At 74.3% G+C, this 56757-nt stretch carries 48 protein-coding genes and 3 pseudogenes (1 of these 51 only partly in view); 21 read left to right on the top strand and 30 right to left on the bottom strand.

What is annotated here, in order from left to right:
* Positions 1–3530, bottom strand: partial view of a hypothetical protein gene (locus tag IE98_RS0122325; RefSeq protein WP_052390821.1) — the 5' portion only. 1264 nt of this gene lie to the left of the window's left edge; the window shows 3530 of its 4794 coding nt (coding positions 1–3530); it begins with the start codon at positions 3528–3530; the stop codon falls past the left edge of the window.
* A 336-nt stretch (positions 3531–3866) separates the two neighbouring features.
* Between IE98_RS0122325 and IE98_RS0122320 the strand changes: the two genes are divergently transcribed.
* A complete protein-coding gene (locus IE98_RS0122320) occupies positions 3867–4169 on the top strand; it encodes a hypothetical protein (protein ID WP_159401019.1) in 303 nt (100 codons plus the stop codon).
* 112 nt (positions 4170–4281) lie between these two features.
* On the opposite strand, the gene IE98_RS0122315 is transcribed toward IE98_RS0122320, so the two are convergent.
* Positions 4282–4977 (bottom strand): alpha/beta fold hydrolase, encoded by a 696-nt coding sequence (locus tag IE98_RS0122315; protein WP_030271570.1) that lies wholly within the window; start codon positions 4975–4977, stop codon positions 4282–4284.
* 359 nt (positions 4978–5336) lie between these two features.
* Here IE98_RS0122315 and IE98_RS0122310 point away from each other — a divergent pair, with 359 nt between their 5' ends.
* Complete coding sequence (locus IE98_RS0122310) at positions 5337–5993, top strand: ATP-binding cassette domain-containing protein (RefSeq protein ID WP_078661210.1); 657 nt, start codon at positions 5337–5339, stop codon at positions 5991–5993.
* The gene (locus IE98_RS0122305; RefSeq protein WP_199922946.1) at positions 5990–7843 is read left to right on the top strand and encodes a hypothetical protein; all 1854 of its coding nucleotides are present in this window, start codon (positions 5990–5992) and stop codon (positions 7841–7843) included. Before IE98_RS0122310 ends, IE98_RS0122305 begins: the two co-directional genes overlap by 4 nt.
* Before the next feature lie 262 nt (positions 7844–8105).
* Here IE98_RS0122305 and IE98_RS42870 read toward each other — a convergent pair whose 3' ends face one another.
* The 5 genes from IE98_RS42870 to IE98_RS0122275 form a co-directional block, all read right to left on the bottom strand.
* On the bottom strand, positions 8106–8591 hold the full coding sequence (locus IE98_RS42870) for an NUDIX domain-containing protein (protein WP_234443632.1): 486 nt from the start codon (positions 8589–8591) through the stop codon (positions 8106–8108).
* Positions 8592–8623: 32 nt separating this feature from the next.
* Entirely contained in the window at positions 8624–9328 is a 705-nt protein-coding gene (locus IE98_RS44895) for a hypothetical protein (RefSeq protein WP_052390818.1), read from the bottom strand.
* A complete protein-coding gene (locus IE98_RS0122290) occupies positions 9325–9885 on the bottom strand; it encodes an NUDIX hydrolase (RefSeq protein ID WP_052390817.1) in 561 nt (186 codons plus the stop codon). Before IE98_RS0122290 ends, IE98_RS44895 begins: the two co-directional genes overlap by 4 nt.
* Before the next feature lie 100 nt (positions 9886–9985).
* Complete coding sequence (locus tag IE98_RS0122280) at positions 9986–10450, bottom strand: NUDIX hydrolase (protein WP_159401018.1); 465 nt, start codon at positions 10448–10450, stop codon at positions 9986–9988.
* A gap of 857 nt (positions 10451–11307) precedes the next feature.
* Positions 11308–12798: a multicopper oxidase family protein gene (locus tag IE98_RS0122275; RefSeq protein WP_030271558.1), complete on the bottom strand. Its 1491-nt coding sequence runs from the start codon at positions 12796–12798 to the stop codon at positions 11308–11310.
* A 377-nt stretch (positions 12799–13175) separates the two neighbouring features.
* On the opposite strand from IE98_RS0122275, the gene IE98_RS0122270 reads away from it, so the two are divergent.
* A complete protein-coding gene (locus IE98_RS0122270; RefSeq protein WP_052390815.1) occupies positions 13176–13955 on the top strand; it encodes an alpha/beta hydrolase family protein in 780 nt (259 codons plus the stop codon).
* Positions 13956–14272: 317 nt separating this feature from the next.
* Here the strand turns inward: IE98_RS0122270 and IE98_RS0122265 are convergent, their stop codons facing one another.
* From IE98_RS0122265 to IE98_RS0122255, 3 genes are all read right to left on the bottom strand, one after another.
* Positions 14273–15154 (bottom strand): geranyl diphosphate 2-C-methyltransferase, encoded by an 882-nt coding sequence (locus IE98_RS0122265; protein ID WP_030271555.1) that lies wholly within the window; start codon positions 15152–15154, stop codon positions 14273–14275.
* Between the two features lie 14 nt (positions 15155–15168).
* Positions 15169–16473, bottom strand: a complete 1305-nt coding sequence (locus IE98_RS0122260; protein ID WP_030271553.1) for a family 2 encapsulin nanocompartment cargo protein terpene cyclase — start codon at positions 16471–16473, stop codon at positions 15169–15171.
* 303 nt (positions 16474–16776) lie between these two features.
* Positions 16777–18189, bottom strand: coding sequence for a family 2B encapsulin nanocompartment shell protein (locus tag IE98_RS0122255; RefSeq protein WP_030271551.1), 1413 nt, complete (start codon positions 18187–18189; stop codon positions 16777–16779).
* 499 nt (positions 18190–18688) lie between these two features.
* On the opposite strand from IE98_RS0122255, the gene IE98_RS44890 reads away from it, so the two are divergent.
* Positions 18689–19198 carry a hypothetical protein gene (locus IE98_RS44890; protein WP_052390814.1) on the top strand — a complete coding sequence of 170 codons (510 nt, stop codon included), beginning with the start codon at positions 18689–18691 and terminating at the stop codon, positions 19196–19198.
* Positions 19199–19272: 74 nt separating this feature from the next.
* Here the strand turns inward: IE98_RS44890 and IE98_RS0122245 are convergent, their stop codons facing one another.
* Both IE98_RS0122245 and IE98_RS0122240 read right to left on the bottom strand, forming a co-directional pair.
* On the bottom strand, positions 19273–19734 hold the full coding sequence (locus IE98_RS0122245) for a DUF6924 domain-containing protein (protein WP_234443631.1): 462 nt from the start codon (positions 19732–19734) through the stop codon (positions 19273–19275).
* Positions 19735–19893: 159 nt separating this feature from the next.
* Entirely contained in the window at positions 19894–20298 is a 405-nt protein-coding gene (locus tag IE98_RS0122240; protein ID WP_030271544.1) for a hypothetical protein, read from the bottom strand.
* A 138-nt stretch (positions 20299–20436) separates the two neighbouring features.
* Between IE98_RS0122240 and IE98_RS0122235 the strand changes: the two genes are divergently transcribed.
* The 3 genes from IE98_RS0122235 (at position 20437) to IE98_RS0122225 (ending at position 22618) form a co-directional block, all read left to right on the top strand.
* Positions 20437–20784 carry a hypothetical protein gene (locus IE98_RS0122235; protein WP_030271543.1) on the top strand — a complete coding sequence of 116 codons (348 nt, stop codon included), beginning with the start codon at positions 20437–20439 and terminating at the stop codon, positions 20782–20784.
* Positions 20785–20989: 205 nt separating this feature from the next.
* Positions 20990–21523 carry a GNAT family N-acetyltransferase gene (locus tag IE98_RS0122230; RefSeq protein ID WP_030271540.1) on the top strand — a complete coding sequence of 178 codons (534 nt, stop codon included), beginning with the start codon at positions 20990–20992 and terminating at the stop codon, positions 21521–21523.
* A 117-nt stretch (positions 21524–21640) separates the two neighbouring features.
* Positions 21641–22618, top strand: a complete 978-nt coding sequence (locus IE98_RS0122225; RefSeq protein ID WP_078661205.1) for a helix-turn-helix transcriptional regulator — start codon at positions 21641–21643, stop codon at positions 22616–22618.
* Here the strand turns inward: IE98_RS0122225 and IE98_RS0122220 are convergent.
* On the bottom strand, positions 22576–22824 hold the full coding sequence (locus tag IE98_RS0122220) for a hypothetical protein (RefSeq protein WP_159401017.1): 249 nt from the start codon (positions 22822–22824) through the stop codon (positions 22576–22578). The genes IE98_RS0122225 and IE98_RS0122220 overlap by 43 nt on opposite strands.
* 350 nt (positions 22825–23174) lie before the next feature.
* On the opposite strand from IE98_RS0122220, the gene IE98_RS46625 reads away from it, so the two are divergent.
* Positions 23175–24905 (top strand): putative Ig domain-containing protein, encoded by a 1731-nt coding sequence (locus IE98_RS46625; protein ID WP_052390813.1) that lies wholly within the window; start codon positions 23175–23177, stop codon positions 24903–24905.
* 93 nt (positions 24906–24998) lie between these two features.
* Here IE98_RS46625 and IE98_RS52010 read toward each other — a convergent pair whose 3' ends face one another.
* Together IE98_RS52010 and IE98_RS0122205 are read right to left on the bottom strand one after the other, a co-directional pair.
* Positions 24999–26636 carry an FG-GAP repeat domain-containing protein gene (locus IE98_RS52010; protein ID WP_159401016.1) on the bottom strand — a complete coding sequence of 546 codons (1638 nt, stop codon included), beginning with the start codon at positions 26634–26636 and terminating at the stop codon, positions 24999–25001.
* Between the two features lie 123 nt (positions 26637–26759).
* A complete protein-coding gene (locus IE98_RS0122205; protein ID WP_078661201.1) occupies positions 26760–27206 on the bottom strand; it encodes a MarR family winged helix-turn-helix transcriptional regulator in 447 nt (148 codons plus the stop codon).
* Between the two features lie 59 nt (positions 27207–27265).
* Here IE98_RS0122205 and IE98_RS0122200 point away from each other — a divergent pair, with 59 nt between their 5' ends.
* The 4 genes from IE98_RS0122200 to IE98_RS0122185 all read left to right on the top strand — a co-directional run bounded on the left by IE98_RS0122200 (position 27266) and on the right by IE98_RS0122185 (position 29355).
* The gene (locus IE98_RS0122200) at positions 27266–27616 is read left to right on the top strand and encodes a hypothetical protein (RefSeq protein ID WP_052390812.1); all 351 of its coding nucleotides are present in this window, start codon (positions 27266–27268) and stop codon (positions 27614–27616) included.
* Positions 27613–27945, top strand: a complete 333-nt coding sequence (locus IE98_RS42860; protein ID WP_199922945.1) for a YrdB family protein — start codon at positions 27613–27615, stop codon at positions 27943–27945. The genes IE98_RS0122200 and IE98_RS42860 overlap by 4 nt, the downstream gene beginning before the upstream one ends.
* 389 nt (positions 27946–28334) lie before the next feature.
* A complete protein-coding gene (locus IE98_RS0122190; RefSeq protein WP_030271526.1) occupies positions 28335–28910 on the top strand; it encodes a hypothetical protein in 576 nt (191 codons plus the stop codon).
* A gap of 151 nt (positions 28911–29061) precedes the next feature.
* Complete coding sequence (locus IE98_RS0122185; RefSeq protein ID WP_159401015.1) at positions 29062–29355, top strand: hypothetical protein; 294 nt, start codon at positions 29062–29064, stop codon at positions 29353–29355.
* Positions 29356–29469: 114 nt separating this feature from the next.
* Here IE98_RS0122185 and IE98_RS0122180 read toward each other — a convergent pair whose 3' ends face one another.
* The gene (locus IE98_RS0122180; protein WP_030271520.1) at positions 29470–29751 is read right to left on the bottom strand and encodes a pyrimidine/purine nucleoside phosphorylase; all 282 of its coding nucleotides are present in this window, start codon (positions 29749–29751) and stop codon (positions 29470–29472) included.
* A gap of 325 nt (positions 29752–30076) precedes the next feature.
* On the opposite strand from IE98_RS0122180, the gene IE98_RS0122175 reads away from it, so the two are divergent.
* On the top strand, positions 30077–31288 hold the full coding sequence (locus tag IE98_RS0122175; RefSeq protein ID WP_030271519.1) for a glycosyltransferase: 1212 nt from the start codon (positions 30077–30079) through the stop codon (positions 31286–31288).
* A gap of 59 nt (positions 31289–31347) precedes the next feature.
* Here the strand turns inward: IE98_RS0122175 and IE98_RS0122170 are convergent, their stop codons facing one another.
* The 8 genes from IE98_RS0122170 to IE98_RS0122135 all read right to left on the bottom strand — a co-directional run bounded on the left by IE98_RS0122170 (position 31348) and on the right by IE98_RS0122135 (position 46033).
* On the bottom strand, positions 31348–33378 hold the full coding sequence (locus IE98_RS0122170) for a hypothetical protein (protein WP_030271517.1): 2031 nt from the start codon (positions 33376–33378) through the stop codon (positions 31348–31350).
* Entirely contained in the window at positions 33375–34529 is a 1155-nt protein-coding gene (locus IE98_RS0122165) for a VWA domain-containing protein (RefSeq protein ID WP_052390811.1), read from the bottom strand. The genes IE98_RS0122170 and IE98_RS0122165 overlap by 4 nt, the downstream gene beginning before the upstream one ends.
* A complete protein-coding gene (locus IE98_RS0122160; protein ID WP_030271514.1) occupies positions 34526–36856 on the bottom strand; it encodes a DUF5682 family protein in 2331 nt (776 codons plus the stop codon). The genes IE98_RS0122165 and IE98_RS0122160 overlap by 4 nt, the downstream gene beginning before the upstream one ends.
* A complete protein-coding gene (locus IE98_RS0122155; RefSeq protein ID WP_030271512.1) occupies positions 36856–37938 on the bottom strand; it encodes an ATP-binding protein in 1083 nt (360 codons plus the stop codon). Before IE98_RS0122155 ends, IE98_RS0122160 begins: the two co-directional genes overlap by 1 nt.
* An 89-nt stretch (positions 37939–38027) precedes the next feature.
* Complete coding sequence (locus IE98_RS0122150) at positions 38028–41738, bottom strand: DUF4132 domain-containing protein (protein ID WP_030271511.1); 3711 nt, start codon at positions 41736–41738, stop codon at positions 38028–38030.
* A gap of 365 nt (positions 41739–42103) precedes the next feature.
* Entirely contained in the window at positions 42104–43606 is a 1503-nt protein-coding gene (locus tag IE98_RS0122145; RefSeq protein WP_052390810.1) for an FAD-binding oxidoreductase, read from the bottom strand.
* Positions 43607–43837: 231 nt separating this feature from the next.
* Positions 43838–44947, bottom strand: coding sequence for a mechanosensitive ion channel family protein (locus tag IE98_RS0122140; protein WP_030271508.1), 1110 nt, complete (start codon positions 44945–44947; stop codon positions 43838–43840).
* Between the two features lie 234 nt (positions 44948–45181).
* Positions 45182–46033: a LysR family transcriptional regulator gene (locus IE98_RS0122135; RefSeq protein WP_234443630.1), complete on the bottom strand. Its 852-nt coding sequence runs from the start codon at positions 46031–46033 to the stop codon at positions 45182–45184.
* An 81-nt stretch (positions 46034–46114) separates the two neighbouring features.
* Between IE98_RS0122135 and IE98_RS0122130 the strand changes: the two genes are divergently transcribed.
* The 3 genes and pseudogenes from IE98_RS0122130 to IE98_RS0122120 all read left to right on the top strand — a co-directional run bounded on the left by IE98_RS0122130 (position 46115) and on the right by IE98_RS0122120 (position 47620).
* Positions 46115–46609 (top strand): cupin domain-containing protein, encoded by a 495-nt coding sequence (locus IE98_RS0122130; RefSeq protein ID WP_199922944.1) that lies wholly within the window; start codon positions 46115–46117, stop codon positions 46607–46609.
* Between the two features lie 98 nt (positions 46610–46707).
* Positions 46708–47089, top strand: a pseudogene (locus IE98_RS51030) (FAD-dependent oxidoreductase); the annotation flags it as partial.
* A gap of 54 nt (positions 47090–47143) precedes the next feature.
* On the top strand, positions 47144–47620 hold the full coding sequence (locus tag IE98_RS0122120) for a hypothetical protein (protein WP_030271500.1): 477 nt from the start codon (positions 47144–47146) through the stop codon (positions 47618–47620).
* 155 nt (positions 47621–47775) lie between these two features.
* On the opposite strand, the gene IE98_RS0122115 is transcribed toward IE98_RS0122120, so the two are convergent.
* Positions 47776–48192: a hypothetical protein gene (locus tag IE98_RS0122115; RefSeq protein ID WP_030271498.1), complete on the bottom strand. Its 417-nt coding sequence runs from the start codon at positions 48190–48192 to the stop codon at positions 47776–47778.
* Between the two features lie 506 nt (positions 48193–48698).
* Here IE98_RS0122115 and IE98_RS0122110 point away from each other — a divergent pair.
* Complete coding sequence (locus tag IE98_RS0122110; protein ID WP_030271496.1) at positions 48699–50438, top strand: glycoside hydrolase family 16 protein; 1740 nt, start codon at positions 48699–48701, stop codon at positions 50436–50438.
* Between the two features lie 80 nt (positions 50439–50518).
* Here IE98_RS0122110 and IE98_RS0122105 read toward each other — a convergent pair whose 3' ends face one another.
* From IE98_RS0122105 to IE98_RS0122090, 3 genes and pseudogenes are all read right to left on the bottom strand, one after another.
* Entirely contained in the window at positions 50519–50791 is a 273-nt protein-coding gene (locus IE98_RS0122105; protein ID WP_052390809.1) for a hypothetical protein, read from the bottom strand.
* A gap of 112 nt (positions 50792–50903) precedes the next feature.
* Positions 50904–51281: pseudogene (locus IE98_RS0122100) on the bottom strand (transposase); the annotation flags it as partial.
* A 202-nt stretch (positions 51282–51483) separates the two neighbouring features.
* Positions 51484–52698: a PP2C family protein-serine/threonine phosphatase gene (locus IE98_RS0122090; protein WP_106976665.1), complete on the bottom strand. Its 1215-nt coding sequence runs from the start codon at positions 52696–52698 to the stop codon at positions 51484–51486.
* Between the two features lie 476 nt (positions 52699–53174).
* Between IE98_RS0122090 and IE98_RS50150 the strand changes: the two genes are divergently transcribed.
* Together IE98_RS50150 and IE98_RS0122075 are read left to right on the top strand one after the other, a co-directional pair.
* Complete coding sequence (locus IE98_RS50150) at positions 53175–53384, top strand: hypothetical protein (protein ID WP_043174807.1); 210 nt, start codon at positions 53175–53177, stop codon at positions 53382–53384.
* 109 nt (positions 53385–53493) lie between these two features.
* Positions 53494–53964, top strand: coding sequence for a hypothetical protein (locus IE98_RS0122075; RefSeq protein ID WP_030271485.1), 471 nt, complete (start codon positions 53494–53496; stop codon positions 53962–53964).
* A gap of 1710 nt (positions 53965–55674) precedes the next feature.
* Here the strand turns inward: IE98_RS0122075 and IE98_RS0122055 are convergent.
* Together IE98_RS0122055 and IE98_RS0122050 are read right to left on the bottom strand one after the other, a co-directional pair.
* Positions 55675–55914, bottom strand: a complete 240-nt coding sequence (locus IE98_RS0122055; RefSeq protein ID WP_030271481.1) for a hypothetical protein — start codon at positions 55912–55914, stop codon at positions 55675–55677.
* Positions 55889–56572 (bottom strand): hypothetical protein, encoded by a 684-nt coding sequence (locus tag IE98_RS0122050; RefSeq protein ID WP_030271479.1) that lies wholly within the window; start codon positions 56570–56572, stop codon positions 55889–55891. Before IE98_RS0122050 ends, IE98_RS0122055 begins: the two co-directional genes overlap by 26 nt.
* A gap of 100 nt (positions 56573–56672) precedes the next feature.
* Here IE98_RS0122050 and IE98_RS51025 point away from each other — a divergent pair.
* Positions 56673–56757, top strand: a pseudogene (locus IE98_RS51025) (Hsp20/alpha crystallin family protein); the annotation flags it as partial.

Below are 56757 nucleotides of genomic sequence, written 5' to 3'. Positions count from 1 at the left end.
CGGAGCCGGTCGTACGCCTCGACCGTCATCGCCGTCGCCCGGTACGGGGCCTTGCGCAGCAGGCTGCGGTGGTCCTCGCGGTCCGACCCGGCGACCAGGCCGGCGACCACCAGCCGGGCCACCGCCCGCCGGACACCGGTCAGTTCGGCGAAGCGCGCGGCAGCGGCCTCGGAGACCGCGAGCGGGCCGTGCGCGTAGACCGCGGCGAGCAGGGCCCGCAGCCGGCCCGCGTCGTCGCGCTCGACGGCGACGAGCCGGGCCCGCGGAACGGCCGCCGGCACCGGGCCGCCGGCGGCGTCCCCGGCGGCGGGCCCGGCCGCGGGCGCGACGAACCAGTGCTCCGAGGACCCGGGCCTCACGGCGGCGGAGGCCACCGCCGTCCCGTCCTCGCGGAGCGCGTCCAGGACGGCGGCGGCCGCCCGGCCCACCCGCCAGCGGCTGCCGGCGGCGGCGAACGGCTGGTCCGCCCAGGTGCCCAGGAACGCCAGCAGGGCGGTCCGCGCCGGGTCCGCGGTCGCGGCCACGGCCGCCCGCCAGGCCACCGCGTCGATCGCGCCCAGCAACTGCGACCAGTCGTGCGGAGGCGCCGGCGGCGACAGGCGCCGCACCTCCTCCACGAGGGTGCCCGCCAGGCAGGCGCCGTCGGCGGCGAGCGCGCTCAGCGTGGCCGGCAGCGGCACGTCCGGAGCGCGCCGCCACTCGTCCCGGTCACCCGGCGTGACCAGCCCGAACAGGGCGGGCACCAGCTCGGTGTCCGGTGCGGACCCGCGCGGCAGGGGCGGCGCCTCGGCGAGCAGGGTGACCCGGTGGTGCAGGGCGAGCCTGCGCTCGTCCACCCGCACGGCCCGGACGGCCACCGCCGCGACGGCCTCGACCAGCACCGGATCGGTGACCCCGGGCAGCTGGCGGGCGATCGCCGTGCGCAGCTCCCCGGCACCGGCACGGGCGGCCGCGAGCAGCGCCTCCGCACTCTCCCGGGCGACGCCGCGCAGCGCCCGGGAGCCGGCCGCGTCCCGGGTACGGAGCAGGTACCAGAAGGCGGGCGGCAGGGCGACGCCGGTGGAGACGGTGGCGCGCCGGTTCCGCCGCGCCCACTTGCCGGCGGGCGAGCGGTGGCCGTCCAGCTCCCACAGCAGGCTGCCGTCGGCGGTGTAGGCGCGGACGCCGGTGCGGGTCTCGGCCTCGGCGAGGACGACGTCCTCGACCGCGCCCTCCGGGGGCGCCCACAGCCCCCACGGCTGCTGGCCCTGGCGGTCGACGTCGAAGCGGGCCGTGCGCCCGTCGATGCTCTCCAGCAGGAAGTGGTCGGGCGCCGCGTGCCGGTGCGGGGTGCGGTACAGCACCCGGGTGCCGACCAATCCGTCCCGGCAGCCCAGCGGCGCGCCGGTCGCCCCCGCGGGCAGCGGCGCCAGCTGCAGGGCCTCGACGTCCAGGGCCGTGCCGAGCTCGGACGGCTCCGCGGCCGGGTCGGCGCTCGGCGCGCGGCCCGGGAAGTCCGGCAGCTGCACGACCCCGCGGGACTCGCCGGTGACCTGGTCGACCGCCTCCCACGGCCGGTCCCGGAACACGCCGTTGACCCAGGTCCGCGAGCCGTCGGAGAGCTGCAGCTCCAAACGGTCGATGCCCTCGGTGCCGCCCGGGCGCAGCACCCGCTCGCCGCCGTGGCGGCCACCGCCGTCGGCTGTTTCGAACTGGAATCCGTACGCGCCGTCCAGGCTGCCGTCGTACGGCACCAGGCCGCCCCGCTCGTCCGGCGCGAAGGGCTCGTCGGGACGGTCGGCCCAGACCGCGGTGTCGCAGTGGTGGGGGCGGTCCGCCACCGTCCAGCTGACCAGGAAGGAGCCGCCGACGTAGTGGACCGCGAACATGGTGGCGTCGTCGGGCACGGTGAACCGGCAGGACGCGCGGACGCCGTCCGGGGCGACGGCGACCGCGCGGGTGCGTCCGAACACCGTCAGCACCGGCCAGGTGGAGGTCACCCCGGCCACGCCGGGCAGCGGGCCGTCCTCGTCGGGGTCCGCGCCGGTCTCCGGTGCCGTGCCGGGCTCGGCGTCGGCCGCGAACTCGGCGTACACCGACTCCAGGGCCGGCCAGGCGAGTTCCTCCGGGAGGCCGGCCCGAAGCGAGCGGAGCAGCGCACCGGCGGCGCCCGCCTCGGCGAGGGCGTCGGCAATGCCACCGAGGGCCGTCACGGTGGGCCGGTCGAGCAGGGCCGCCAGTTCGGCGACGGCCTCCTCGGCACCGGCCATGCCGCCACCGGCGACGGTGTCGACGAGCTTGCCGACGCGCCCCGCGACAGCCTGGGCGATGCCGTCGTTGCCGGGCAGCAGCGTCACCGCCGTGCCGGCGCGCCGCGCCCGCGACGGCCCCCACTGGGGCAGCAGGCCCGCGTGCACCGTGCCCTCCAGCCGCGGGCCGAACACCGGGTCGGCCGCGAGCGCGGTGAGATCCCGCCGGGACCGCTCGCCCCAGAAGTGCATCCTGACCTGAACGCCCGGGTCCACGACCGCGACACCGGCCGCGAGGCAGGCGTCCAGCAGGTCGGCGTCCAGGCCCTGCCAGTGGTGGCGGGTGGTGTGCACCGTCACCGGCGTGCCGGCCGCCTTCAGACGCGGCGCCAAGCGGCCGACCAGATCGAGGAGTTCGGCCGGGAGCTGCTGGCGGGCGACACCGCCCCCGGACTGTGCCGCGTACTGGTACATGTGGACGACGTGGCCCAGCCAGCGGTGCAGGCCGCCCTCGGGCTCCACCCGGCCCTCCACCAGGGCGTCGGCGGCGCCGCAGCCGATCAGCACCCGCAGCCAGGCCCCGCCGTCCGTGGTGCCGTCGGGGAAGACCTCGACCAGCCCGGCCAGGAGCCCGTGCACCGGCGGATGGGCCGTCAGGAGCGGGGCGGCCGCGTCCAGCAGCGCGTCCGGAACCGACTTGTTCCGGGTGACCGCCAGGACCGCCCCGACCAGCCGCGCCACCTCGGCGTCGCCGTGCCCGGCCGCCTTCGCGGAGGCCCGCGCACCGCGGACCAGATCGGTCGGCAGGTCGGCGGACGAGCCCGCCCACGCGGTCAGCAGCCGGTCGAGGGCCGCGTGCGCGGCGGCCGGTTCCAGCGTCCCGGTGAGGAACTTCTGATGCGCCGCCAGCTCCTTGGCGGGCATGGCCCCGCCCGCCGCGAACAGCTGGGCGTTGGCCTGCCGGTAGCCCCCGTCCACCGGCAGGCCGTGCTCGGCCTCGGCCGCGCGCGCCGCCGCGTAGGCCCGCCCGGCGGCCCGGCCGCCGGTGCCGATCAGCCGGTGCCCGACGGTGTCCCAGAACCACGGCAGGTGCGCCGGCGGCAGCCGCCGTGCCCGACGGGCCATCTCGTCCACGAACGCACCCGGCTTGTGCCAGGACCGGTTGAGCCGGGTGGCCATCTCGACCGTCAGGTCGCGCGCGGCACCCGCGGCCGACGGATCGTGCGCGGCGGCCCAGTCGGGGTACGTGGTCGAGCGGTGCGGCCCGGAGACGGGCAGCAGGGACTCCAGCGAGGCGATCATGACCCGGATCGTCGCACGCCGCACTGACCACGCCGATCCGGCCCCTCGCCGGACCGCAAGCGGGCGCTGCGCCCCGAGTGTCGGGCGCGACCACTCTTCCGGGCCGTCGTGAGAGGGCGTGCGATGCCTCGTTCCGGCGAGGACGGCACCCGGCCGGCCGGTCCGAGGTGCGATCGCCGTCCCGCATCCCGTGGGGCCGGTGACCCGCTGCAACCGCTGCCGTCGGTGGCGTGCAACCGTGGCGGTGCCGACGCGAGAACCCGGCGACGCGAGAACCCGGCGGCGGGGGGTTTCCGGTGGCCGCTCGGCGGCGAGACGACTGACATGGGTAGTTACGTGATCACTGTTCCCGGAACCGTGCGGCAGCCACTGGAGGAACCGGCGCGCCGTGCCCTGTTGGCCGTCGTCCACGGGGCCGATCCGGAGGAGGTGGGTGCCCAGGTGCCCGACCTGGACGTGCTGACCTTGGACGAGAGCGGGGGCACGTTCGTCCTGCGGCTGGAGGTCGACGCCCCCGACCGGACCGCCGCCGGCGAAGCGGCGGTGGACCTGACCAGGCGGGCCTTCGCTGAGGCCGGGTACGAGGCGGACGCGGTGGGCGTCGGTGCTCCCGTGGTGACGGGCATCGACGTCGGCTGACCCCGCGCTCGTGTTCCCGGGCAGCGCCGTCGGCCCGGGGTCTGGGGGAGAGCGCCGTCGAACGGTGACGGCCGCGACCGCATGGTCTCGGCGGTTGATCGCGGTGCCTCGGCTACAGGCCGAGCAGCAGGTCCCGGACCGCGGCCGGGCGGGACAGGAACGGGTGGTGGCCGGTGTCGAGCTCGACCACCTCGTCGGCCCGGCGCGCGAACTCGCGCTGAAGGTGCGGCGGGGTGCCCAGGTCCTGCGCGCAGACGACATAGGTCGAGGGCACCTGCCGCCACGCGGCCGCGGTGACCGGCTCACCGGTCACCCGCACGCTCTGCCGGGCGAGGTGGTTCGCCGCCTGCGCCCGGACGTCGGGGTCGCAGTCCTGCAGGAAGGTGTCCACGAGCAGCTCCGGACGGACCCCGAACGTGCCCGCGACCGGGTCGACGTCCAGGAAGGGGGCCGGGCTGCCGTCCCCGAAGTCCGACAGCCCCTGCCCGACCTCGGGCAGGTAGCTGGAGACCAGCACCAGGTGGCGCACCGAGGCCACGCCCGCGGCGGCCTCGGCGGTGACGATGCCGCCGTAGCTGTGGGCCACCACGACGGTGGGTTCGTCGCCGGCCTGCAGGACCTGCCGGACCGCGGCGACGTCCTCGGCGAGCCCCGGACCGGTGGCACCGCCGGGCACGCCGGCCTCGCCGCAGCTCGGCAGCGCCGGGGCCACGCTCCGCACGCCACGTTCCTGCAGCAGACCGGCGGTGCGGTGCCACCACCACGACCCGTCCCGCACACACGCCCCGTGCACGAACACGACCCTCATCGGCGCCTCCACCTCGGGTTCGGATCCCTTCCGGACCAACGCTAGACGGAGTCGACGCCGTCACGAAGAGTTGACAGCCCGCCGACAGTCCGTCGCCGGCGCGCCACGAGCACCGCGCCCGGGGCCGCGTGCACACCGGACGGGCAACGAGGCCGTCGGACGTGGCCCGGGTCCGGGGCAGCGCCCGGGGGCCGGGGCCGCCGGGGCCGGGCTCCCGGTCGGTACTGTGGTCCGATCGATCGTCGAGAGGTGCCCCCGTGGTTGAGAACCCTGCCGAGTCGCACGCCGGACCCCGGCGGCCACTGCTGCAACTGACCGGGGTGAGCCGCTCGTACGGCGACCGGGCGGTCCTGCATCCGATGGACCTGGCGGTGGCCGCCGGCGAGTGCGTCGCGCTGATCGGCCACAACGGATCGGGCAAGTCCACGCTGCTGCGGGTCGCGGCCGGCCGTGACCTGCCGAGCTCCGGAACCGTCCGGTTCGACGGACTGGCGATGGACGAGAACGACCCGCGGATCAGGGCCCGGGTGGCGGTCGTCGGCGACACGGTCGCCTGCTATCCCGACCTCACCGTGCGCGAGCACCTGCTGCTGGTGGCGGTCGCGCACGGCGTCGCCGGCGCCGCCGAGTGGGTCCAGCAGGTCCTGGAGGACCGGATGCTCGCCGAACGGGCCGACGCACTGACCTCCGCGCTCTCCTCCGGGCAGATGCAGTCCCTGCTGCTGGCCTGCGCGCTCGTCCGGCCACGGGACCTGCTGCTCCTGGACGAGCCCGAGCAGCGCCTCGACCCCGGCGCCCGCCGACGGCTCGCCGACCTGATCAAGGCGGAGCTCGCCGACGGCGTGGCTGTGCTGCTGGTCACCCACCACGCCGACCTCGCCCTGGCGGTGGCCGACCGGGTGGTGGAGCTGGAGGAGGGCCGCATCCTCCGGCAGGGCGCACCCGAGGAGATGCTGGCCGCCGAGACCTCGGGCGTCGGGGCCCTGGGCGCCGCGCACCGCGGGGAGGGCCGGTGAGCGCGACGGACGGCACGGCGGTCGCAGCGGAGGACGCACCCGACGGCACGCCCGCCGACGGAACACGTGTCGGCGACGGGTCCGTCGACACGTCGCCCGTTGACGCAGCGCCCGTCGACGAGTCGCCCGTTGACGCAGCGCCCGTCGACGAGTCGCCCGTTGACGCAGCGCCCGTCGACGAGTCGCCCGAAGAGTGGAGCGATGACGACGACTGGACCGACGAAGCGCTGGCCCTGCTGCGCGCCCTGCGCACCCCGCACCGCCTCAACCGCGCCCGCCAGGTCGCCTACGCCCTCTACTGCACGGTGCTCGTCCTGATCGTCTGGGGAGGCGTTCCCAGCCTGGGGCTGTTCCTGCAGGCCGCGATGGGCGCCGACTACACCGGCCACGGCCCCGCGCTGCTGGCCGCCGCACCCGGCGGCATCGCCGCCGTCGGACTCGCCGTCCTGCTGCTCGCCGTCCGCGACGGCCTCTGGCGCGGGCCGGTGATGCCGCCGCGGGCAACGATCGACTGGCTGCTCGTCCACCCCGTCCGCCCCGGCCCGGTGCTGCGCCCCTGGTTCCGGCTGTCCTGCGGGCTCGCCGTGTTCCCCGGGATCGTCGCGGCCGCCGGTGCCATGGTCGTCCTCGGGCTCACCGTGCGGGCCGGCCTGCCCGCCACCCTCGGCTGGTGCCTGCTCGGCGGGACGTGCCTGCCGCTGCTCGGCGTCTGCGCCGCACTGTCCGTCCAGCGGAGCGAACGGGCGGCCCGCCTGGCGCGCCGGCTCACCCCGTACGCCACCGTGCTGGTCCTCGCGCTCGCCGCACAGAGCGCCCTGGCCGCCACCGGACACTCCGTCCACTGGCTGGACCGGGTCGTGCTGTGGTCGGGCCCCTGGGGCTGGGCGGGGATCGCGGCCCTGGCGCCGACACCGGCCGCCGTCCCGGGCGCCTGGGCCGCCGGCGCCCTGCTCGTCGTGTCGACCGTCGGGTGCCTGGTGCGCGCCGACCGGGCCGCCGCCACCGTCTCGCTGACCCTGCTCCGCGAACGGGCCAGGAACGCCGCGAGCGTCCTCGCCGCCCTGCGGACCGTCGAACTGCGCGCCGCACGACTGGCCGTGAACGCGGCCTCCGGTGGTGACCGCCGACTGAAGGTCCGCCTGCCCGCGCCGCGCAGGGCCTGGCTCGTCGTGTACTGGCGGGACACGCTCGCCCTCCTCCGCTCGCCCGCGCGGCTCGGCCGCGCCGTGCTGCTCACCGTCCCGGCGATGCTGTGCGCCGTGCCCGCCCACACGGCCCGGGGGAGCCTCCTCCTGGCCGCCACCGGCCTGGCCCTGTCCTTCGGCTACCTGGCGGTCGCCCAACTGCTGGAACCGGCCAGGATCGACACGGACGACGTGCGCCGGGCGTTCTGGACGCCGTACCCGTTCGCCGGCCTGATGCTGCGCCACGCCGTCGTGCCGACCGTGCTCGGCCTGCTGCTCGGCGCTGCCGGGAGCGCGGTGGCCGTGCTCTGCGGCGCCGGCCCGGCGGCCTGGCTGGCCCCGGCCGCCGTCCCGGCCCTGGTCGCTGCGGGGCTGGTGAACGCCTGCCGGGGCGCCGCCCGCCGCGACCTGCTGTACCGACCCGCACGGGCGACCGGCGGTGGCGGCGGCAACATCGCGGCGTTCGCCGCCTGGTACGCGGCCGGCCCGGCCGTGGGCGTGCCGCTGCTGGTGCTGCCGTTCTCCGCCGCCCTGCACAGCGGAACGGCGGACTCCCTGCTCCGGACGGCGGCCTTCGGCGCGGTCGTGGCGGCGGGGCTGCTCCACTGGGCCAGGGCCAGGGCGGCGAAGCTGCCCGCACAGGCGGGCCCGGGCCGGGTCGGCTGAGGTCGCGCTCCGCGCGCGGACCGTCCCTCCCCGGCGGGGACGGGGGCGGGGGCGGGACGCGGTCCGGGCGCGATGGGCGTTACGGCGCCGGGGTGCGTGGTCGCCCGGTGGGCGGGCCGTCGCGGCGGAGGACGTGATGATCCCACCTGGCCGGCGTCCTCGGCGATCGCCTTCCCAGGGGTGTCCGGAGGCGCCGAAGCGCAGGTCGTCGGCGAGGAGGGCGGCGTGGTCGCCGTCCGGGCGGGGCCGCCGCCGGTCGCGGTCATGGACCGACCAGGGTATGCGGGTCGACGTCGCCGCCGTCCCAGCCGTGGGTGGAGAATCCGCGTCCCCCGGACAGATAGTGGGTGACGGCTGCGTGCGCGGTCGGGAACATCGGCAGCGGCAGCGCGCCGACCGGCGACCAGCACACGTCGAGGTGCTTGTCCGGTTCGGCGTTCGTCAGCTCGCCGTGCCAGGTCGTGGCGAGGAAGACCGAGAGCAGGAACGGACCCTTGCCGTCCCAGCCCTGGCTGACCTGGACCGTGTGCACGAGCTGCAGGTCCTCCGGCGTGACCAGCAGCCCGGTCTCCTCCTGCAGCTCGCGGGCGGCGGCCTCGTCGAGGCGCTCACCGACCTCGACCTTGCCGCCGGGGAGGGTCCACGCCGGAGTCCGGCTCCAGCCGTCCGCGGCGTAGTGCATCGTCGCGACCGTGCCGCGGGGAAGGTCGTGGGCGATGACGGCCACGGCCTGGCGAAGGCTCTCCACGGTGCTACCTCCAGGTGTCACGGGGTCGGGGATCAAGAAGGCGGGGCGGGGTGGCGCAGCAGGTCCAGCACGGTGCGGGCGTAGCCGAGGACCTCCTCGTCGCGGTGGTGGTCGAGGGCCCAGCGCAGGGCGGGCGGTCGACGGCTGCCCAGGCCCGGTACGCCGCCCACTCCCCGGGCGTCGGTTCGGGTCCGTAGCCGGCGAGGAACGCCGTGCGGGCGCTCGTTGGGCGTGGCCCCGGCCCGGACCGCGATGTCCTCCTCGGACGGCCCGGCCGCACGGGCGCGGTCGAGTTCCCTTCGGCGTTCCCGGTGCCAGGGCAGCTGCTCGCCGACCACACCCCCGCTGATCGGACGGGCGTGGAGGCGCGCCGCGAGCAGACCGGCCTGCCGGTGGACCTCGCGTTCCTCGGCCGGGCCCGGGGTTGCCCCCACGACCGGGGTGCCGGGCAGGGCCGTGGTCACGACGAGCAGCGAGTCGGCATCCGCGGCCAGCAGTGTCGGGGCGCGCCCGGGACCGAGCGCGGGGACGAGCCGCCGGTAGGCCGTCGTCTCCCGCCGGTGCATGCGTTCGTTCCGGTGGCGCTTGGCGAAGAGGCGGCGCCCGCCACCGCTGCGGACCTCCCGGACCGTCGGCTCGCCCGCCCGGTCGTGCGAACGCACTGCGAGCGGTTCACAAGGACCCGCCGTCGCGCGCAGCAGCCGGACGGCGTCGTCGGGGAGGGCGGGTGCGGTCATGCCGGCCGACTCAGGGTGGAGAGCAGGTTGCCGCGGGCGATCTCGCCCAGGGCGTGCACGGTGTACGGGACGGTGTCGGCCGGCAGCCGGTCGAGCGGCCACCAGCGGAGTTCCTCGCACTTGTGCGGTTCCGCGTTGCGCACACGGCCGCCGTGGCGTCCGGGACGGAAGAAGAGCTGGAGACGGCTGCGGTCGGGGTTCGCGCCGAGATGGTGCAGGGTGTGGACCAGTTCGAGGTCGTCCTCCGCGATGGTGATGCCGAGTTCCTCCTCGGCCTCGCGGGTCATCGAGCGGGTCACCGGTTCGCCGCGCTCCATGTGCCCGGCCGGGAGATGCCACAGGCCGGCCGCGAAGCTGGTGTTGCGGCGCCTGCCGAGCAGCACCCCGCGTTCGTCGGCCAGCACGAGGTGGACACCGACGACCAGCGTCGGCGGCTCGGCACTCGTCGCGTGGCGCCCGGCGTGCGCGGGGCCGGTCGCATGGCCGTCCGTACGGCCGTTCGCAGGGGCGTCCGTACGGACGCTCGTGTGGCCGTTCGCGTGGTCGGGCTGGGTCATGAGGTCCTCCCGGTGGGTCGGTCGGCCGCCGGCGAGAGCAGCGGCAGGTAGTGGTGCAGGTAGGGCGCGGCCTTCGGGCCGGGCACCTCGCCGAGGGGGATCAACCGGTCGGCACGCCCGCCGTCCCCGACGGGTCGGCGGCGAGCCGGTCGAGCAGCCGGCGCTGGTGGCCGCCGATCGTGGGCATCCGGTCGGCGGCGGCCCATCGGTGGTCGTCGTGGTCCGGTGAGAGCGCGATCGGGGTGCCGTCCGGGACCACCGTGGTGAAGACGAACTGCCGTGCGCGCAGACCGGACTGGGTGGTGAAGTCCACACTGCGTGCGTACTCCAGCGGCAGGTCGGTGAGACCGGTCTCCTCGGCCAGTTCCCGTGCCGCGCCGGCCGGCAGCGACTCGCCCTCCTCGCGGCCACCTCCGGGGTACTCCCACGCGCCGGGCGGAACGTCGTGCGGGGCCCGGCGGATCACCAGCACACGGCCGGACCGGTCGCGGACCACCACGCCGATGCCGATCCACTCGATGCCCTCCCGGAGGGCCAGGTCGGTCAGCACGTCGAAGTCGGTCATCAGGGACTCCTCGGTCGTCGGGGCGGTCACGGCCGCAGCCGGCCTACGGCGGGCAGGCCGGAGTTCCGTGCGGCGGTGGCCAAGTGGGCTACTGAGAAAGCGAGTTCAGGCAGGTGTGAGCGGCTGGCGCCGATGATGCTGCTGTTCGAATGCCTCGTTCAAACGGATTTCCTCCAGGCGATCCCTGGTCGAATCGGACCTTTTCGAGCATCTGCCGGGAGGAGGGGATGGCGCCTGCTCCATGGGTGCGACGGACCTGGGCAGGGCCGCGGAGGCCAGTGGTCAGGCGGCGAGCGGGCGTTCGAGCCGCGGCCCGTTCGACCGGATCCGAGGCGGTCGCGGTCGCCTTCGCGGGCGAGGAGGCCGCGCGGCGCTTTGCCTCGTACGATTCACCCGTTCGGCTGGTCAACGGCCCGAGCAGGTTTCCGACCGCGGGGCTTGTCGGGATGTCGAGCGTGCTCGGGGTCCTGCGGGCACTGCCGGTGGATCGCCGTTCAGGCGTCGCTCCGCGGCCGGCCGTCGGCGCAGGTCCGCACGGTACGCGCCGGGGCCGCGTCCTCGTGCAGATGCGCCTCGACGGCACCGAGGTGCTGGTCGTGGGCGACGACCGGGTCGTCGACGGGGCCGAGCAGCCGAACGCTCCCGGCGGCACCTTCACCTTCACCGGCAGCCGCCCCACCAGGTCGGCGGCGGACGGTTCCCGGTGGTCGATCACCCGCCGATGCCCGCACGGCTCCGCCGCCGGGACGCCGGAATTCCTGCCGCGCCGCGCCCCCGTCGCACGATGCCCGGGCAGCCGCGCACGGCCGCATCCGGCGGCCCGAGCTGTCAGGCCGTCAGGCGCGCTGCGGGGGCGGTCAGCCGGCCGGGTGTCCCGGTTCGACGACGAGGAACTGGCCCATCATGCCGTCGTCCTCGTGGCGCATCAGGTGGCAGTGGAACATGTACGGACTCTGCGGGTCGGTGTAGTCGCGGAAGACGACGGCGAGGCGCACCGAGCCGGACGGCGGCACGGAGACGGTGTCCTTCCAGCCGGCCAGTTCCGGCGGGGGTGGGCTGCCGTTGACGTCGAGGACCTGGAAGTGGTTGTCGTGGACGTGGAAGTTGTGCACCCGGTTGTGGGTGTTCCTCACCGTCCAGATCTCCGGGACGTCCACGGTGGCCGTGGCGTCGATCCGGTTCATGTCCATCGGCCGGCCGTTGATGGTGTTCCCGTCGAGCGCGAAGGTGCGCGCCACCGCGGCGGCGGTCACCGGCGGCGGGATCGCGGCCAGTTTCGAGGGTGTCGCGGGGGCCGTGCGGAGCTCCGCGTCCGGGTTGAGGAGCAGGAGCTCGAACTCCTCGCTCAGGGCGGCGCCGCCGGAGGGTCCGCGGCCCTTCCTGGCGGGCAGCGGCGCGGGGAAGGACCGCAGGGTGCGCGGCCGGCCCGCCTGCATGGCGACGACGATCTCGGCCCGTTCACCGGGGGTCAGTGCGAGGCGGCGCAGCCGGACGGGTGCCGCGAGGAGCCCGCCGTCGGAGGCCACCATCTCGAACTCGCTGTTGTCGTCCAGGCCGAGTTCGTAGACCCGCATCGTGGAGGCGTTGAGGATGCGCAGGCGCACCCGGTCGGTGGTGACCGGGACGTACGCCCCGGTGATGCCGTTGGTCGTCACCGTGGGGCCGATCAGTCCCGTCCCGGCGTCGTCGCGCTCGTCCAGGGTGCCGTCGGTGTTGAGCTTCTTGTCCTGCACGATGACGGGGAGGTCGTCGACGCCGTACTCGTGCGGCAGACCGGTGTCGGCGCCGGTCCCGTCGTCGACGAGGAAGAGGCCGGCCAGGCCGCGGTAGGTGTGCAGTTGGGTCGTGCCGTGGGGGTGCGGGTGGTACCAGAGGGTCGCCGCTGGCTGGGCGACCGTCCAGGACGGTTCCCAGACCGCGCCCGGTTCGATCGGCTGGTGGGGGCCGCCGTCGAAGCGTGCGGGCAGGTGCATGCCGTGCCAGTGGACGGAGGTGGCCTCGGGCAGGCCGTTGCGGACCTGGACGCCGACCGTCTCACCGGTGCGGGCGCGCAGCGTCGGTCCGAGGATGTCCTGCGAGTAGCCCCAGGTCGGCGTGGACTTGCCCGGCACGATGCTTGCGATGCCGGGCCGCGCCTCCAGGTCGAACCACCGGACGCCGTTCTCCGTCCGGGACTCGGCGAGCGGCGGGACGGGCAGCCGCCGGTAGCCGGCGGGTCCGGGTCCGTCGGACGCCCCGCCCTGCGATTCGCCGTCCGGCGGGGCCTTCCGGACGGCGCCGGAGACGCAGGCGGCCGCCAGGACCGGTGAGGCGACGAGGCCGGCCAGTACTGCGCGTCGAGACCACACACCCACTCGGCCACCTCATGACGCCGGTCGGACAGAAGGCACTCCCGACGGGCCGTGCTGCGAGGGCGCCGTCGGCGCACATCGGATAATCCGACGAGCGGTTCGAAGCTAACACCGGAGGCGCGCGTGGAGCGTCCACGAACCGGGCGTGGCCGTCACCGTCGCCGCAGACCACTCGTTCGTACGAGGGGGGTGCCGAACTGATCACCCGTGAGATCGGTGCGCCGGCCTCGGCCGCGGCCCGCGAGGCGGACGCCCGCCGGCCGCTGAGCACCACCGCGGAGAGGCGGCCCCCGGCCACCCCCGGCGACCTCGGGCAGCCGTGCGGTCGACCACGATGTCCCGGACGCGACCCCTCGACGAACGGAGCACCCGTCATGACGACCATCGCCTACGGACCGCACCCGGACCAGGTGGCGGACCTCCACCTGCCGCGGTCGGGCCCGGGGCAGGCACCGGCACCACTCGTCCTGCTGCTGCACGGCGGCCTCTGGCGCGAGCCGTACGACCGGTCGGGACTGTCGCCGCTCGCGGCGGACCTGGCCTCGCGCGGCTGGGCGGCGGCCAACGTGGAGTACCGGCGGGTGGGCGGGGGCGGCGGCTGGCCGACGACGTTCCTCGACGTCGCCCGGGCGGCCGACCTGCTGCCCGCAGAGGTCGGCCGGGTCGCCGGAGGGGCGGTGGACCCCGGCCGCGTCCTGCTGCTCGGGCACTCGGCCGGCGGACACCTGGCCCTGTGGGCGGGCCTGCGCCACCGCCTCCCCGAGGGAGCGCCCGGACGCAGTGCCGAAGCGCCGAGGCTCGCCGGCGTGGTGGCCCTGGCCCCGGTCGCCGACCTGCACGCGACGTACGACCTCGGCCCCGGCGGCGAAGCCGTGGCCGACCTGCTCGGCGGCGGTCCGGCGCAGGTCGCCGAGCGCTACGCCGCCGCCGACCCGGCGGCCCTGGGGAAGGTCGACCTGCCGACCGTGGTGGTGCACGGCGAGCAGGACCGGAGCGTTCCCGTGGAACTGGCCCGTCGCTACGCCGAGACGTGCGGCGCCCGCCTGCTGACTCCGGGGAACTGCGGCCACTTCGACCTCGTCGACCCCCGCACCCCGGCCTGGCCCGAGGTCCTCGCGGCCATGGACGACCTGCTGGCCCTGCCCGGCGTGTGACACCCGCCGCCCGGAACGGACACGACGCGGGGGCCGGGGCGGAGAAGGCCGGCACGGGAACACGTACTGCGGCCGGGTACCGCGGCTGACTGCGGTACCCGGCCGCAAGCGACCCCGGGGCTCAGACCTCCCGGGGCCCAGACCTCCCGGGGCTCGGGCAGCGCCGGACGGGGACGGGCCGGCGGTCGGTGACCCGACCGGGCGAGGTGTTCGCGTCCTCGTCCACCGCCCCCGTCGCTCACCTACTGGCCCGGGCCGGTCGGAGCGCCGCCTCACCGGCGGTCCGACCGACCCGGGCGAGTTGCCCCTCCGCGTGCTCAGACGCGGTCGGCGGCGATCAGGACGTACTGGAACGAGCCGTCCTTGTAGGAGTTGATGAACGCCTCCTCGATGCCGGTGACCAGCGAGGACGTCGCCCGCAGCTCCCAGTACGGCAGGGTGTCCGGGGTCAGGTCGACGACGGCCTGCGGGACGAGGCGGTTGTCGGCCATCGCCTGCAGGTACTCCCGGCGGGAGTGGATGTTGCACTCGAAGTGCGCGTTGATCTGGGAGACCCACTTCGAGGGCTGGCCGTACCGGGGGTTCCAGCAGCCGGTGATGGTGACGTAGCGACCGCCGACGCCGAGGATCCGCGAGTGCTCGGCGAAGAGGTCCTGCAGGTCGACGTACATGCTCGACTCGTTGTTCCAGGACGCCGAGACCGTCCCGGTCTCGAACGGCATGTGGAGCATGTTGCACACGCGGGCGCCCACGTGGTCGCCGATGCCCAGGTCACGGGCGCGGCCGTTGGCGAACTCGGCCTGCTTGGCCGACAGGGTGACGCCCTCGACCTTGCAGCCGAAACGCTGGTGGGCCATCACCATCGAGCCGCCGCGGCCGCAGCCGGCGTCCACGAGGGTCCCGTCCGTCCCGATGGTCCCGAGGTGGTCCAGGAGGACGTCGGTCTGCGCAGACTCCAGGCGGTGCAGCTCGGCGATCAGCTTCTTCTCGTACGTGCTGTCCTCGGGGTCGCCGAGCGCCGCACGGTCGATCTCGCCGATGCCGTAGTGGTGGTGGTAGAGACCGTCGACGTCGCCCAGACGCAGGTTCACGGGCCGGGCCTCGTGGTCCCAGTAGCGCGCGATGTCGCCCTGGTAGGGAGTCGCCGGGCCGGGGATGACGGCCGAGGCGGGGGCGGCGGCGAGCTGAGTGTTGGTCACAGATGAATCCGTTCTTACCAGAAATCGGGCAGGCTGTAGCGGTAGGTGTTGGTTCGGTGCCAGTAGTGGTTGCCGTCGACCCAGGCGGCCACGCCCCGCAGGAAGCGCAACGCGCGCGGATCGGGTAGCTCGGCGGCCAGGTCGGCCGCCGCGCTCTCGAAGGCGTGCATCAGGTCGTTGTGGACCTCGACCGCCTTCAGGTAGCCGTCGCGGGCGGAGCAGTCCTCGCGCTCCGCGATCACCACCGGGAGGTTCAGGTGCCGGCCGGGGCCGGCCAGCTCCTTGGTGTACGAGTACAGGTCGTTGACGATGGTGGTCGCGTTCCCCGCGAGCGCGATGACCCGCTGCATGGCGGGCAGGGCGTGCAGGTCCGCCGGCAGCTCGTAGCCGCCCACCGTGTCGGTGATGGTCGGGCAGGGGCGGAAGTTGTTGAACTGGCGCATCGCCAGGTACTCCCACACCTCCGGCACGTGGTCCGTCTCGGCCCAGGCGGCCTCCGCGAGGTACCCGAGGTGCAGCCTGGCCATGTCGTGCCGGTACCGGTCGGCCTGCGAGTGGCCGGCCTGCTGGACGAAGTACTGCATCGCCGAGCGGTAGGCGCGGCGCGGTGCGTCCGCGTGGAGCGACTCCGCCCAGTCCGGCTGGTACTCGGTGGTCGTGTGGAGCGGGTCCAGCGCGGTGTGCGCCAGCAGCAGACGGCCGCCGAGGCCGACGGGGGAGCCGCCGTGGTCCTCGCAGTAGCAGTCGTCGAGGGCGTTCTCGGCCGCCATCAGCCGGGTGGCGATCATCAGGTGGTCGACCGACGGCGCGTCGGGGTGGCACGCGACCATGTAGCGGCCCAGCGAGAACCCGTCGAACTGGTCCTCCCAGTCCGGCGGGAAGAGCTCCACCTCGTCCACCGCCCACGCCTTGATCCGCCGGCTGACCTCCTCCACCCGGTGGGGGTCGGGCTCCGCGATCGGGTGGTGGTAGAGCCCCGGGACGGGCCGGCCGGCCACCGGCTCGGCGGCCCGCTCCGGCGCCGCGGACGGCATTTTCTGGAGGGGCAGGTAGAGCCCCGCCGTGCCCAGGCCGCTGGGGCCGCGCAGGATCTGCTGCAGCGCCGGGCTCGGCGTGCGGGGTGCGGCGGCGGCCTGCGGCACGGGCACGGGTGCGTCGGCCGGGGCGGGTGCCGTCCCCGCGGCCGGCGGGAGGACCGAGGGCGGGCCCGGCAGGACGCCCCCCGGTCCTCCGGCGCTGCGGCCGTGGGCGAGGGGACCGGGGCCGGTCCCGGTGGAGGGCAGGCTCGACTGCCCGGGCAAAGGCGCAGGGACGGGCATCCGTAGCTCCTTGGTCAGGTGTGGGAACGTCTCGGGTCCGGGCACGTCGGGCGGGCCCGACGACGGTGGCGCCGGAGGGTGTCTGTGGGCGGGCACTCCGGGCGTGCCGCGCACGTGGGCCCGTGCCGGTCGCGGCGGACCGTCCCGGGGCGTGCCGGAGCAAGGCGCCGGGTGTCGAGGTCCGGCGCCCGGTGCCCGGCGGCTTCCGCGGTGCGTGCGCCGGTACGGCGGCGCGCAGCTCACCACTCGCCGGGGCGGTCCGGATCGGATCGGACCGGCGAGGAGAGGGCGGGGTCGGCGGTGCTAGCCCTGCCTGCGGCCGATCTGCACGTTCTCCAGGACACCGAGCGCGTCGGGCACCAGGATCGCGGCGGAGTAGTACGTGCTGACGAGGTAGGAGATGACCGCCCGCTCGTCGATGCCCATGAACCGCACCGACAGGCCCGGCTCGTACTCGTCCGCGAGCCCCGTCCGGTGCAGGCCGATGACGCCCTGCTTGTCCTCCCCGGTCCGCATCACGAGGATCGAGGTGGTGTTCTCCGCACTGATCGGGATCTTGCTGCAGGGCAGGATCGGAACGCCGCGCCAGGCGGGGACCTGCTGTCCGCCGAGGTCGACGTGGTCCGGGTACAGCCCGCGGGCGTTGAACTCGCGGCCGATCGCCGCGATCGCCCTGGGGTGGGCGAGGAAGAACCGGGAACCCCGTCGGCGACAGAGCAGGTCGTCGAGGTCGTCGGGGGTCGGCGCACCGGAGTGGGTCTGGATCCGCTGCTTGAACGCGGCGTTGTGGAGCAGGCCGAACTCGCGGTTGTTGACCAGCTCGTGCTCCTGGCGCTCGCGCAGCGCCTCGACGGTGAGCCTGAGCTGCTCCTCCGTCTGGTTCATCGGCTCGTTGTAGAGGTCGGCGACCCTGGTGTGGACCCGCAGGACGGTCTGGGCGAGGGACAGCTCGTACTCGCGCGGCTTGAGTTCGTAGTCGACGAAGGAGCCGGGCAGCTCGACCTCGCCGGTGTGGCCGGCCGACATGGCGATCTCGGCCTCGCCGTGCTTGTTCTGACGCTGGAGCGGGATCGCCGAGAACCGCTCGACGTGCGCCCGCAGCTCCGGTGCCGAGTCCAGCACCGCCCGGAAGTCCGCCCGTGCGAGCGTCAGCAGGGTGCCGGAGGTCTCGGCCGTGGCGGTGACGTCCCACACCGCCTCGCCGTCCAGCAGGGCGTGCCCGCCGAAGTGGTCGCCGTCGGCCAGCACCGCGACGGACACCGTCTCGCCGTACCGGCCCTCGGAGGCCTGGGCCACCCGGCCGTGGGCGATCAGGTGGATCCGCTCGGCCGGGGTGCCGCGCTCCACCAGCACCTCACCCGCGCGGAAGTCGCGCTGGACGCAGCGGCCGGCCAGCGCGGTCAGCACGGCCAGGTCGTCGAAGCCGCGGAGCACGGCGAGTTCACCGAGCTCACGGGGGATCACCTGCACGCGGGCGCCGTTCTGGACGAACTCGATCCGACCGTCCCCGACGGTGTAGGTCAGCCGCCGGTTCACCCGGTACGTCCCGCCCTCGGCCTCCACCCAGGGGAGCATCCGCAGCAGCCAGCGGGAGGTGATCTCCTGCATCTGCGGCGCGGACTTGGTCGTGGTGGCGAGGTTCCGGGCAGCGGCCGTGCCCAGGCTGCTCGGCCCGGTCGGCTCGGAATGCGTCGACTGGCTGGTGTCCACCGTCATCGAGCAGGCTCTCCTTCAGTTACAGCGGTGACCGGCACAGTCCATGTCGTACGTGACCGGGGCGAACGGAGCGAACGTCCACGCAGGCCGCTGGCCTCAAGGAGGAAACTAGCCGCCGGCGCGGCCAGTTGGCGCTGTACACCCCTCGCATTGCCTCGATGTGGTGATCTTTTCCGGCGGCATGTTTGTGATCGTCGAGGCTGCATACGATGCACGGTTCGGACTCTCCGCGTCGCTGCCGTCCCCTCGACGCTACGCGGGTGATACCCGCCGTTCCTACGGTGGTCGGGTGAGGCGCGGTTCCGCCGGCCTCCGGCCGGCCGGTGCCGGCCGGTCGGCCCGCGCCGGACCCGCGCCTCCTGCGCTCGAACGACGGACACACCGTGCGCGTCGGGCGGTTCCGCGAGCCGCACCGCAGCCGCGGCGGCCGTCGACGCCGGGGCGCAGCCACCCGCCGCCGTGCCGCTCCGAGGCACGGCGGCCTCCCGGAAGGATCCTCGTGACACCCAGCAACACCGTCGGTTCCGCGACCCGCAGGCGTCTCCTGCGGGCCGCCCTGGTCGGCACGGCCATGGCCGGTGCGATCGGCATGACCGCCACGACCGCGTCGGCCGACGCCTCGGTCGCGAACTTCACCCTCGCCCAGCACGACTGGACCGCCGGCGCCCACACGGCGGCGGACAACGGCATGGCGGAGCTGGACTTCCAGGCCGACGGCAACCTGGTGCTCTACAAGTTCACCGGGGCCGACGTCTACCCGGTCTGGGCCTCCGGGACCAAGGGCAAGGGCGTGGTCCGGGTGGACTGGTCCAAGTCCGGATACGTGAAGCTGCTCAACGCCTCCGGCGGCATCGTCTGCACCCTGGGCGCCCTCAACCCGGCGCCCGGCGGGCACGCCAAGCTCAAGGACGACGGCAACCTGGTCTTCTACAACACCGCCGGCAAGGCCACCTGGTCCACCGGCACCTCGGGTGCGGCGCGCGGCAACCTGAACTACTGCTACACCTGAGCCGCCCGGGTGTCCGTCGTGTCCCGTCGACGGACGGACGGGACCGGCCTCGGCGAGAGCGCGCCCCCTGCGCGTCAGAAGCCGCGGAAGACCCCTGCCGGGTCGAGCCGCGCGGTCTCGACGACGTCCACGAAGTCCAGGTTCGCGATCGACAGGTTCGCGTGGATCTCGTGGATGCCGGCGGGGACGGCCCTGACCGATCCGCTGTGGGTCGCGAACTCCTCGTCGTTCTCGCACTCGTCCCGGGTCACGACGGCCACCGCCAGCAGCGCGTGCTCGGGGTCCCGCATCGTGGTGTCGTCGGCGAGGAAGACGACGCTCAGGTCCTCGTCCGCGGACACGGCGGCGATCACGTCGCCGACCGCGGCGCCGGACCACGCCGGGTCGTCGACGACGTGGACGTCGGCCTCGACGGCCCCGTCGCCGCACGGCCCCGACAACGCGGCGAGCAGGGACCGCCAGGCCGGCTCGTCGCCGAAGTCGGTCCGGACGACCAGTGCGGCGAAGTCGGGACGGCCGGTGACAGCAGGCAGCACTCGGGGCTCCGGTTCCACGGGTGTGCGGACGGGTCCAGGATGCGGGTCCGCACCGACAACCGGCCGACCGGCCCGCGACCGATCGACCGCGGGGCCGGGCGGTCGGTGTCCGCATGCGCGTGTTTCGGCCCCTTCCCGCCCCGCGGTCGGCGGCCGGGCCTACCCGCCGATTCCCGTCCCCGGGGGGAGGGCGAACGGGTCCTCGGGCAGGAAGCAGCCGTAACCCTGCAGCACCTGGGGGTCGTCGAAGACGAGCTGGGTGATCTCGCCCGCGGGGGAGAGCCCGTTCGGGCGGTCCAGGTCGTGCAGGAGCTCCGGGCCGGGCGGACCGGTGTGCCCGGGCGGCCCGGCCGCGAGCCGCCCGAACCGCTCCAGCAGCGCGAACACGGCGTCACGGACGTCCCGGACCTGCTCGGCCGCCGTCTCCTCGGTGGCGCCGGGGGTGAGCTCGCGGTAGGCCGCCCGGGCCGCGGCCAGGAACCGCTCCGGATCGGCGATCACCACGTCCTGGCGCGTCCGCACGCTGACCACCATGCCCGCGGCCGGGACCATCGGTTCGTCCATCGCACCACGGTATCCGGCCGGCGGTGCGGCCCCGGCAGCGGCCCGCGCCGGAACACCCGGCAAGGAGTCCGGAGTTGGCCGGATCTCGACCCACCACTCCGTGTGATGGTGAATGATCACAGCGTGAGCGTGTGGTGGATGAGACGCAGGGACGATCTGCTGGCCCAACTGGCAGCCCTGCTGGTGTACTTCGGCGCGGACCTGCTGGAGGACCCGGGTACCGGCGAACTCGCCCGCACCGCGGCCGTCCTGGCGGGGGAGTACCTGGTCAGCGACCGGGGTGAGGAGGTCCGCCGCGCGGCCGTCCTCCTCAAGGAGGCCGCCGCCGAACTGCACGCCGCCGACCGCTTCCGCGGCACCCTCCTTCCCGTCGTCAACCGCCACCTGCGCTGCGCCGTCGCCCTGTTGGTGCGCGCCCGGGCAGGCCTGGGAACGGCGGCCGGACCGGCCGCCGCAGGGCGCCCGCACGCCGGGGCGATCCGGTAGGCCCCGGCAGGCTGCTCCGGGGCCCGGCGCAACCGGCATCCGTTCGCGTGCGTCTCGACCGGTGGCGACATCGGCAGGCGTCGCCTCCGAGCGCCGTACGGGTCGACCCGCACGGCCACGAGGACCAGGAGCCCGATCCGTGCGCGACGAGACGGCAGTGCCCGACGAGACGGCAGTGCGCGACGAGACGGCAGTGTCCGTCGAGGTGGCAGCGCCCGCCCTCCCCTGGCCGCCCGCCCCGATCAGGACCGAGCGACTCGTGCTCCGTGAGTCCGAGGCCCGGGACCGTGCGGCGTTCATCGAGATGCTGGCCTCGCCCGAGGTGGGCACCTACGTCGGGGGCCACCGGACGCGCGACGAACTCGAGCGCGCACTGCCCGCGGTGCCCGGCCGCCGTCCCGGGCTCTTCACCGTCGACCTCGACGGGGCGATGATCGGCACCGTCACGCTGGAGAAGGCGACGGGGCACTTCCCGCAGGCCGCCGGGAGGGCCGAGCTCGGCTACCTCTTCCTGCCACAGGCCTGGGGCTCGGGCTACGCCGCCGAGGCGTGCGCGGCGGCACTCGACTGGTTCGCGTCCGTGCTCCCCGGCGAACCCGTCGTACTCGCCACCCAGACCGCCAACGCCCGCTCGATGCGCCTCGCGGCGAAGCTGGGGTTCGTCGAGGCGGAGCGGTTCGAGGCCTACGGTGCCGAGCAGTGGCTGGGCGAGTGGTCGCCGACGCCGCACCGGGCCTGACTGCCGCACGCCCCCGCATCCGCACCCGCAGGGCCGTGCAGGTCCGGGATACGCGGGTAGACGCGTAGGGTCGACCCGGACGGACGGGCCTGCGTGGACGAAGGGTGGTGGAGACGGGTGACCTCCGATGCACGGACGGCGACGGTGTCCGTCGTCCGCACCTCCTTCGCGACCCGGGATGCCGACACGGCCAGGCACTTCCTGGACACGGCCTACGGCTCCAGCCTGCGCCTGTCCGGTCTGACCGGAGGTGCCAGCCTGCGGTACGAGCGGATCGACGCCGGCCTGTTCACCCTGGACCGGATCACCCTGCCGGGCACGCTCTCCTTCGCCTGCGAGCCGCTGGACGGCCTCATCGTCAACGACGTCCGCGCCGGGCACCTGGAGGTCGACTCCGCCGGCGGCGAGCAGCGCGCCGGGGCGGGCAGCCTGGTCCTCAACCCGGCGGGCGTGCCGTACACCGCGCAGAGCACCGGCTGCACGATCAACAGCACGACCCTGTCCGCCGAGGTCGTCCGCAGCACCGCCGGTGTCCCGCTCGACGAGCCGGACGCGCGGCTGAACCACTCCGCCGCCCCCGTCACGCCCGCCGCGGCCCGGCTCTGGCGCGCCACCATCGACCTGGTCGCCGACCAGCTCGGCCACGACGAGGAGCTGCCGGCCCTCCTGGTCTCCAGCACCGCCCGGCTGCTCGCCGCCTCGGCGCTCACCGTCTTCCCCGCCCGGGCGGCGCACGATCCCGCGCCGGCCGACGAGACGGACGCCACCCCCACGACCGTCCGGCGGGCCACCGCGTTCATCGAGTCCCACGCCGGCCGGGACGTCACCCTCGCCGAGATCGCCGACGCCGCCTACGTCACCCCCAGGGCGCTGCAGTACGCGTTCCGCCGCCACCTGGGGACCACCCCGCTCGCCCATCTGCGGACCGTGCGCCTGGACGCCGCGCACCGGGAACTGCAGGCCGCCGACCCGGCCACCACGACCGTCACCCAGGTCGCGATGCGCTGGGGCTTCGCCCACCCCGGACACTTCGCCGCGCACTACCGCGAGGCCTACCGGACCTCGCCGAGCGCCACCCTGAACGGCACGCCCTGAGCCCGATGCCGCCGCGGCACCGCGGGCTCACAGCTCTTGCGGCGCCCGACGATGCTGCGGTGGTCGTCGGCGACCACCAGCCGGTCCGCGGACTGCTCGCCGTCCCGGTGGAGCCGGTAGGCCGGCACGCCCACCCCCGATCCCGGCACGTACGTGGTGACCACGGGCCTGAACATCTCCGGCGGGAAGACGGCTCCGGCAGTCACGGGAGGCCGGGATCGGCGAGAAGGGAGTCGCGTGAGATGCGCTCCGAAGGATTTCCCGGAGGAATTCCCGTGCGTGTTCGCATTCACCAGTGCACTTGATGCGAATCCAGTGCGGAGCGTACGGGCGCGGCATGATCGCGGGACCGATGTCGTCCCGGCCCGCGTGTCGCGGCGTGCGTGCGCCGCCCGTCCCGACGGCGCGTCACGGCCGACGTCCGGGGGATGACCGGAGGGGGTCGGGGCGACGTGTTCCGTTCAAGCCCCGATCACCCGGCCGTGGCACCGTATGGCCGCGCCTACGCGCGTAGTGCGCATCCGCCGTTCCCCGCTGGCACGAGGAGTGCTGACACGTGATCAGAGCCTTCCACACCGCCCGCCCGGTGGCCCTCGCCGCCGCCGCGCTCGTCGTCCTCGCCGGTGCGAGCGCCCTGCCGCAGCGGGCCGCCGCGGCCGGGACCGCGACCGCGCACTCGACCGTGACCTCGACCGCGGCGGGCACCCCGAAGCGGATCCTCTTCGACAACAGCAAGGCCGAGACCGCCGGCAACGCCGACTGGATCATCTCCACCAGCCAGCCCGACCCGCTGGGCCAGAACGCCAACCCCACCACCGAGACCTCGTGGACCGGCGCCCTCTCCGCCTGGGGCGTGGCCCTGCAGCGGACCGGCCAGTACAGCCTGAAGACGCTCCCCGCCGGGTCCACCATCACCTACGGCACCGGCGGCGCGCTCGACCTCGCCAACTTCGACGAGTTCGTGCTGCCCGAGCCCAACGTCCGGCTCGGCGACGCCGAGAAGACCGCCGTGATGACGTTCGTGCGAAACGGCGGCGGGCTCTTCCTGGTCTCCGACCACACCGTCAGCGACCGCAACAACGACGGCTGGGACTCGCCGGCGGTCATCAACGACCTGATGACCGGCAACAGCGTCGACGGCACCGACCCGTTCGGGTTCTCCGTCGACCTGCTGAACATCGCCAACGAGAACCCGCGCGCCGTCGCCGACACCACCGACCCGGTGCTCAACGGCGCCTTCGGCACGGTGACCGGCTCCATCATCCGCAACGGCACCACCTTCACCCTCAAGCCCGCCGACAACCCGGCGGTCAAGGGCCTGGTCTACCGCAGCGGCCACAGCGGCACCACCGGCGCCTTCTTCGCGACCTCCGCCTTCGGCAGCGGCCGGGTCGCGATCTGGGGCGACAGCTCGCCCATCGACGACGGCACCGGCCAGTCCGGCAACACCCTGTACGACGGCTGGAACGACCCCGCCGGCACCGACGCGGCGCTCGCCCTCAACGCCACCGCCTGGCTCGCCCGGGGCGGCGGCAGCAGCACCGGCACTGTCGCCCTCACCGACCCGGGCGCCCGCACCGCCACCGTGGGCACCGCGACCGGCCTCCAGCTCGCCGCCACCGACACCGCCGGCGGCACGCTGACCTACACCGCCACCGGCCTGCCCGCCGGCCTGAGCCTCAACGCCGCCACCGGCCTGATCAGCGGCACGCCGACCGGCACCGGCACCTCCACCGTGACCGCCACCGCGACCGACTCCACCGGCCCGTCCTCCTCGGTCACCTTCACCTGGACGGTCAACCCCGGGGGCGGCTCCGGCTGCACGGCCGCCCAGCTGATCGCCAACCCGGGCTTCGAGACCGGCTCCACCTCGTCCTGGACGGAGACCAACAGCGGCGGCGCCTCCACCGTCAACAACAGCTCCGGCGAGCCGCCGCACTCCGGCGGCTACGACGCCTGGCTGGACGGCTACGGCACCACCAACACCGACACCCTCGCCCAGACGGTGACCCTGCCGACCGGCTGCACCAGCTACACCCTCGGCTTCTGGCTGCACATCGACAGCGCGTCCTCGACGACCACCGCCTACGACAAGCTGACGGTCACCGCCAACGGCACCACCCTGGCGACCTACTCCAACCTCAACGCGGCCTCCGGCTACCAGCAGCGGACCTTCAACCTCGCCGCCTACGCCGGACAGACCGTCACCCTCACATTCACCGGCGCCGAGGACTACACCAAGCAGACCTCCTTCGTCCTCGACGACATCACCCTCAACGTCTCCTGAACACCGACCGGTCACCCGCCCGGCAGCGGGTGACCGGAACACGGCCGGCCCGCCCCCGGGCGTTCGGGTGCGGGCCGGACCGGTGCGCCGGGATCAGCCGGCGGCGGAGAGGGAGTCCGGCACCAGGGTCGGGCCCGCCGTCCCGGTGGCGGACGGGTCGCCGAACAGGTTGGCGGTGACCTGGCCGCCCGTGCCGACGGTCCACAGGTCCGGGTCGCCGTCCGAGTCGATGTCCGCCGCCCGGAGCTCGACGTCCGCACCGGTGTTCCAGCCGGTGGCCACCGGGAAGGACCGGTAGGTCAGGGCGCCGGTGTTCGGGTCGGCGGCCAGGTCCTTCCACAGGTCCAGCTCGCCGGTGGACCTCTTCCACAGGAACAGCGCGGTACCGGTGCCACCGCCCGGGGCGGCGACCTCGGTGGAGGCGATCGTCCAGTCGTTCCAGTCGGTGCCGCCGTCCGGCGTGCGGACGTTCAGCGCCACCGGCATGTCGAACGTACCGGTCGTCCAGCCCGCCGGATACAGCGTGAGCGCGGTGCCTCCGGAACCGTCCGGCGCGATGCCCAGCAGGTCCGGGAACCCGGTGGCACGGCCGGAGACCGTCCCGGCCTCCGCGACCTGCGAGGGGTGGTTGCCGGACCAGTCGGTGAGGTCGCCGTTCGGGCCGCCCGCGAGCAGCGCGCCGCCGCTGCCGTCGCCGCCGCGGACCCCCAGGTGGCCGGCCCGGATCCCGGCCGGGTGGTAGAACAGGACGTCCTGGAAGGAGCCGGCGGTGAACCGGCCGGCCAGCGCCACCGTGCCGTCGTAGTCGGCGGGGGTGGCCTCGGTGTTGTAACCCGGGCCGGCCGCACCGATGTTCACCGCAGGGCCGACGTGCCCGTCACCGGTGCCCGGTGCCAGCCAGATGCCCGAGGGCAGCCCGTTGCGGCCGCCGACCGTCACCAGGTCGGGCACGCCGTCACCGGTCAGGTCGGCCGTGGTCAGGTTCGGCGGCGGCGCCGCGGCGGAGAAGAAGAGCTGCGTCGAGCCGCCCGGGTTGCCGCCGGGCGACACGCTCGTCACCGTCAGCGAGTTGACGGCCGTACCGGGCGTCAGCGTGATCACCGCACGGCCGGCGACCGCCGCGACCTCCACCGGGGCGCCGACGTTCAACTGGTACCGGTAGCCGGCCGGCACCGAACCGTCGGCGGGAGGTGCCACGGTCACGGTGACCGGCTTGCCGATCACCGCGCCGCTCGGCTCCGGCACCACCGGGGCACCCTGCCGGGTCGGGTCGAAGGAGAACCGGCAGGCCGGCGACCACTGGCTCTTCCGGCCGTCCGCGTCGGCCCGGAACTGCCACACGAAGTCGGTGATCCGCCCGGCGGCGGCGCCCTCGAAGGACGCGGCGGGCACCTGCACCACCGCCTCCTGGCCCGATGCCACGGTCAGCTGCCCCGGACCCACGGCCGTCACCACGGTGCCGTCGGCCCGGGTGAGCCGGAACTCGGCGCCCAGCGCACGCCCTGACGGACTGTCCAGCCTGGCGCGGAAGGTCACCGACGTGTCACCCAGCACCGTGCCGCCCGCGCACGAGCTCGCGGGGGAGGTGGCGGGGGAACCGACGGAGGGGCGGTCCTTGCCCGCGGGCTGCGCCGAGGCGGGCTGCGCCGAGCCCACCGCGACCAGCACCACACCGACGGCCGCCGAGACCGCCGTCGAACGTCCGAAACGACGCGTGGAAGAAGAATGCACGTACGGCATCGCTCTCTACCGGGGGCCGGTCGGCCCCGATCGGCCCACACCGTAGTCCGGATGATTCGGCCCCGCACGGAATTTCGAACTCCGGTCGGACGTGCCAGGTCCTCGCCTGTGGCGTCAGTGCGGGACGTGCTGTTCGCCGAGCGTGCGCAGGCCGCGGGTGAGGGCGGTGCGCTGCGATGCCGTGAGCCCCGCGGTCAGTTCGGTGTCCGCGGCCTCGGCGGCCTCCGCGCAGCGGGCGAGCAGCTGCCGGCCCTCCGCGGTCAGTGTGAGGACCTGGCGGCGGCGGTCCTCCGGGTCGCGGACCCGTTCGACCGCACCGAGCTCCTGGAGCTGGTCGGCGAGCGCCACGATCAGGCTGGGGGCCACGCCGAGACGGGTGGCCAACTCCTGCTGGGAGGCCGCCGATCCGGCGTCGAGCGCGGCCAGCAGCCCCGCGTGCTTGGGCTTGAGCCCGAGCGCGTCGACCCGGCCGGCGAAGCGGTCGGCCGCCAGGGCGCCGAGGGTGCCCAGGTTGAAGACGATCGTGGCGCGCAGTGCCGCCGCTCCCTTGACATCGCTCATGACGAGAATGGTACCGTCCTCATATCGTTCAAAGCTCGAATGATTTAGGGGGAGACGGAATGGGCGGTCTGTCGGCGGTCAACGCGCTGGCCGCGCTGGTGAGCGCGGGATCGAGCGTGGCCGGGGTGCTCCGCCCCGGACTGGGGCTTCCCGCGGGCGAGCCGGTCACGGCCGGGACGCACGTCTACGCCCGCGCCTACGCCGCGCGGGCGGTGCCGCTGGGGATCGCGACGGCGGTCGCCGTGGCGGTGGGCAGTGCGGCCGTGGCCGGGCCGATGCTGCTGGTGTCGGGCCTGGCACAGGTCGGGGACTCGGCGATCGGCTTCCGGCAGCGGAACCTCGGCATGGGGTTCGGGGCCGGCGCGTTCGCCGTGCTGCACCTGGTCTCCGCCTGGTGGGTGGCCCGGTGAGCGGGGTGACGGCGGTCGAGGCGGCGGCGTTCGGCGCGGAACTGGCCGTCTACGCGGCGGCCGGCTGCTGGGCGTGGCGCCGGCCGGGTCGGCGCTCCCTCCGGCTGGCCGGCACCGTGGCGGCAGTCACCGGACTCGCCGTGCTGTGGGGTCAGTTCGCGGCCCCGACGGCGGACCACCCCCTGCACGGGCCGGCCCGGGCGGCGTTCGAGGTCTGCTGGTTCGGGGCCGGGGCCGCAGCGGCGATCCGCGCCGCCACCGCGGGGTCACGGCGGGACCGGCGACGCGGCGGCCCGGGAGCGGAGCCGGAGGGCCCTCGCACCCGGTGAGACTCCGGCCGGACTGCGCGGTGCCGGCCGCGGCGACCGGGCCGGGCCGCGCGAGCGGGATGTCACACATCCCGCGCAAGGGGGACAGGGACAGCCACAGACCCGCGCAGCAGCCACCGGCGACCGCGAGCCACAAGGCGGTGCGGACGCCGGGGAGGGCGGCGAGTCCGCCACCCGCCAGACCTCCCCACAGCAGCAGGAAGTCGCGGTTGCGCCAGATCGAGGAACGTCCTCCGTCGCCCTCCGTCCGTCGGATCGTGCCCCCGGAGAGCGGGCGCCGTCCCGGGCATCGGCGACGATCCCCGAGGAACGGGCGGAGGCGGACCCGTCCCGGCCGTCGGCGTCGGGCGCTACGCTCTCGCCGGGAACGTCGACGAGGGGTGGGGCTCATGGCGTACGGCGGGGACGTGCTCGCGGGGAACGGTCCGCGGAAGGCGGGCGGGGGAGGGCTGACAGCGATCGGTGCGCTGCTGCTGGTGTACGTGGCGATCTTCGCGATCGCCACGGTCATCAGCATCGTGCAGGGCAACTTCGCCTATCTGATCAGAATGGCCGACAGGAACGCCGAACTGCCCGCCCTGGCGGTGGCCGGCTACTTCACACCGCTCGCGGTCACCCTGGTGTCGACGTCGGTGCTCGCCGTCCTGGCGTTCAGGGGAGTGACCTGGGTACGGCCCGCCGCGGCGGTGCTCCTCCTGGTGACGACGCTCTCCGCCTCCGGCCAGGATCTCTTCGTCCAGCTGACCAACCGCCGCTTGAACGGCTTCCTCGACCTGCCGTTCGACACGATGTTCATCGTGCTGCAGCCGTACCTCGCGCTCGTCGTGGCCGTCGCCGTGGCGGTCGTCGCGATCGCCACCCGCGCGCCCCGGCCGGGCCCGGGCGGCACCTTCGTGCCGCCGCCGTACCCGCCCACCATGCCGCCGCCCGCGCTGCCGGCCGACCGGCCCGGCTCCGCACCCTGACCGCCCGACCCTTCAGCGGGCGCCGCGAAGACGATCGGCGGAGGGCGGAACCGCTCCCGTGTGCCGTGCGTCCTGCCGGATCATGAGGAACGGTCGTGCCGGAGGATGTCTGGCGGGGTGTCTGCTGCCCTTGGCAGCGGTGCTGTTGGTGGTGAGTCTCGCGTGGACCGTCGAGGTCGAGGGCCCACCCGAGCTGAGCGTCGGGATCCGGGAGAACCGGAGCTTCTTCGCGTTGGGCACCCTGGTGCTGAGCGCGCTCGCAGCGCTGGGCGCGGTGGCGGCGGTGCTGCGGGGCTCGCGATGGCGGCTGGCCGCGGTCGGCGCGCTGGGTGCCCTGGTGCTCGCCGGCGTCGGGGTGCGGGTGGCGGCGCTGTCCCCGATGCTGCCGTGCGGGATGTACATCACCCACGAGGACGACGGGTCGTACCGCTGCGTCGATCGGTGAAGCCGTGCCTGCCACGGGCGTTCGGGCCGGTGGGGTGCCGGAGCGCCGCCGGACCCGCACCGGCACCCTGGAGCGGCCCCGCCGCCCCGGCCGGCGCGGATGCGCCCGGTGCGGTCAGTGGTACTCGCAGAGGTAGGCGGTGTCGCCCTCGACCTTGAGGTGGAAGGCGCTGTCGCCCGGGACCTCGAAACGGGTGCCGGCGGCGAAGACCTCCCAGCCGTCGGCGCCGGGCAGCTTGACGGTCAGCGCGCCGCTGATCACGTGCATGGTCTCCGGGGCGGCCGTGGTGAACCGGTAGTCGCCGGCGGCCATGACGCCGACGGTCGCCCGCCCCTTCTCCCGGGCGAAGGCGATCGACTTGACCGAGCCGTCGAAGTACTCGTTGACGCTGAACATGGGCATCCCCCTCGGGGAACGTGCGGGAGCGGGAGGACTGCTCGCCGCCGGTCGGTATCGGCAGGGGAAAGCTACCGGTGGCGGCATCCGTGCCGGCGATCCGTCTCGCTCTGCGAACGCGTCCGTCCGGTGACCCCGCGGGCGGGATCCGGCGGGCGGGACGGCCCGGAACGCCGTCCGCACCTGGGAGGCCGCACCACGGGAAAGCACGGCTCCATCTCCCGTTCCACCGTATATCGCAAGGGGGATCTTGCCGCAAGGCCCCCTTTCCGGGCGATCATGGCCGTCCGCGCGACGGGACGCGGCGGTAGAACGGGGAGCGAACATGAGGGTGCTGTTGTCCACGATCGGCTCGCGGGGCGAGGTCCAGCCGGTGATCGCCCTGGCCCTGCACCTGCAGGAACTGGGACAGGAAGCCGTGGTGGTCGCACCGCCCGACTTCCAGGAGTGGGCGGAGTCACTCGGGGTCACCTACGTTCCGGTCGGCCCGGAACTGCACAGCACGGCGAAGCGGCCGACCGGGACGGTGCCCACGCCCGAGCAGCGACGACGGATGATCGAGGGCACGGTCGCCGAGCAGTTCGCGGTCGTGGGCGCGGCCGCCGAGGGGTGCGACGTCGTCGTGGCGGGCGGCGCCCTCGCGGTCGCGGCCCGCTCGGTGGCCGAGCAGCGCGGCGCCGGCTACGTGTACGCGGCCTTCGCGCCCATGACACTGCCCTCGCCGCACCACGCTCCGCCCGTCTTCGGACTGCTGGGCGACAAGCCGACGGACGGCACGACCGACAACCGGACCCTGTGGGCCCAGGACGCCCAACGCTGGAACGGCATGTGGGGCGCGGCCCTCGACGCGCAGCGCGCCGCCGTCGGGCTCGCCCCGGCCGGTGACGTCAGGCGCCACATCTTCACCGACACCCCCTGGCTCGCCGCCGATCCCGTCCTGGCACCGTGGCCCGGCCCGTCGGAGCTCGACGTCGTCCAGACCGGCGCCTGGACGCTGACGGACCGCCGCCCGCTCCCGCCCGAACTCGAAGCGTTCCTCGACGCCGGCGAGCCGCCGATCCACTTCGGATTCGGCAGCGTACGAGTCCCCGAGGGCATCGCCCGGACGATGATCGCCGCCGCCCGCGCCGTCGGCCGCCGCGCCGTCCTCGCCCGCGGCTGGGCCGACCTCTCGCTCGACGAGGCCGCGCCCGACTGCCTGGTGATCGGCGAGGTGAACCAGCAGGCCCTGTTCCCGCGCGCCGCCGCGATCGTGCACCACGGAGGAGCCGGCACCACCACCACCGCCACCATGGCGGGGACGCCCCAGGTCCTCGTCCCGCAGATGTTCGACCAGTTCTACTTCGCCCACCGCGTCGACCGGCTCGGCATCGGCTGCGCCCACCCGGGCAGCAACCCGACGGTCGACTCCCTCACCACGGCGCTGCGAAGCGCCCTCGAACCCCGGACCGTCCGGGCCGCCCGCACCCTGGCCGACCGGATCCGCACCGACGGCGCACTGACCGCAGCCCGCCGGCTGACCGGGGAGCATCGCTAGGAGTCGCCTGCAAGCACACTCGGGAGGCGTCGGCCCTCGTCCGGGGTCGTTTCGGGTCGTCAGTCGCGGCGGACGGCCTCCCGGTGCGCCTCGGTCGCGACGGCGACCCGGACGGCCGCGTCCACCCAGCTGCGGACGGCGGCCTCCGGGTCGCCGTCGCGCAGGGCGTGGGCGAGGGTGCGCAGCAGTTCGGCGGTGGTGGCCAGGCCCGCGCGGCCCAGCCGGTCGGCGGTGCGCTCCAGGCGGGTCAGGGCCGTGCGGTCCGGGTGGCGCAGTCCGCGGTGGGCGGTGTCGGCCAGCGCGGCGAGTGCCTCGGCGAGGGCGGCGGCGAGCGGGTCGGCCGGCGGCGCCGCGGCGGGGGCGAGGGCGCCGGAGCCGCCGCCGGGCGCCAGGTCGGGGACGACCACGGTGCCGCCCGCGAGCAGCGCGACGGGCTCCAGCACGGTACGGCCGCCCAGGCGTGCGACGGCGGCGCTGACGTGGGTGACGGTGTCCGAGGCGAGCACCGCGGCGAGCGCGTCCAGTGCGCCGGGGCAGGCCGGGTCGTAGGTGGCGGCGAGGGTGGCCGGGTTGCCGGCGGCGTCCCGGACGGTGGCCGCCAGGCGCTGCTCGGCCGCGTCGTAGCGGACGTCCTCGACGGCGGAGAGCCCCACCACGTGCACGGACTCGGCGACGATCCGCGGCCGGACCAGCCGCGGCGGACGCCCCGCCAGGCTGCGCAGCCGGGCGTCCAGGTCGGTGAGCAGCAGCGGCGAGGGCAGGTCCGTCCACGAGGCGCCGACCGGGGAGACGGTGGTGGCGGCGATCCGCCCGCGGCCGAGCCCGAGTTCGCGGGCTGCACTGCGGACGGCACTCTCGCTGACCACGTTGCCGGCGGCGAGGGCGTCCAGGCGGTGGCCGGCGATCCGGCGGGCACCCAGCGCGTGCCCCGTGGGTGGGCGGCCGTCGGCGGGCACGTCCCAGCTGCGGCGCAGCACCACGACCGTTCCGGCGGCCGGGTGGGCGAGGTACACCTCGGCGGTGCGGGCCGTCGCGGTGCCGCGCACCCGGCAGCCCAACGCGGTGAGGCGGACCCGGCGCAGCGGCGTCTCGGCGGCCTCGCGCACGCCCAGCACCTCGGCCGGCGCCGTGCCGGGGTGCGCGGCGGCGCGGTGGCGGGCGTGCAGTTCGGCCAGGAGCAGGGCCGTCTCCTCGGGGCGGTGCTCGGCGGCCCGGGCCGCGTACGCGTCGAGCTGGCCGATCAGGTCGGCGAGCACGCCGGCCGGCCAGTGCAGGGACCGGGCGGCGAGCTCGTCACGGATCCGGTGGAAGGCGGCGGTGAGGACCGGCCCGGCGTGCCCGGCGCCGTCGAGCAGCAGCTCGCCGGCGAGGCCGAGCGCGGTGTCCAACGCGGTGCGCTGCGCCGGGTCCAGGGCCGGCGGGGTGTCCGGGTCGGGCCCGGAGCGGCCGCCGAGGGTGACGGCCGGTCGGCCGTCGGCGGCGCGGAAGGCCCAGACCGCGAGGGCGATCATCTCGCCGCGGCGGTCCTGCGCGGCGTCGGTGACCGCGAAGCCCAGCTCGCCGGGGACGGGGAACCGGACGGTGCAGGCGGCGAGTTCGGCGACGGGCTGCGGGTCGTCCGGGCGTGCGTGGTGCAGCCGGGCGCTGTAGCCGCGTTCCAGCGTCCGGCGGGCGGCGGCCACGGCGCGGGCCCCGACGGCGGCGGTCAGCGCCTCGTCGTCGAGCGCACCGGGGGACCAGGCGGGGGTTCCGGGCTCCTCGGAGCTCTCGGGGGCGCCGGGCCCGGGGGAGTTGTCGGGGACGTCCGCGGCGGCGCGCTGGTGGGCGAGGACGAGGGCGATCCGGTGGCGGCACACGCCGGGTGCACCGCAGGTGCAGCTGCCACCGTCCAGCCCGGTGCCCGGCGGCAGGGCGACGGTGCTGCCGTCGGGGCAGGTGCCGCGGAGCGTGCCGTCGGGGTCGAGCGCGGGCACCGGACCGTCCCCGGCGTCGACCTCCCGGGCGGCGCGCTTGACCAGGCCGCGGTTGGCGAGGGCGGCCAGCGTCTCCGCGTCCAGGGCCAGCAGGTCGGCGCGGGTCGCGGCGCTCACCGGCCGAGCCTCTCGGCGACGAACTCGGCCAGCATCCCCGGTGTCATCGCCCCGACGTGCGCGCCGGCGTCGGCGAGCAGACCGGCGAGTTCGCGGTCGTAGGCCGGGGCCGCCTCCTCGTCCAGCGCGGCCAGGCCCAGCACCGTGGCGCCCTGCCCGGTCAGCGCGCGGACGGTGCGCAGCAGCCGGTACCGGTCGCCGCCCTCGTAGAAGTCGCTGATCACCGCGAGGACGGTGCGCCGCGGGTTCTCCACCAGGCCGGCCGCGTAGTCGACCGCGCGGGCGATGTCGGTGCCGCCGCCGAGCTGGACGCGCATCAGCAGCTCCACCGGGTCGGTCACGTCCGAGGTGAGGTCCACCACCTGGGTGTCGAAGGCGACCAGATGGGTCTTCAGCCCGGGCAGGCTCCACAGGCAGGCCGCGGTCACCGCGGAGTGGATCACCGAACCCACCATCGATCCCGACTGGTCGACCAGCAGGATCAGCTGCCACTGCTCCAGGTGCCGGCGGGTGCGGGAGTGGAAGTGCGGGCGCTCGATCAGGATCCGCCGCTCGGCGGGACGGTAGCGGCCGAGGTTGGCCCGGACCGTCCGGCGGAAGTCGAAGTCGCGGGCCAGCGGACGCCGGCTCGGGCGCGTCGACCGGGCACCGGTGAACGCCTGGCGCAGCTCCGGGGTGAGCCGTTCCATCAGCTGCCGCACCACCGCGGCCACGATCCGGCGCGCCTGGCCGAGCAGCTGCCCGTTCATCAGGTGCTTGGTACGGAGCACCGCGCGCAGCAGGGCGGGGCTCGGCTCGACCCGCTCCAGCACCGTCGGGTCGGTGACGATCTCGTCGATGCCGTACTGCTCGACCGCGTCCCGCTCCAGCCGTTCGATCGTCTCGCGGGGGAAGAGGCGATGGATGTCGTCCAGCCAGTCGACCGCGGTCACCCGGGACGGATCCAGTCCGGCACTGCGCACACCGCGGCGGTCGAGGTCCAGGTCGCGGCCGTACAGCCACTCCAGGGCGGCGTCGCGGGCGGCGCCGTCGGCGCTCGGACGGCCGGTCCACGGTTCGGCGGGGGAGCCGAGGACCAGACGCCAGCGCTCCAGCGCCCGGTCCGGGGCGGGGGCCGGGGCCGGTTCGGCGGTCGGGTCGGGCGGGGTCACCGGGCGCTCCGCAGGCCGTGGCGGTCGAGCAGGGCGGTCACGTTCTCCTCCAGGGCGCGGGCGGCGGCCAGGTGCAGGGGGTCGGCGGTGGTGCGGAGCAGACCGCGGCCGGAGCCGCGCAGACCACGGCGCTCGATCAGCCGGCGGGCGATCCGCTCGCGCTCGCGCGGCGGGAACCAGGCGAACGCCCGGCGCAGGGCCGGCAGGGCGATCAGGAACTCGGCATCGGTGAGCCCGGCGAGGACGGAGTCCAGGACGGCCAGCAGCGAGCCGTCGCCGGAGTCGGCGGTGACCTCCTCGCGGGCGAGGGCGAACAGGCCGCCCAGCCAGTCGCCGAGCGAGCGGGGGTCGCCCGCGGAGGCCAGGGCTGCAGCGGGGAGATCGAGCGGGGTCGGGGTCCCGGCGGGTCGGGGGTCGGCTGCGGCGCTCGGGTCGGCGGCCGGGGCGGTGAGGCTGCGGTGGAGGCCGTGGGCGGCGCCGCGGAGGTCGGCGGGGGCGTGCGGGTCGCGGGCGATGCGCAGGGCGAGCGCGGCGGTGTCCGCCGCGGTCGCGGTGAGCTGCTCGGGGGCGTGGCGGAGCGCGTCCCGGACGCCGGCGAGCGCGGCGAGCCGGGCCGGGTCGGCGCCGGAGCGGCCGTGAGCGCCCTCGACCAGCCACAGGACGCGGCCGACGGCGCCGTCCAGGACGGCCGCGAGCAGCGGGCTGCGGGCGGTGCCGTACACGCGGTCGTGCCGCCACAGGCCGAGCGCGGTGGCGAGGACGGCGCCGAGTGCGCCCGGGTCCGGGTGCCGGGCCACGCCGGCGGTGAGTGTGGTCAGCAGACGGTCCGTGAGGGCGGTGGCGCCGCACAGGACGGTGTCGAACAGCAGGTCGGCGAGGCCGGCGTCGGCCGGTCCGGTGGTGCGGGCGCGGTCGGCGAGGACGGTGGCCGCGGCCTCGTCGAGGGTCGCGCCGTACGCGCCGGCCTCGATGAGGGCGGCGTCGCGGCCGGAGTCCGGTCCGGCCTCCCAGCGTTCGGTGGTGACCGGGTCGGCGCCGTGCGCGGGGCCGGTGGTGCGGTGGCGGCCGGGCACGCCGAGGACGCGCAGCCGGTGCAGCGTCCGGCTCGCCGTCAGGCCGTCCTCGGTGGTGAGGTCGCAGGTCAGCGGGCGGGTACCGGTGGCGCCGATCGCGGCGAGCCGGGCGGCGGCGTCGTGCACCAGCGGCGGCGCGGGCGTGTCGGGGTGCAGCCGCCCGGTGCGGGTGCCGCTCGCGGCGGCGACCATCTCGACCACCACGGGGTGGCTGCCCGGCGCCAGCGGGGCGCGCTCGGACCAGGGCAGCGGCTGGGTCAGGTCGTCCTTGACCAGTGCACCGGCCAGTCCGTCGAGCACGTCGGCGCGGGCCGGCACGGGGTGGCCGCGCAGGGCGGCGAGGCCGCCGGTGAGCGCGGCGGCGGCGACCAGGTCGGCGGTGGAGACCGGGTGGCGGCGCCGGCGCAGCCGGGCGACGACGGACCGCCGCAGCCGGTCGGCGGCGCCCTCGGGGCCGTCCTCCCACAGCCGCTGGTAGTAGGCGGGCGAGGGCATCCCGGACTGGTACCCGGCGAACGCGTCGAGCTGCCGGAACGAGTACGGCACCAGGTAGCTGCCGCAGACGGCGCCCGGCGGCGGAACGGGCAGCCCGGGCCGGCCGCGCACCTCGGCGGGCCGGGCGGCCAGGGTGCGCAGGGCGGGCGTGTGGAAGCCGCCGGTGACGACCAGCACCGTCGCCGACCCCGCCTCGGCGAGGACGGCGCGGACCCAGTCGGCCATGTACGCCTCGCGGGCCCGGTCGCCCTCGTCCGCCCCGGCGTCGCCGCGGACCAGGTCGAAGTAGGCGTCCAGCCGCTCGGCCAGCCCGTCCGGCGGGGCCACCTCGAACAGGCCGTCCCACAGGGCGTCCACCGACCCGGTGCCGAAGCGCTCGCACAGCCGGGCGGTGGCCTCGGCGTAGCGGGCCTCCGCGTCGGCGTACCGGTTGGCGCGCTGCGCGAACGCCGGGTGCCAGGACGGCAGGTCGACGAACAGCACCTCCGCACCGGCCGCCCGGCCCTCCCGCAGCGCCACCCACTCGGGCGAGTAGTCGCACAGCGGCGCCCAGGTGGTGGCGGTGCGGTCGGCGTCCCGGTAGTGGCTGAACACGGCGATCGGCAGGTCGTGGCCGAGCGTCAGCTCGTCCAGCCGGCCGTTGAGGTCGGCCGGCCCCTCGACCAGCACGTACGCGGGCCGCAGCCGGCGCACGGTCTCCGCCACCAGCCGCGCGCAGGCCGGCGAGTGGTGGCGGACACCGAGGAAGACCGCGGGCATCAGCCGGCCAGCAGGTGGCGGGCGTCGTGCACGGCCTGCCAGTGCGGACCGCGCCGCCGCGGCACCCGCTGCTCCAGGTAGCGGCGCAGCCGCGCCAGGTCCTCCGGGCTGTCCTTGGCGGCGGTGCCGGCCAGGCTGGAGACCAGGTCGGCCGCGTTGCCCGGCTCGCCGCGCAGGTACCAGCCGCGCAGCCCGACCGCGTGGGCGACCGACACCGCCTCGGCGGTGCTCATCACCGCGGACGGGCGGTCGCCGCCCTCGGCGGCCCGCAGTTCGCGGAAGGCGGTGACCAGGACCTCCAGCAGGTCGCGGTCGGGTGCCGCGGCCACCCCCGAGCGGCGCAGCAGGTGCCCGGACTCGGCCTCGACCAGGGCGAGCTCGGTGTCCAGGTCCGGGATCGGGAAGACCGTCTCGAAGTTGAACCGGCGCTTGAGCGCCGAACTCATCTCGTTCACGCCGCGGTCGCGGGTGTTGGCGGTGGCGATCACGTTGAAGCCCTGCCTGGCGAAGACCATGCCCTCCGGCCCGTCCAGCTCCGGGACGGCGACCACCCGCTCGGAGAGCAGCGACAGCAGCGAGTCCTGCACCTCCAGCGGGCAGCGGGTGATCTCCTCGAACCGGACCACCCGGCCCTCGGCCATGCCGCGCAGCATCGGCGCGGGCACCAGCGAGCGGCTCGACGGGCCCTCGGAGACCAGCAGGGCGTAGTTCCACGCGTACTTGATCTGGTCCTCGGTGGTCGCCGCGCCGCCCTGCACCGTCAGCCGGGAGGTGCCGCTGACCGCCGCCGCGATCAGCTCCGACAGCAGCGACTTGGCGGTGCCCGGCTCGCCGACCAGCAGCAGACCGCGGTTGGTGGCCAGGGTCACCAGGGCACGCTCGACCAGCGCGGGATCGCCGACGAACTTGCGGGCTATGCCGGCCTCCGCGTCGCCGACGACGAAGCGCAGGGCCGCACGCAGGCTCAGCTCCCAGCCGGGCGGGCGGTGGTCGCGGTCCTCGGCGCGCAGCGCCGCCAGCTCCTCGGCGTACCGGACCTCGGCGGGCGGCCGCTGGAGCTGCTCCTCGGCGGTGGTGGTCATGGCGGCCTTCCCGGGGTGGTCCGTGCGGTCGTCGGTGCAGGTGCCGGTGTCGGTTCCAGTGGCGGCGGGCGGGTTCACGGCGGGCGGGTTCACGGCGTGGTCAGCTCGGTCAGGTCGGCGATCACCTCGGAGGCGGTCACCGGGTCGAGCTCGGCGAAGGTCGGGAACGTCCGGTCGCGGGACCAGTAGTCGCCCGGACGGATGTCGAACCACACCGTCTCGACCCGCTGCTCGGGGTACACGTCGTGCATGCCGACCGCGATGCCGTGCTCCGGGGCGAGCACCACGTACCGGTTCGGGCCGACCCGGCGGGACAGCCAGCGCTCCACACCCGCGTCCTGCGGCGCGCCGCGCTGCCAGCCGCGCCGCTCCATGCCGACCAGCCGCGCGGTCGGCAGCTCCGGACCGTTCTCGAAGCGCGTCAGCCGGTGCCCGGCCCGCTCCTCGTCGGTCAGCGCGTACACCTGGCGGCCGAGCTGACGGAACGGCTGCAGGATCTCGTAGTCGGCGAACAGCTCCGACCAGGCGGCGAGGCCGTCGCCGAGCAGCAGCGGGTGGGCCAGCCGGACGGTCGCCCCCGACGGCAGTGCGAACACCTCGTCCCGGACGTCCGCCAGGGTGCGGTCCTCGGCGACCCGGAACGCCGTCGTGGCGCCGTCCGCCGCGGCCAGCCACACCAGCCGGCGCACCAGGTGCCACAGCAGCGGATGCCCGACGAACAGCTGGTCGAACTCCTCCGCCGTCCACGACCGCCCGGTGACCATCGCGTCCTCCAGACGGCGGATCTGGTCCCCCGCCACCGTGCGGACGTCCTTCTTCAGCGCCGCGAACCGCTTGCGCTCGGCCGGCGCCAGCTCGGCGTCGTCCCGCGCCCCCGGCACCGGCAGGTCCTTGCGGCGGACACCGTCCGCGTCCAGCACGTACGGCTTGAGCTGCTCGTCGAAGCCCACCGTGAACGTGCGGGTGCCGTAGTCGACGACGGTCGTGCCGTCGGCGTCCAGCCCGAAGTCCGGCACCAGGCGGTCGGAGAGCTGCTCCCCGGACAGGCCGAGCCCGGCCGCCACCTCGGCGATCTTCTCCTGCGCCCGGGCCTTCAGCGCCTTGAACTTCACCCGCTGCGCGATGCCGTGCAGGTGCAGCAGGGCGACGTCGGTGCCGATCGCGGCCAGCACCTCCAGACCGTCCACCGCCCGGTGGTGCGCACCCTCGCCCGGCCACGCCCGGAGCACCGGCGTCAGCCGGCGGACCGTCCCGTCGTCACCGAGCCGGCCGAGCACGTGCAGCGCCCACCCGTCCTGCGACGGCATGCCGGCCAGCCGCCACTGCTCGAACACCGCCCAGGCGAAGTCCGTCAGCGACTGCGGCTCGCACACCTCCGCCACCTGGTCCAGGCCCGGGTAGAACGCCCCCGGCTTGGACAGCGCCAGCACGGTGAGCACGTGCCGCACCGCCTCGGGCGGCAGCGCACCCCCGCCGCCGCGCACCAGCAGCTGCGGCAGCATCATCGGCTCCGCCCAGTCGCCGGGCCGCGGCAGCTTCGCCGGCAGCGCGTTCACCAGCGGGTCGGCGGACAGCAGCACGCCCACCACCTCCGCCGCCTCCGGCCCGTACTCGCCGGCCACCGCGAGCACGGCCGGGGCGCCGTGCGCGCCGCCGATCAGCCGCAGGGCGTGCTCGGCGCCGCGCCGGGCCGCACCGACCCTGCCGACCGCGGCGGGCACCAGCAGCCGGGCGGCGTCCAGCCCGTGCCGGCCGAACCAGGAGCGGGCGGTGTCCCCGGCCGACTTGAGGCGCACCAGCCAGTCCGCCATCGTCGCGGCCACCCGGCCGTCCAGGTACGGCAGCAGCAGGGACGCGTGGGCGGCCGGGTTGTGCAGCGCGGCGGCCAGCATCGGCTCCAGCGCGTCCGTCCCGAAGCGGGCGGCGACCCGGCGCAGCGCACCGACGGCGTCCCAGATCTGCTCGCCGCCGCGCCACCCGGCGATCAGCGGACGGCCCAGCTCCTCGTCGCCGTACGCGAACAGCCCCAGCTCCTCGTGCCGGCCGGAGTGGTGCCGGGGGTCGCCGGGCCGCTCGGCCACGGCCCGCATCGTGTCGGCGATCCGCTGCCAGTCGCCGTCCGACCAGCGCGCGTACCAGGACTCGGAGATCGCCCAGGCCTCCTGCTCGCCCGGCAGCCAGCGCAGCTGCGGCCCCTCGGGCCCGTCCGGCGCGGTGAGGCCGGTCAGCACGCGCGGCTTGGCGGTGGAGCGCGGCCGGGTCCACGGCGGACTGGTGAACAGCTCGGGCAGCGAGGCGGCCGGGACGTCCGGCACCCGGTCGGCCACCTCGGTGAGCGGCTGCACCACGGCGGCCTGCTCCGGCGTCAGCTCCGGGAGCAGGCCGAGCGCGGTCTCACGGTGGGCGGCGACATGCGCGGTGAGGAGCTGGACGGCGAGCCGCTGCGCCGCCGGATCGGCGGACGTCGTCGCGGTCTCGGAGAGGAGGCGGACGGCGCGGCGCGGGTAGCGGTGGACCGCCGTCACCAGGGCCCCGCGGGCCGCCTTGTCGTCGCCCTGATGGGCCAGCAGGCCGCGGAAGGCCTCGTCGGACGGCAGCTCGACGAGAGCGGTCAGCAGCTGCTTGCGCCGGTCGCTGTAGTGGTAGTCGTGTTCCAGGGAGTGCAGCAGCAGGGGCGCGGCGTCGCCGCCGAGCCCCTCGGCGACGGTGGCGATGACCTCCGCCGACCAGCCGTCCCAGCCGAGGCCGGGCAGGCGGTCCAGCTCCTTGAGCGGCTCGGCGGAGGAGAGCGAGCAGAGCAGCATCGACCACGCGGCCGTGTCGAGGCCCTCGGACGCGCGGACGCACTCCTCGGCCCAGGCCGTCTCGGACGGCACCAGGTACACCGCCGCCACCAGCCGCGGCAGGTCCTGCCGGCAGCCGGCCAGGGCCTCGACCACGGCGGCGTGGGTCGCCTCGTCGCAGACCGCCAGCAGGGCACGGACGCGGTCCACGGCCGGGCGGTGCGCCGGCGAGGCCGCGTGCCGGTGCTTGACCGTCCCGACCCGCGGATTGAACCGGCGGTTGTTGGACGAGTCCGAGGTCACGTACACCCCCAGCAGCTCGACCACCGCCCGGGCCGCGAACGGCAGACCGTGCTCCACCACCCAGCCGTCCACGACCCGGCGGTAGCCCTCCGGAGAGTCGGCGACCAGCGCAGCCACCACCGCGGCCCCGCGCGGGTCGGTGGCGCCGCCCAGGTGCGCGCGGGCGGCCTCGACCAGGCCGGCGTCGCTGTGCGAGGAGGCGAGCGCCTGCTCCACCCACTCCGTCCGCCCGGCGACGAGGGTGCGGAGCTTCTCCGGGGCGTTCCGGGTCGGCGCGGTCGCCGCACGGAGCACGCCGCCCCGGCGGGGGATCAGGATCCGCCGCCAGGCGTCCGGCAGGACGAAGGTGTCCTCGTCGATCGGGCCGGCCGGGCCGGCCGGGCCGGCCGGGGCGTCCGGGAGGTCTGCGGGCTCTGCGGCGGCCGGGGTGGCCGGGGAGGCGGCCGGGGTGGTCCGTGCGGCAGCCGTCGGGGTTGCCGCGACCGGCTGCGCGGTGGGCGCCGCCCCCGCCGTGGCCTCGCGGTAGCCCTTGCGCTCCTTCTCGGCGACCGTCTTGGCGAAATGCGCCTGCGCAGCCTCCGCGGTCGGGAACTCCTTGCTCTGCTCCCGCCCGTCGGTGCCGCACCGGCCGTACCGCACGGTCACCACACCACCGTCGACCGCGGCCTCCCAGAACTTGTCCGAGCCACCCCCGACGAACTCCCAGCGCCGCACGGCTCCGCCCCTCTCCTCGAACGCTTGATCAGGGGAGGAACAGTAGCCATGCCCACCGACAGGCTCTCCGCCGGGCTCGGCCCCGCACGCGGAACCCGCTCACCACACCGCCCGGCGCCGTCACACACCCGGCGAGCCGCCGGCCCGTCGATCACCGTGCGGCCGATCTACCGTTCGGTGACCCCGGCGGGCGCGCGGCACTGCACGGGCAAGCGACTGTCCGGGGTGCGGTGAGCGAGTGGCTCGCCCCCGGAGCCACTCCACCCTCCTGCGGAGACCGGACGTCGTAGTCGGGGCCCGTCAGCGACCCGAGCGACCGAGGGCCGACGGGAGCAGCGAGCCGCCGTGCGGGGCGGCCGTCCGTGTCAGGCGGTCCGTGCGGTGATGCCCTGGGCGTAGTGGAAGAAGCCGGTCGGGTCGTAGCGGTGCTTGACCCGGGTGAGGCGGGCGTAGTTGTCGCCGTAGTAGGCGTGCTGCCAGTCGGCGAGGTCGGGGTCGGGGAAGTTGACGTACGCGGTGTGGGTGCCGAGGCGGCGGCGCAGGGTGTGGTGGGCGGCGCGGGTCTGGGCCAGCAGGCGGTCCACCTGGTCGGGCGGGGTGCCGGGCTTCCAGTGGGTGCCGATGTCGACGACGTAGGTCGCGGCGCGGTGGGGGTAGGCGGTTTCGTCGGGGCGGGGCCGGTCGCCGGCGTCGCCCATGGCGAAGAGGGTGACGTAGCCGATCGCACCGGAGGGACCGGGCCGCCAGGAGCGGGTCCAGTCGACGATGTCCGCCACGGCGGCGGGGCTCAGCCACCGGTCGGGGACGAGGGACTTGGAGGCGTAGCAGTCCGGCGGTCCGGGGGTGTCCATGAGGTAGTCCTGGGCGGTCCAGAAGTCGCGTTCCTCGATGAACGCCCTGTCGGGGCGCAGTTCGAGGAGCGGGGCGAGGAGGCGGCGCAGGGTGTTCTCGGGTCCGAGGAGCTGGCCGAGGACCCAGAGCGAGGTCCCGCCGTCGCCGGTGTTCCTGAAGCCGATGCGGGTGTCGAGGTCGCCGGCGCGGTCGGCGTCGAGGAGCCGCTGGAGTTCGTGGACGGCGGGCTGGGCGGCGGTGAGGGGGAAGGTCAGGTCGAAGACGGTGGCGCGCTGCCGGCCGACCGGCACGGCGTCGAAGACGAAGGCGGTGTTGATGCCGAAGTTGCCGCCCGCGCCGCCGCGGCAGCCCCAGAACAGGTCGGGGTTCTCGTCGGCCGTGGCCCGCACCAGGGTGCCGTCGGCGAGGACGAGACGGGTCTCGACGAGACTGTCGCAGGTCAGGCCCCACTTGCGGTCGTTGAAGCCGAGTCCGCCGCCGAGGGCCAGGCCGGCCACACCGACTCCGGGGCAGCGCCCGCCGGGGAAGTACAGGCCGGAGGCGCGGGCGGCGTAGACGTCGGAGTTGGTGGCGCCGCCGCCGAGGTGCAGCCGTCCTCCGACCGGCGTGACCCGGTTCATCGCACGGAGGCTGACGACCAGGCCGGTGGTGGTGGAGTACCCGGCGTAGTTGTGGCCGCCGGAGCGGGGCGCGAGCGGCACGTCGTGGGCGGCGCACCAGCGGACGGCGACGCGCACGTCGTTCTCGGTGGCGCAGGCGAGCACTCCGGCCGGTCGGACGGCGGCGTAGCGCAGGTTGTCGGGGGCGGCCTCGAGCGGGTAGTCGGGGTCGCCGGGACGGTAGAGGCGGGCGGCCGGGCTGAGCCGGCGGCGCAGGTCCCGCCAGGCGGCGGGCCCGGGGTCCTGCCCGGGGGTGCGCGGTGCGGCCGCGGCCGGGGAGAGGGAACCCGGAGCGAACGCGAGGCCGGCTGCGGCGACGGCACCGGTGCGCAGGACGGACCGTCGATCGAGCGGCATGGGGCTCCCCGTTCTGCGCGGCGTCCGGCGGGCCTCTCCCGCGGTGCACAGTGCGAGGGTGGGGCCGCGCCGGGCCGCGGGCCGCGGTGACACTCCGCGGGCGAACGGGGTTCACGCGAACGCCTCGGGCCGGTGCCCGCCCCGGGCCCGCCGCCTGGCGGGGCCGCACGCACGCCCCACCCGGCCCGTCACCGCCCTCGCCCACGGACCGTCAGGGGCCGCCCCCGCGGACTACCGCCGCGGGTCCGCCAGCACCCCGGCCGACGCGTCCCACTCCGGCCCGGCCGGCGGGAGGGAGGGCAGCGCGCGCACCCCGTCCTGCTGGAGGGCGACCGTGCGCGTGGGCGCGGGGATCGAGATGCCCTCCACCCGGTACCGCTGGTGCAGGCGCTTGATGAACTCGTGCTTGATCCGGTACTGGTCGCTGAACTCGCCGACGCCGAGGATCACCGTGAAGTTGATCCTGGAGTCCGCGAAGGTGTGGAAGCGGACGGCGCCCTCGTGGTCGGGCACGCCGCCGCTGATGTCGGCCATCACGCTGTCGACGACGTCGAGGGTGACCTTCTCCACGTGCTCCAGGTCGCTGTCGTAGCCGACCCCGACCTGGACCAGGATCGACAGCTTCTGCTCGGGCTGGGAGTAGTTCGTCATGTTCGTCCGCGCCAGGCGGCCGTTGGGGATGATCACCAGGTTGTTCGACAGGTTGCGCACCACGCTGTTGCGCCAGTTGATGTCGACGACGTACCCCTCCTCCCCGCTGGTGAGCCGGATGTAGTCGCCCGGCTGGACGGTCTTCGAGGCGAGGATGTGCACACCCGCGAAGAGGTTGGCGAGGGTGTCCTGCAAGGCCAGCGCGACCGCGAGGCCGCCCACGCCGAGTGCGGTGACCAGCGGGGCGATCGACACCCCGAGGGTCTCCAGGGCGACGAGGACGCCCATCGAGAGCACCACGACCCGGGTGATGTTGACGAAGATCGTCGCGGACGCCGCGACGCCCGTCCGGGACGCGGCCACCGACTGCACCAGTCCGGCGATCACCCGGGCCGCGCTGAGCGTCGCGATCACGATGATCACGGCGGTCAGCGACCGGTCGACCAGCCCCCCGATCCGTGCGGTCAGCGGCAGCGCCGAAGCGGCCACCGCCGCCCCGGCGACCACGGCCGCCCAGGGGACGACGGTGCGCAGCGCGTCGACGATGACGTCGTCCCCGCTCCACTTGGTCCGGCCCGCGTGCTTGCCCAGCCACCTCATCAGAGCCCGCAGCACCAGCCCGGCCACACAGCCGGACGCCAGCGCGATCCCGGCCACCACCCAGTCGTGCAGCACCAAATCCCGGGTCACCGGCCCGCCCCCGCGGTGCGGAACGCGAGGGAACGGGCCGCAGCCGGCCGCCGTATGTACTGTGTCGTCACCTTGTCGCCTGTCAGGTCGTCGTGTCCGCGGTTGCGTTGGAGCGGATGTGCGCATTCCGAACGGACTGCCATCCTGCCCCACGTCACGGCCGCTCCCACAACCGGACCCCCGCGGCCCGGCCGTGCGGACGCAGCGGCGCGGAGCCGCTCGCACGACCGGAGTTCAGCGGCGGTACGCGGCCGTCGCGATCTCGACGAAGGACCGGATCAACGGGTTGGTGTCACCCTCCTTCCACGCCGCCACCACGCGGCTCGGCGCCATGTCCGTCAGCGGCACCACGGCCAGCTCCGCCGGCAGGACGTGTCCGAGCGGCGCCAGCCCGACCGTCCCGTTCCACAGCACGGCCTGCAGGCACTCCTGGACGGCGCGCACCACCGGGCCCTCGCACGGCCCGCCACCGTTCCAGTACGACTGCCAGACCGGGTCGGTGCCGGGCGGGAACCGGAACCAGCGACGATCACTCAGCTCGGCCAGTCGCAGCCCCTCGCGGCGGGCCAGCGGATCGTCGGCGCGCAGGATCACCCCGACCGGGTCGGCCCGCAGTGCACGCACCGTCAGGCCGGCCTCGTCGAACGGCGCCCGGGTCAGCGCGACATCGACCAGCCCGGCGCGCAGCCCGCAGGTCGGGTCGGTCAGATCGGTGTCGCGGATGCGGACCTCGACGCCCGGGTGGCTGCGGCGGTGGGCGGCCGCCAGCCTCGCCACTCCCGGGTCGGTGCCGTCCCCCAGAAGACCGATGGTGAGCGTCGCGGCACCCGCCGCCGCGCTCACCCGCTCCCGGACCCGGTCGGCGTGGTCGAGCAGGGCCCGCGCCTCGTCCAGCAGGACCGAGCCCACCGGAGTGAGCGCGACCCCCGCGGGCGAGCGGGCGAACAGCCGGGCCCCGACCTCGGCCTCCAGCTGCCTGATCGCCCGGCTCAGCGGCGGCTGACTCATGTACAGCCGGGCGGCGGCCCGGCCGAAGTGGAGTTCCTCGGCGACCGCCACGAAGTAGCGCAAGGTCCGTAGCTCCACGCTGCCACGATACCCACCGGGTACCGGTGCCACGGGACGGGTCCTGGACGCCCGCAGGACCCCGGCGGTGCAATCGTGAGCATGACCGAAGACGCGAAGACCAGCGAGCCGCACCCCGTCCCCGCCGTATCGGTAGTGGGCCCCGGTGACGGCGAGACCATCGTTCTGGGCACCACCCGGATGCGCATCCTGGAGGACGGCAGCCGCACCGGGCACCGCCTCGCGATCGCCGAGTCCGTCCTCGCCCCGCACACCCAGGGACCGCCGCAGCACCGCCACACCCGGCACGACGAGGGCTTCTACGTCCTCGCCGGCACTGTGCGGTTCACCGTCGGCGACGAGGACCACGACGCCACCGCGGGCACGCTCGTGATGGTCCCGCCCGGCACCCCGCACACCTTCGCCAACCCGACCGACCGACCCGCCGTCATGCTCAGCACCTTCACCCCCGACCTGTACGTGCAGTACTTCCGCGACCTCCGGGACGTGCTCGCCGCCGGCCGGCCGCTGACGCCACAGGCCACCAGCGACGCGATGAGCCGCTACGCCACCGAGCCGGCCACCGATCCCGCCTGACGCCACCGCCCCGGCCGGTCGCCCTGCGGCCGGAGCACGGTGCAGGCACGCTCACGGTCGCGCCGGACGCCGGGACCGATCTGCGGTGCCGGTTGCCTGCCGGTACGGGCGGACGCCCCGAGGTGCAGCGCGGTGACCTGCGCCGGATCCTGCTCGACCCGGTCCCGGCCGGCACCGTACGACGGGAGCACAAGGCCAGCCACGCCCGCACCCTCGGCAACGGCCGCCACGAGGTGACCTTCGCCGACGGCAGCTCCGTCGTGACGGACCTTCCGATCGGCGCGGACGGCGCGTGGTCACGGATCCGGCCGCTGATCTCCGACGCCGGACTTCGTTACGTCGGCACGTCGGCACGTCGGCACGTCGTTCGTGGAGACCCACCTGTACGACGCCGACACGCGGCACACCGCGGCCGCGAAACTGGTCGGCGGCGGGTCGATGACCGCACCCGCGCCGGGGCAGGAGATCTTCGCCCACCGGGGGTTCGAGTCCACTGACAGAAGATGTCAGGGGAGTGCTCCTAGCCTGCGGCGCATGGACAACAGCACCGGCTTCGGCTTCCTCACCGGCACCTACGACGTCGTCAACCGCTGGCGCAAGGACTTCCTCGACCCGACCGAGGGCGACGACCACTGGGAGGAGTTCCCCGGCATCTCCCGCGCCACCGCACACTTCGACGGGCGGGCCAGCTTCGACGAGATCGATTTCCCGACCAAGGGCTTCACGGGCCTGACCCTGCGCCTCTACGACCCGGCCGCCGACGCCTGGTCCCTGTACTGGTCGAACAAGCGGACCGGCATCCTCTACCCGCCCGTCACCGGCCGCTTCCAGCCGGACGGCACCGGCCTCTTCCACGGCGACGACGAGTACCGGGGCAGCAGGGTGAGCGTCCGCTTCGTCTGGTCGGGGATCAGCGAGACCACCGCCCACTGGGAGCAGGCCTTCTCCGTGGACGACGGCCGGACGTGGATCACCAACTGGCACATGCACCTGACCCGCCGCGAGGACTGACCGGCCGCTACGACCCGGACCTGACGAGCGATCACCCCCGACGGGCTCCTTCGAGGGTGATCGCTGTCCGGTTCCGCCGGGTCAGGCCACGGGTGGGGGAGCTGCCGGGTGCGGGGCCAGTAGTCGTGGTGGCGGGGGTGGGGTCGAGGGATCGGTCAGCCGCAGTGCGTGTGGAAGCCGCCGCTGACGTTGTTCTCGATCCCGCCCTCCCAGTCGATGCAGCTGTGTTCGGCGTGGAGGTAGACCGGTCCGGCGTAGGACCGGTAGTAGTCCTCGTCGAGCTTCGTCCAGGTGGAGGCGCCGGCCAGGCTGAGGCCGGCGAGCATGAGGATCGGCTGGCCCGGGCTGTTGCGGACCGTCACCACGCAGTTGTTGCCGTTGCTGCTGTTATAGGTCAGGTAGACCGTGCCGCCGAGATTGAGGTCACGGTGGTCGACGACGGTGTACCCCGAACCGCAGACTCCGTTGTACCCGGCGGCCTGCGCGGCTGTCGGCACCGTGGTCGCGGCGGCGCCCGCCACCAGGGCCAGGGTGCCGAGGCGGGCAGCGGTTCGCTTCGTCGACGTGCGCATGGGTTCACTCCATTCGGTCGGGCTCGTTGCGGCCGGTCCCGGCCGTGTCCTGCCTGCGACCTGCCGGGCCCGCCGGTCGTGAGCGAGTCCGGTGCGGGGGCGTGCCCGGCACCGGGGACGCGCAGGGTGTGCACGGGCGGGGCGGCGCTTCCGGGCCGGTCGCGCTGAGCAGACTGGCAAAGGCCCGTATCGTCGGCGTAACGCGGCGACCGCAGCGCAGCGGGCCGTGGCGGGCGGTGGGTCCCGCCGGTACGTGAGGCAACTTCCGGTAAAGGCGACGTGCGCGCGACCTTGACGGCATTGGTTCAGTCCAATAGGTTCACCGCGCAGATTCCCACACGGTCCAACATCCTTGTGCCGTGTGGGTGTTGACGCCTGCTCACCGCACTCCGGGAGGGCGGCCGGGTTTCCGCCGTTCGTCCCCGGCCGTGCTCGCCCCGTGCCCTCGCTGCGGTGGCAGCGGGAGTTCCCGTGAAGCCGGCAACCCGCCTTCGGAGGTTCGACACATGCAAGGGACATTTGCACGGCAACGACGCCGCGCCATCAAGAGAGCGCTCTCAACGCTTCCCGTCGTCGCCGCCACGGTGGCGGCCGTCGTCGCCGCGACGGTGAACGTGGGGGCGGTGAAGGCGGAGGCGGCGGTGCCCCCGGCACCGTCGGGCTTCACGCTCACCTGGAGCGACGACTTCAACGGTGCCTCCGGCACCGGGATCGACCAGAACCTCTGGAAGTACGACACAGGGCCGGGCAGCAACTTCGGCACCGGCGAGATCGAGACCATGACCAGCAGCACGTCGAACGTGTACTACGACGGCCAGGGTCACCTCGTGCTCCAGGCCCTGCACTCCGGCTCCGACCCGCGCAGCGGATGGACGTCCGGGCGGGTGGAGACCCAGGCCGCGTCCTTCGGCGCCCCGGCGGGCGGAGTCGTGCGGATCGAGTCCGTCCTCCAGCAGCCCGACGTCAGCACCGCCAACGGCGCGGGCTACTGGCCGGCGTTCTGGATGCTCGGCGCACCGCTGCGCTCCGGCGTGACCTGGCCGAAGTCCGGCGAGGTCGACATCATGGAGGACATCAACGGCCGCGGTTCGGTCTTCAGCACCATCCACTGCGGGGTGAACCCGGGCGGCCCGTGCAACGAGTCGACCGGCATCGGCTCGGGCGAACGCGCCTGTGCGGGCTGCCAGAGCGGCTTCCACGACTACGCGGCGGAGATCGACCGCTCGGTGTCGCCGGAGCAGGTCCGGTTCTACCTCGACGGCAACAACTTCTTCACCGTCAACGCCAACCAGGTGGACCCGACGACCTGGGCCGACGCGATCGACCACCCGTTCTTCGTCATCTACGACCTGGCGATCGGCGGCGGCTTCCCGGACGCCTTCGGCGGCGGCCCGAACGCGGCCACCGTCTCCGGCGGCAAGCTGGTCATCGACTCGGTGGCCGTCTACAACAAGGGCCCGGGCACCGGTGGCGGTGGTTCGGTGACCGGCCGGACGATCACCGGTCCGGGCGGCAAATGCGTGGACGTGGCGGGTGACGACACCGGCGGCGACGGCACAGCGGTCCAGCTGTGGGACTGCCAGTCGGGGGCCAAGGACCAGCACTGGACCTGGAACGGCCAGACCCTGCAGACCCTCGGCAAGTGCCTGGACATCGCCGGCGGCAACAGCGCCGGGGGCACGCAGCTGCAGCTCGCCACCTGCAACAGCGGCGGCTACCAGTCCTGGGTGCGGCAGACCGACGGCTCGCTGCGGAACCCGACCAGCGGCCGGTGCATCGACTCTCCGTCCGGCGCGACCGCCAACGGCACCCGGCTGCAGATCTGGGACTGCAACGGCTCCGGCGCCCAGAAGTTCGCCATCGGCACCCCGATCTACGGCCCGGGCGGCAAGTGCGTGGACGTGGCGGGCGACGACAACGGCGGCGACGGCACCGCCGTCCAGCTGTGGGACTGCCAGCAGGCGACCTCGCTCGACCAGAAGTGGACCTGGAGCGGCCAGACCCTGCAGACCCTCGGCAAGTGCCTGGACATCGCCGGCGGCAACAGCGCCGGGGGCACGCAGCTGCAGCTCGCCACCTGCAACGGCGGCGGCTACCAGAACTGGGTCCCCAACGCCGACGGCTCGCTGCGGAACCCGACCAGCGGCCGGTGCATCGACTCTCCGTCGGGCGCCACGGCTAACGGCACCCGGCTGCAGATCTGGGACTGCAACGGCTCCGGCGCCCAGAAGTTCGCCCTGGCCTGAGGACGCGCAGGACCTGGGCCGCGCACGACGAGGGGCCCCACCCGTGGAGGGTGGGGCCCCTCTCCCCGCCGTCAGATGCCTCACTGCGCGGCGAGCCGGACGGACCACTCGTCCTCGGCGACGGCGAGGCCGCGCTCCAGCGTCTCGACGAGCACCGCCCGGCTCACCGACACCACCGTCGGCTCGTGCCGGGCCGCGGTACCCCGAGCGGCACCACCGCTATCCCGCAGCCGACAGGCGAGGTGCACCCGGTCGCCGTCCGGGAACGCGAAGGCCGTCACATCGTCGGTGCACTCGCCCCACTCCAGGAACACGCACCGGTCGAGTGCCGCCCCGGCCCCGTCGTTGTACATCCAGCTCTCGGCCGTTCGGAAGGCCTCGGACGGCGAGGTGAACCCCTCCGGCGCGCAGTGGGTGTGCAGCCAACGGCTCTGTCCCGTAATCGGTGGTAGCGCTGTGTGGCGGTCACCGGAGGAGGATGCGGTGGCGGAGTAGGGGGAACCCGGCTCGGCCTTGCATCTGCCTCATGATCCGTTTGGTTCGCGTGTTGACTCCCTCGGTGCGGCCGTTGTGGAACGGGAGGGTGAGTCCGGTGTCGACGGCGGCCCGGTCGAGTTCCAGGCCGTTGCTGAAGGAGTGCAGGTGGGGCAGGTCGACGGAGCGAACTGACGTGATCCACTCGGTGAGCTTGGCGTCGTTGCCCTCCGCCGGTGTCAGCAGGTGCGCGAACTCTCCGGTCAGACGGGCGAGTTCGGCCATATCGGGACAGGTCTTGGTGAGTTCTCCCAGGAGTGCGGTGTCCTTGTCTCGCAGGTTCTCGGGGCGGGTGAGGAGGAGGCGTTCACGTTGGGCTGTCAAGAGGTTGCGCAGCGGGCGCTGGCGTCCGTGCAGGCTGAGCGCCGGGCCTTCCTCGCCTCGCTGTCGTCGTGGAGCGGTGACCTGAGGCCGCCCGGCGCGGTCTGAGCGAGGAGCAGCTGGCCGTCTGGGAGAACTTCAAGGTCGTTGACAGGACTGCCCGGTGCTTCCGGATGTTGGGTGTGCCGTTTCAGGTGTTGGCGCCGGCATGGGCTCGGCGTCCCTTGGTGGTGGGGCCGTGCCAGTCCAAGCACATCACGGTGGCGTCGTCCCGGAGCTTGCCGTCGCAGGCGTCGGTGACGGCCGCGACCATGGCGCGCACCACCTCCCGCGGGTGATCGGTGGCGGTGGCGACCATGACGGCGGGCAGGTCGACGGATTCCGCCCGGCGGTCCTGCATGCCGTCGGTGTAGAGCACCAGCCGGTCACCGGGGCGCAGGTTGATGTTTTGCACCCGGTACCGGCCCTGCCCGGCGACGCCGAAGGGCAGGTCGGCGCGCAGGGGCACCTCTTCGACGGTGCCCTCGCGCAGCCTCAGCGGGTGCGGGTGGCCGGCGTTGACGAGCTGCGCACTGCTTCCGTCCAGTGCGATGCGCAGGATCTGGCCGGTGGCCAGGACTCCGGGCTTGTGCTCGAGGAGGGAGTGGTGGGCGCGGTCGGCCTGCTCGGCCAGTGGCGCTGCGACGCGGCGGGCGCCTCGGGAGGCGTTGACGAGGATGGTGGCGATGAGCGCGGCGTTGAGGTCGTGGCCCATGGCGTCGGTCAGGGACAGGTGCAGGGTCTCGCGGTCCAGGGCGTAGTCGTAGGTGTCGCCGGCGACGCTCTCGGCGGGCACCAGTGCGCAGGCCAGGGTGAACTGGGCGGCTTCGCAGCAGGGGGCGGTGGGCAGGAGCTGGCGTTGGATCTCGGCGGCGAGGCTGACGGGGGCGGTGCGCTGGCTCCAGTGGTAGAGGTCAGTGAAGCGGCGGTCGGTGACCACGATGTAGGCGAGGGCGTGGGCCGCCTGCTCCACCTGCTCCAGCGTGTCGTCGGTGACTTCGGTGGCTGCGGGGAGGGAGAGTTCCAGGAAGCCGATGGCATCGCCGCGGTTGGTGACGGGGGTGATCACGCGGTGCCCGTGCCCGTCCGCGTCGTCCCGGACGCTGACCAGTTTCTGGGTGCGCAGGACTTCGTCGTAGAGGCTGCCGGTGAGCTGGATCCGCTCGGGGCCGCGCCCGTGCAGGGTGGTGGCGTCCTCCGTCACCCGCACCACGTACTGGCCGACCAGGTCGAGGAACAGGAAGGACACGTACCGCGCGCCGAACCGCTCGCGCAGGTTGCGCGCCACCACGTCGAGGGAGTCGACCGGCGCCGCCGCCTCGGCCGCTGCGAGCATATCTCCCAGGACCATCCGCTCCCGCGCCACGTCAGCCTCCTCGAAGATCCAGGGCTCTCACCTTCCCGCGATGACCCGAGGAATTCCAGCATCCCGCGGCGCGACCCAAGGTCGACGCCGAGCCGAGTGACGGTCGTGACTGGGGGCTATTACAAATGAGCAGTTGCGAGATTCCATCCCGGACCGCTGCTCAGACCAAGATCATGTCATGGCCCCTTGTGCGCACCCTGGCCAAGCGGCCGCAATTTCATCTGCTGCAGGACTGCGTTCTACCCGCACATCGGCGGGAGCTCTGACCCATCCGGCGTCTGATCCGGCTCACCATTCACGACGTCCTGCACGAAGCCGATCAGGTCGCACTCCGGCTCGGCGAGCCGCCCACTCCAGTCCCCGAGCCCTTCGCCGGCATACTCCTCAACTACATCCACACCGCACGGCCGAACCGGCCGAACGGCACCGCTCCGGCCAGCGACTGGCTCTTCCCCGGGCGCCGAGCTGGACAGCCGATGGACCCCGCCACCCTCGGCAAGCGGCTCGCCAGCGCGGGCATCCCGACCTTCCACGGCCGGACCGCGACCCTGCAGCAACTCGTCCTTCAGGCGCCGCCTTCAGTCGTCGCCGGGATGCTCGGCTACCACGTCGTCCACACCGAGGCCGTCGCCGCACAGGCAGGAGGAACCTGGAAGAAATACGCCCCTGGAGATCACACCCGGTGACCTCACGAGCCGTCAGACAAGATCCTGAGTCATTTCTGAGCACGCCGCCATGCGAGTGTCCGAACCCGAGAAGCGGTAGCAGCGACCGCCGACGCGGTACGGATCCGGTATGAGCACGGACCCTCCGTCCCCCGGACAGCAGCCGAATGGCGAGTCCCCGCCCTCTGGCCCTTTCGATTCCGGGGACCTGCTGCTTGAGACGCTGGCCGCCGCAGTAGACGCTGCCGATGACCTCAGCATTGGCGTAGTCCTGTACTTCGGCGGCGGGACGATCAACGGGCTTCTGATCAGCAGAGCGGCCTGGCTACAACAGTGGACCGCCGCGATCCAGGTTCATCGCCCCGACCTGGGCCTGGGCAACATGCTGCAGAGTTTGCTGGAGGAGGCGACGGACGGCGAGGTCTCACGCATAGGGGCCGGATTCGTGCACTTGCGGGACGTCACCTATCGCAACGGAGCCTTGACTGTGACAACGCAGCTGTGGCGCGGGTCGATCGACAGGCTCAACGGATGGTCGCTGGAAGGAAAGATGACCACGCGGGCGCCAAGGGCACCACGTCCGCTTGACGACACAGAGTGACACGCCTTCGGGCTGAACCAGAGAATCCAGAACACCCGATCACAGACGCTCCTACCAGTAAGCCCTCGTTGTGGCCGCGCGCCGTCATCCGCCGGTGCGGCATCGACCGGATGTATGAGCCTGCTTGCAAATTACGCACCGTGACCCGAACCTTCTGATGTGGATACACGGATCACAGTCGCCATTGTCGGAGCTGCAGGTACGGCTGTCGGGTTGGTCCTTGGAGCGCTCTTTGAACGGTCGCGTGCCCGCGTGGGCTACCTGGCGAAGCAATATCGGGAGCACGTAGCACTGCTGCTGGAATTTGCCCATGCCACATCGCGCCGTGACGAGCTCCGGCGTCAGATCCTGAAAGAGCGTTTCGCAGTCGAGACTGATGCCCGACTTTTCGATAGCAAGCGTGCCAGAAGGGCCTTGCCCGCCATTCATAGGCGCCTTGAGGGCCATTCCTGTGACCTCCTGACTGAGGACGTCGAGGAACTCGCCAAGATTCTTCGAGGTCGGTGGCACCGCAGGCTCTCTCCCCAACGGCGCTGGTTCAGATGACCGAATCGGCCCTGTTCTCCGGACTACGCCCACGCCGGACGGCCGAACCGGCCCAGTGGCTCGGCTACCACACCGCCCACGCCGGGGCCTTCGTCGCCGAAGCCGGCGACACCCGGAAGAGGTACGCCTCCAGAGACCACGGTCAGTAACCTTACAGGCCGTCAGGCCCAGGAACTCAGATCACCTGATCACAGACTCCTACCAGTAAAGACCCCTACAGGGGCTCCCCGCAGCTGCCACAGCTGGACTCGCCATCCTCATACATCATGCCGCAGCAGTAGGCGGTACCGCCGCCGTCGCCCTCGGTGCACTCGAACTCCGCATGGTTGTTCAGGTCCTGCAGGTCTCCGAAAAGTGCGTCACAGTCCGAGCAGGCGTACGCGGTCACAAACTCATCCTTCGAAGAGACGGTCGCCCCGTAGCAGCGCGGCTGCTCGGGGTTACGAGGCAGTAACTCGGCGACACCTTCATAGAAGTAGTCGAGCTGGTCGTACTCCCATGGGGCCACATCGTAGCGACCCCACGTTCCAGCCGTGGGGGTTTGCCGCCACCCTGGTGGCAGACCCTTTGGCCTTCTGGGGTCCACCTGGAAGCACTACGCCCCCGGCAATCACTCACGGTGACATCAACGCCCGCCGCACCGATGAACACAGACCAGACGATCACAGACTCCTACCAGTAGGAGCGGCGGTGCACATCACCGCGGTGTGGGCGGCGACCGTCACGTCCGCCCCGCCGACACTCGGCATCGCCCGCACGGCCGCGCCCCCAAGGTCCCGGGCGAGGTCCTTGACCACCCGGGCGCAGCAGACAGCAGCGGTCCCCGGCCGGCGCGGCAGCGGGCACGGGCACAGGCAGGCCGTCACCAGCCAGACGGTGGCAGTCGATCGCGGTCACGGCGACCAGCATGCCCGCCCGCACCGCTTGGCATGGTCCGTTTCGCTCGGTGCTTGCCCATGGCCCGAAACCGTACGTGCGGGCGGACCGGCACCCGGCTGCGTCCCGCGGCGCTGTCCCGCCGGCTCGGTGTGGTGGCTCCACCGTCTTGTCACGCCGGGGCGCGGGCGACGGTGCCGTATTGGTGGGCCGAGCCGTGCCGCCGATCCGGGACAGCCGCCGTGTGCCGGTGGCCAGCCGTTCGGGCGGCCTCCCGGTGCCGGGGGCTTACTCCGGTGGCGGTGGGATGGTCGGAGGGGCCGCGGGTGTGGGGATGGCCTGCGGGGGCCAGGGCCGGTGGGCGAGGTCGTGGCGCAGGGCGTCGAGTCTGGCCAGGCAGGTGTCGAGGGTGGCGAGGGCGGCGCTGCTGTGTTCGCGGATGCGGTGTTCGATGGCGGCGAGCCGGTCCTCGATGTGCTGCCAGCGCTCCTCGGCGGTGGTGTCAGGTGCGTCGTTGGTCGCTGTCATGGCGGAGGCGGTCGGTGTGGTGGGCGAGGTCGTCGAGGCGGGCGGCGAGGTCCGGATGGTCGGCGACGTGCGGGCGCATCGCCGCCAGGGGCGCTATCAGGCCGGCCGGGTTGGGCGCGCCGAGGGCAGTGGTGAGCGCGGTCAGCGCGGGCCGGGCCCGGGGGGTGAGGCCGGTCGCGGCGGTGACCTGGGCGGCGAGCACGCGCAGGTCGACGGCGTGGTCGCAGGCCCAGTCGCCGACCGCGCGGTCGGCGGCCCGCCGGTCGCGCACCGCTTTGACCCGCTCGGCTCCGGTCGCCGTGTCGGCCGAGGTGCTGTCGGCGGGGCGCAGGCGCAGGTAGCGGTTCTCGGCGGCCTGGCGGCTGGCGACGCCCATGGGGTGGGCGAGGTCGGCCCAGGTGGCGCCGGCGTTGCGGGCGTTCTCCACCAGGCCCGCCTCCCAGCCGGCGAGCTCGGTGCGCAGCTCCCGCAGCAGTACCAGTGCAGCCAGGGCCTGCTCGGGGCGGTCTTCCTGAGGGTGCCGGTCCGTGGCGGCGGGGATCCGGGCGGTGCGGACGGCGTCGTCGATGGCGGCGAGCGCGGCGGCTGCGGCGAGGAAGGAGACCGGGCCGGGTGGCGGGGCCGGGTCGGCGGCGGGATTGGGTGGCATCTTGCTCATTTTGTCATTCTATGGATGACAAGCAGGGTTTGTCATCCAATGGATGACGTGCTAGAACGGTGTCAGGTGAAGCGCACTGGCACCCAGGAGGTGTTTCGCGATGCTGCTGCGCACTGACCCGTTCCGCGAGCTGGACCGGCTGACCCAGCAGTTCCTCAACACGACCGGCACCTGGTCGCGTCCGA

The organism is Streptomyces sp. NRRL B-24484 (assembly GCF_000717715.1).
GTDB lineage: Bacteria > Actinomycetota > Actinomycetes > Streptomycetales > Streptomycetaceae > Kitasatospora.
This window is presented reverse-complemented; position numbering and strand designations above follow the sequence as displayed.

Excerpts from the sequence above, each read along its gene's own strand:
- IE98_RS0122240 (WP_030271544.1), bottom strand. The coding sequence starts at position 20,298 with ATGGACGAACCGATGGTCCCGGCCGCGGGCATGGTGGTCAGCGTGCGG.
- IE98_RS0122290 (WP_052390817.1), bottom strand. The coding sequence starts at position 9,885 with ATGACCCAGCCCGACCACGCGAACGGCCACACGAGCGTCCGTACGGAC.
- IE98_RS0122260 (WP_030271553.1), bottom strand. The coding sequence starts at position 16,473 with ATGCCCGTCCCTGCGCCTTTGCCCGGGCAGTCGAGCCTGCCCTCCACC.
- IE98_RS0122075 (WP_030271485.1), top strand. The coding sequence starts at position 53,494 with ATGAGCACGGACCCTCCGTCCCCCGGACAGCAGCCGAATGGCGAGTCC.
- IE98_RS0122180 (WP_030271520.1), bottom strand. The coding sequence starts at position 29,751 with ATGTTCAGCGTCAACGAGTACTTCGACGGCTCGGTCAAGTCGATCGCC.
- IE98_RS0122055 (WP_030271481.1), bottom strand. The coding sequence starts at position 55,914 with ATGACAGCGACCAACGACGCACCTGACACCACCGCCGAGGAGCGCTGG.
- IE98_RS0122050 (WP_030271479.1), bottom strand. The coding sequence starts at position 56,572 with ATGAGCAAGATGCCACCCAATCCCGCCGCCGACCCGGCCCCGCCACCC.
- IE98_RS44895 (WP_052390818.1), bottom strand. The coding sequence starts at position 9,328 with ATGACCGCACCCGCCCTCCCCGACGACGCCGTCCGGCTGCTGCGCGCG.
- IE98_RS0122255 (WP_030271551.1), bottom strand. The coding sequence starts at position 18,189 with ATGACGGTGGACACCAGCCAGTCGACGCATTCCGAGCCGACCGGGCCG.
- IE98_RS0122160 (WP_030271514.1), bottom strand. The coding sequence starts at position 36,856 with ATGCCCGCGGTCTTCCTCGGTGTCCGCCACCACTCGCCGGCCTGCGCG.
- IE98_RS0122235 (WP_030271543.1), top strand. The coding sequence starts at position 20,437 with ATGAGACGCAGGGACGATCTGCTGGCCCAACTGGCAGCCCTGCTGGTG.
- IE98_RS50150 (WP_043174807.1), top strand. The coding sequence starts at position 53,175 with ATGGACCCCGCCACCCTCGGCAAGCGGCTCGCCAGCGCGGGCATCCCG.
- IE98_RS0122145 (WP_052390810.1), bottom strand. The coding sequence starts at position 43,606 with ATGCCGCTCGATCGACGGTCCGTCCTGCGCACCGGTGCCGTCGCCGCA.
- IE98_RS0122175 (WP_030271519.1), top strand. The coding sequence starts at position 30,077 with ATGAGGGTGCTGTTGTCCACGATCGGCTCGCGGGGCGAGGTCCAGCCG.
- IE98_RS0122280 (WP_159401018.1), bottom strand. The coding sequence starts at position 10,450 with ATGACCGACTTCGACGTGCTGACCGACCTGGCCCTCCGGGAGGGCATC.
- IE98_RS0122315 (WP_030271570.1), bottom strand. The coding sequence starts at position 4,977 with ATGAGGGTCGTGTTCGTGCACGGGGCGTGTGTGCGGGACGGGTCGTGG.
- IE98_RS0122130 (WP_199922944.1), top strand. The coding sequence starts at position 46,115 with ATGACCGAAGACGCGAAGACCAGCGAGCCGCACCCCGTCCCCGCCGTA.
- IE98_RS0122155 (WP_030271512.1), bottom strand. The coding sequence starts at position 37,938 with ATGACCACCACCGCCGAGGAGCAGCTCCAGCGGCCGCCCGCCGAGGTC.
- IE98_RS0122270 (WP_052390815.1), top strand. The coding sequence starts at position 13,176 with ATGACGACCATCGCCTACGGACCGCACCCGGACCAGGTGGCGGACCTC.
- IE98_RS0122120 (WP_030271500.1), top strand. The coding sequence starts at position 47,144 with ATGGACAACAGCACCGGCTTCGGCTTCCTCACCGGCACCTACGACGTC.
- IE98_RS0122105 (WP_052390809.1), bottom strand. The coding sequence starts at position 50,791 with ATGTACAACGACGGGGCCGGGGCGGCACTCGACCGGTGCGTGTTCCTG.
- IE98_RS0122310 (WP_078661210.1), top strand. The coding sequence starts at position 5,337 with ATGGACCTGGCGGTGGCCGCCGGCGAGTGCGTCGCGCTGATCGGCCAC.
- IE98_RS0122200 (WP_052390812.1), top strand. The coding sequence starts at position 27,266 with ATGGGCGGTCTGTCGGCGGTCAACGCGCTGGCCGCGCTGGTGAGCGCG.
- IE98_RS0122110 (WP_030271496.1), top strand. The coding sequence starts at position 48,699 with ATGCAAGGGACATTTGCACGGCAACGACGCCGCGCCATCAAGAGAGCG.
- IE98_RS0122190 (WP_030271526.1), top strand. The coding sequence starts at position 28,335 with ATGGCGTACGGCGGGGACGTGCTCGCGGGGAACGGTCCGCGGAAGGCG.
- IE98_RS0122115 (WP_030271498.1), bottom strand. The coding sequence starts at position 48,192 with ATGCGCACGTCGACGAAGCGAACCGCTGCCCGCCTCGGCACCCTGGCC.
- IE98_RS0122205 (WP_078661201.1), bottom strand. The coding sequence starts at position 27,206 with ATGAGCGATGTCAAGGGAGCGGCGGCACTGCGCGCCACGATCGTCTTC.